Origin of the sequence: Bacillus sp. HMSC036E02 (genome assembly GCF_001836235.1) — a bacterium.
Classification (GTDB): domain Bacteria; phylum Bacillota; class Bacilli; order Bacillales; family Bacillaceae_G; genus Bacillus_A; species Bacillus_A cereus.
Window position 1 is genome coordinate 367,279 of the sequence record NZ_KV827856.1, and the last position, 57,671, is coordinate 424,949.

The following is a 57,671-nucleotide window of genomic DNA, read 5'->3' on the forward strand; positions in this document are numbered from 1 at the left end:
ATGTCTTATACACATCTTTATTGTAACCACTAAATGTATTAAATGGCTTAGTCGCATAATGATTAAATCGGTTCATAACGCCGCTTGCCATAGAGTTATCTTCGATGTCTTTAGCCGTTTTAATTGTTGCATCCGGCTTTTCATATAGAGCAAACATTCCATCCCAAGGGCGACAATAAGCTTCAAAATTCATATAGTCTTTATCTAACTTAATCAACTTCTCGTAATGTTCTGCGAGTTGCTTAACTGCTGTTTGTAAATTGTATCTCCAGTTATACATCAAGCGTTTTACTTCATCAACCTTCATGTCGGCTGAAGAAACATCTACTTGAGCTAATCCTACACGTCCGGATTTACTTACAGAAGGTTTTGTTCCTTTGAAATGCTTCCACTGACTTGTTTTATCAAGGAATGCTTTCATAAGTGTCATGAATCTCTCTTTTGTGATTTTTAAATCTGTTTTGTGGAAATCATTCGACTTAATACGTTCTGATTTTTGCGGTGATTTAATAGTGTCTTTTTGGATTAGCTTAGTAACACTAGTCATATCAGAATTGTGTAGCTTATTACGATTTGCTTCAAAACTTGCAGAATAAAGAGCATCTGCAGGTTCATAAGAAACCAGTTTTTTAGATGAATCTGCATCTTTTAAATCTCCACGACACTCTTCAATGAATTCAGGGGCTGAATAGTACTTCTTGAAATACTTATCAACTAAACTATTAAGCTCTTGGTAGATAAGCGCTTCATCACCACTAGGGTCTTTAGCCAACGTACCATAATCATTTCCACCATCAGGGAAAAGTGTTTTCCATTCTTCCATAGTTGGGAAGGTTTCGTACGCAAATTTATCATCTTTTTTCTCTGTTAAAAACTTTTGAACTTCTGCGTTCTTTACTGCAGCAGTACCACTTTGATCTGCTATAACAGTTCCTGCTGATGTATTTGGTGTATCATATTTCACAGTTTCTAACGCTTTGCCCCAACTAAACTTCCAATCAAGGGGCTCTACACCTTCAGTATCTTGCATTTCCTTAAGTTTTTTCCAGTCTTCTTCGGTAGTATCAAACAGTTTTTCAGACATATTGCTTGTATAAGCAGCTACACCTGTAGCATCAAACATGTTTACCTGATGATTTCCGTTGTATGACTCTTCAATTAACTGTCTTAACGTGCTACCTGTAGAGAAATAGAAGTCTGGGTCAAGATATGTTCCTTTTGTTAGGTTTTGATACTCTGTTACCCCTGCATCCATCTCTGGTAATACAGCATTAATTTCAGCGTAAGTTGGGAGTTCCATATCTGGATAAACTTCCAGTTTGTGAAGTCTAGCTTCAATCAAACGGTCATTCATAAATGCCATTTTATTAGCCTTTAGCTTTTCAGAATCCATATGTTTACTGTTACCAGGTAAATCTTTTAGTTCCTCACTTTGACGTTGTGTCTTATTAAACCCAATACCTTGAAGCATAATTTGATATCTTCCAGGATAGTTAGGAACTGTATTTACAGAAATACCTTCAAACATTACATATCGAATACCAAATAATTGTGCAAGATCGTTTTCAATACCAATATATCCGTTTGTAATACCCTGATTATATGTCTTAGCGTAGTAATCAGAAATCGCAATAAGATTATTAAAATCTCTTGCACCACCTTCATCAACTTCTAAGATTAAATCAATATATGGGTCTCCACCCCCCATAAATTGTAAAGTTGCAGATTCACTGGATTGAACATTAGACATGCTAAACTCATTTGAGAAACGAGCATTGATAGAAATGGGGATAACTCCCCCAGATATTGGGTACTCTTTCATTGGAATCACAAGTTCAGTAGCTTCAATAATTTTCATATTTTCATTGAAAGCATCCTCGTACTTGTTTATTTCTTCTTCCATCGCTTTTGTACCATTAGCAATTTTTTTCAATGTCTCTATCACACTAGACTCAGCAGGAATACAGAATTTTCCTTTTGCATAAAACTTCTTGAATTGACTTTCAAGAAGTTTTTGGTTACCTGCATCTTTAAGTTTCTTTAAGATAATAAGACCGCTTTCTTCTTTTCCCTTGTATTGTTCTTCTGAATAATCCACTGGAGGGTCTTCATCATAGTAATTGAGTATTGCGGATACATCCGACCAATCAAATCGAGTCTTAAAGTATACACGAGATTGATATGGGATAAAGATTTCCTGGTCAACAAGATTGACAAACGAACCTTTGTATTTACCATCATAAATTTCAGAAAACATTTCCGCTCCTTTAACTAGAACATTTTCTGCTTTTTCTGTTTTTAATTTGTATTTCTTTTGGAGTTCTTTGACCATGTACCAATAGTTAACATCACCAAAACCTTTTCGAAGGTCATCAATAATCATTTCTTCCTCAAACTTAGAATCTTTATAACGTTTATACTGATCCAAGATTTCGTTAACAACAGATGCATCTGCTTTTTTATTTTTGTAATCCTGATTCTTTGTCTTTAAATCACTTCGTCTTTGCTCTGGAGAATCTGCATTTTTCATATAATCAATAGCGTGCTTTCGTGTAGATAGGATAGTTTCATCAGCAAGAGTGAATTTGATATCACTTTTAATTGGACCTTCTAACCCTTTGAAGAAACGATACTTGTCTCCACGATTCGATAGAGATTGATTATAATACCATCTTAACATTGGATAATTTATAGAGTCTCCCAATGTGCTTTTATCCATTAAGTATGCTTCTGAATTAAATTCAACAAGCGTTAACTTGGCGATTAAGGACTCTGGGAAATTAGGGACTGTTGTTACTTCAATATTCATTAAAGCTACATCACGAATACCTAACACATCATTAATGTAGTAGTTATCAATTGGAAGAAACGGCGCTTTAGAAAATTGTCCAAGTAATGGTCTAAGTCCATCGACATAGAAGTGCTTAGCTTCTTCTCCTTTTGCATATTCTTTCTTCCACGGATATTTCTTACCATTAATTGATTCAATATCGTGGAAATAAAGATCCATACTTAAAGTAGTAAGTGTTTGACCACTGTTAACTAATACAGAGGATTTTGTACGAAGTGCTTTTATTTTTGAGATATTCGAAGTTTTGTTTATCTCAATAGAAGTAGGCGGTATTGTAAGGATAACATCCCCAATCCTAACCTTTGAATGTCTTTTTAAATCATCTATTGTTTTTATTCCATCTGTAAAAACAGGCAATCTATCATCGTAAGGACTAAAGAAATTTAGCGCGTTATCAATTGGGCCTGTTGTACCTTTGATGTTGCTTGTTTCAGGATTGAAGTCTTCATCATACGGTTTGTCACTACTAATATCAGGAGTACTATCTCCATTATTTGAGCCTGCTGAAGGAGTACCAACTCCTATACTATATGCTTTTAAACCTAATTCAGCAATCCAATACCACGGATTAAGAACTGTTAAAGTGTTGGCAGACTCAAACGGATAGAGACCGAGAGGAATATGCGGGAATTGCTCAGATTTGGTTACTAAAAGGGATTTGTTTACATGAACAAATGTTATATCTTTCTTTTCATCTTGCTTAACCTTATCTAGCAAAATATCAGCACTTTTCTCATTTGTTGCATAAATATCAGCTATATAAAAACCAGCTTTTTTATCCATTAAAGGTGCATCTCCACCTTTTTTACGGTCAAAATGAATAAGGACAAGTGGTTTTTGAGCTGCTTCTCCCCCCAAGATTTCCTTGTTGTATTTATACGCTTCTTCTCCAATCGTGTACATATCCTGCATTGTAACCCCATATATTTTTCCTAACTTAGTATTTCTAGGGTTTTTGTAGGACTCTGCTCCCGGTTGAAATATTTCGGGTGTTTCTACACCGTTATATCGAATTGTAATTGTTTGTTCTACTTTCAAATAATCGGATAAAAAATTAGATAACTTTACCAACTTCACATCAATTGTATCACCGTCTATAACTTTTTCTAATCTTCCAACCGCAATGTAGTCTGAAGAAGCAATTTTTTCTTCACGTCTCTCCATTACATTAAAGGATTCACTATTTTCTTCTACCTTTTGCTGAGCTAATTCTAATGGGTTAGAGCGCACTTTTTTTTCGTAGTAAAAACGAGCATTTGATAATAGCCTATGAGAATTGTAACCACAATCCAGATAAACAATTTGGTCACGCATCATTATGACTTCCATCTCTCTATTATTCTCAATTGAATAAAAACTAATGTCTACGGGGTACCGAGATACTTTCTTTTCGACTTCTGAAAGGAACACACTAAATCTTGGGCTTGCAGTTACATTCCCTTTGTCACCTACATTAATAAATGTGTAGTTTTCATTTATGTATATACCAACACGCCAAGGCGCATTTTTTCTAACTCTTGTTAGAGAGGTAATTAATATTTTTTCTTTCAACCTGGTCACCTCTTTTTCTGTATTAAAACAAATGAGAGCTAACAAAATGTTAACTCTCATTTGTCTATTAATATGCATAACCCTTATTCATCGCATTTGCAATAGCGCTCTCTAACCACTTGCTGTCAATTTTTTTCGAATTATCATTTACGTTAACACTCGTGTTCATTTTGACATTCGACATTGCCATGATTTCATTGTTTATCATCGCTGCTAGATTATTATGATTCATTCTCTTACTAGCTGATGCCTTTACAGAGATGTTAATGTACTCACCATTTTGATTAGGTGTTATACGGGCCGTAGGGGACCCTAAAGTTTCAGGTGCTACTGGTGCCATCTCTTGCAGGCCTTCTGGTGTTGGTGTACCTTTCATTAGAGCGCTTGTCGCCCATAATTCATCAAATCCTATAGTCCCCATCCCAGCTAAACTTGTAGCACTTCCACTGAATACTTTCTTACCAACAGTCGCAATATCTAATAGTGATTCATTCATCCCATTATGCATTGTATGATGAAGTGGCATTGCTTTATTCAAGAAAAATTCTGGCTCAACAGCTATTCTTTTATCCATTACTTCTTCTACGTTTTGACCTGAACCTTCTGCCTCATCGAATGGCTCTTTTTTTGATTTTGTCATCTTCATAAACTCTGCAGATATCCTCATACTTGTATTATCTATACTGCCAATTGTAGAAAAGATAGCACGAGCTAGAATTGATTTTTCTTGTTCGGCTTTACCAACCCCAGGTTCATCATTCTTAGCTGTTCTCCAGTCATTATATACACCCGTACCTTTACGATTTTTTTCGTATGCTCCAGCACCATATAGATTTCCAAGAGTGAGGTTCTCAGCACTATTTTCTGAGAAGAATGCTTCAGAAGCATTGATTACATCAACTGCTAATTTGTTATTTTCCTTATCAGAATCACGCAATCTTATGATCTCATTCACCACAGTATTTCTTTGTTTCTCATCATTTATTCCAGAAGGAGTTAAAAACACCGCTAAGTTATCTCCACTAAAATTCCCAGAAATATGCTTAACCCTACTCGTTTTTGAAGTTGAATCACTAAAATTTGCAATAAGTTGAGAAATTTCTCTATTAATTTCCGTTTCTAGAACTCCACGTCGCGTCACTGTATCGCTTGCGGAAAACTTATCTGTTGTAAACAAGTCATTGTACTCTTCTGTTTTTCTAATAATAGAAGTATAGTAGCCTTTTAATGTATCAAGGAATTCTGTTTTCTCAACAAAATTAACATTACCAGGTAGTTTCATTGAGTTAATATCCAAAAGAGGAATGTATTGATTTGCTGCAAATTCTGGAAGCTTCAAGTATGCCGTTCCTTTTGTTCTAAGTAAGTGTTCTTGGACTTTCTTACCTTTAACACCAGGATCTAAATTAAATTCCATCAATCCAGCGTTAATAACAGTTTTTCTGTAATCCTCAACATTGAAAGGTTGGGTATAATCAAACTTTTGTGGAATTGCTTCAAATGAATCCTTACTTACATGAAGTACACCATCTTTCATCTTTGCATTTACATCAGTCATTAGCCTCGTACTATTAGGAGTGTAATCAATAACTACATCTCCTGTTTTAGGTTCCCAATTATTTTCATAGTTACCAACAAACTTAACCATTTCATTAAATACTTTTTGTTGTGCTTTAATTTCTGGCTTTACTTTAGAACTATAAACCATATCATGCATAAAGTTAGAATATATAGAGGATTCTCCCGGAACATATAACCCTGTTCGAAAATCAGAATCATCTAATACCCCAGGCTCTTTAACCGTGTTCTTACTATGATTAATTCCACCATGACGATCCCAAGCCTCATAGGCCATTGTGATGTCAGCAAATACTTCACGGTTAAGACCTAACTTCCTCATCCACTTAGATGAAAGCTCCTCACGTCCTTTATAGTCTAGCTGTTTTCCATTTAAACCAAAATTAGAATCCACTACATACTGGCCATCTTTATTAGTTGTTTTAATACCAAGCATTTGTTCAACATCCTTATAGAATGAAGATAACGCTCTTTCTTCAGTAGCATAGTCATTAGTGATTTTCTTATTCATTACAGAACCACTGAATTGTTGACGAATTTGAGTATCGTAACCACGGATTAAGGCCGGTAAATCAGTAGAACCGTCCTTTTCCACTTGATGAGAAATCACCTGTTCTACCCCTTCTACGCCGTATAAATCACCCATAATATCACCAAGCATTGGGGTCATAGTAGCACGGAAACCACCCTCAGTTACCACTTTAAATCCATGTCCTGTTTCACGTTGTCTACCTAATACAAGCGATTTTTTATTGATGTCATCTACGTTGAAGCCAAGGATAGATACTGTATCACCTTTCTTAAAACGTTTTTTATCAATAATTTTATTTTTGATATTGTTAAGTTCATATTTTCCAAGAGTAAGATGATTTCTCTCATTGAACATAGAATTGATATCAATCTCTAATGGTTTATTAAAAGCGATTCCTTTCTCTTTCCATAAACCATTACCAAGACCTTGTTTTTCAGCTTCTTTTTCAATAGCTACCTCAATATAGTTGTTGAACATTACTTTTTCGGCGTTCATATTGATACGAACCTCATCCATTCCATCAAAAGCCTTCATTAACTTGTAATCCATAAATGCGTAACCTTCACTATTAGAAAGCATCCTTATGTCTAAAGACTCCTTCATTTGTCTTGCTTCTACAGGAGAGATTTGTTTTTTTAATTGAGCTGTGTCAATCATACTCTTATATTTCATAATAGTGTTAGCATCTTCCAGCTTTAATGCAATTTCTTCACTCGTCATATAACCAGTTTGCATTGTAATACCACGAACCTCATTTGCATCATCAAGAGCTTTGAATAAAGCTGATGAAATAAAACTATTTTTTGTACGGAACGATTGATTTTTACCCAAGTTACGTAACACTTTTGATGCAACTTCGTGGTCTACCTTTCGGTAATTGATTAGCTTATGTGGACTCTCTATTGTTTTAGCATAGTAGTTACCTAATGCCATGTAAGTACGAGCGTTTACATTTGTAGTCCCAACAAGCTCTTTTGAAGCTGACCGGTTATTAATCCCAACCAAACTTCCTTTTAGTCCAGAAGCACCTTTTGCAAAATCAAGAAGTTCTCCGGCAATAGCGTAATCTTTTGCCCTCTGTCCCATCGCTTCAAAGAATGTAATTCCTTTTTCAATTGCATTTTGAGCAATAATGTCGGCAGAAGCACTAATTCCTAATCGTTTAGAATTTGCACGATACCATGACTCTGCATATCCTGTGATATCCCATTTGCTTGAAAGGAATTCGTCACTCATAACCGATTTGCTATCAAACATTTCCCCATTATCAAAGTGTAATTTACGACTTGCATCAGTAGGCACTGAATTTATTTGTCTTCCAATACGGTAACGTAGCCCTTGTCTTATTTGAACAAATGCATTATTGCCACCTATACTTTCAGCTCTCTCAGACAGCTCTTTGGCTCTCTTAGAATAATCAAGAATCATATTAAGAGCATCTGTTACCGATGTACTATGATAAGCACCTTTTACACCAATACCAGAACGAATAACAGAAGCTTTTTGGTTTCCACCGTATTTCACCTTCATGTTCTTATCAAAGGATGGAAGCTCAATAGTTGCTAATCTAGGGTTTCGAACCAATTCTTCATATGTCTTTACTTTACTTAAATCCATAATACTCTTCTTACTAGCTAAGATAAGTATAGGATTACCACCGTCCATAAATCGAATTTGAGTGTTGAAGTATTCGCTGTAAGCTGACATGATTTTATCAACAAGTTCTTCGTACTTAGCAGCCATACCGCTTGTCTTACTAATTACGTTTAGATCATTTATTCCATGTGTACCAAATTTTTTCTCAAATAATCTCTTAATACGGTTATCTTGCTCTTTTAAAAATTTCTTTAATGAACTATTACCGTTTAATAATTCGTTAGCATTTTTGTATGAACGAGCATTTTCAATACTTTCACGCATAACATTTGGTAGATGCTTCATCAAACCTTTAATTGCAGTTACACGGCTATCTGTCATCTGATTGGTTACTTCACGAACAAAATTGTCTGTACCCATGTTTTCTATCTTTTCACGAACGAGGTTTGACATCTCAATCAGAGCTATTTCAGTTTTATTTCCCGACATAAATTCCTTCTTCATCTGATTCACAAGATATTTCACATCATTAGAGGCTTTTCTATCTTGTGAAATTTTGAAATTATTAATGATTATTTTTTGCAATTCATCAATACGAGCTAACTTATATGACTTTTCCAGATCCCCAATACAATTCCCTCTTCTGTCGTTAATATAAGAACTGAAAAAAGCTTTAATTGAATTCGTGTCTTTTGCATTAAATATTGTATTGTCTTCTTTATCAAAATTAAAATTAAAAAATTTATTTCCTTTAGCAGTTACTTGAGCTTTATTATCTCCTTTCTCATCTAACTTATTTTTAATGTGGCGCAGTGCAATTAACTTCTGTTCGTCATTTAATCCTGAATCTTTGAGAGTACTAATAGCTGTTCTCCAGACATCTCTTTCTCCCTCTAATCGTGCGACCATATAAGGGAATTTCATAGCTAATTCTTCTGTCCCACCATTTTTGATAATGTGTAATCTCCAGTCAAAATCTTCTTCAACACTACCCGCTTTATCTAGATAGTGATAGTACTCCTTCATTTTATTCCATCCATTAGTGTCGAACATTCGTTCATATTCACGAAAAGAAGCGTCAAATTTTATCTTTAAGTCACGCAAATTTCTAGAAATTGCATCATCCATTGGCATGAAAGAACTATGAATTTGCTGTGCTAATCCCTCCTGCGTTTCGGACATTAATAAAAGGACTTTCCCCTTTATATCTTTAGAATCAAGCCTTACGCCAAAACCTTTTTTATCTGCACCTGTTAACGCTACATCTTTGAGGAATTCTTGAATTACGAAGGTTTCATTTGAAGGGAGTAATGTCTTTAAATTTTCTAACCGAGGTACTATGCTTTCCTTATTTTCACCAATTTCACCCACAAGATTGTATTTGTGTTTATCTTTGTCAAAGTAACCTCTTTGATAAGAAAATAATTCCTTACCTATTTCTAGAGTATTTTTCTTTATTGCTGATGAAGAAAAATCATAAGTAGCAGACTTTTCTGCTCCCTCAATAAATGATTTGATTTTTTTGTGAGTAAACCCAGCAATATCAATATTTGCTTGAATATCATTTTTTGCTAAATGATATAGATATGAAGGGCTTTTCCCTTCAATTGCTACTTTACCCGCTTTAATTTTCCTTTTCGCTAAAATAGCTTGGTAAATATGTTCTTGACGTAAACTAGCACCAGTTAATGAATATGGATTTTCAACTGTTGCAGAGTATCCATGAAAAAAGTCTAGTGAACTTTTCGCTGCATCTGCAAAGAATTTTTTTGTACTTGTGTCCTTTATTATTCCAAGAATGGCTGGTAAATCGTAGTGATGGATATTATATCCTCCTAATTTTGCATTACTAGACATAATATAGCCTTGAAAAATAGATAAGGCATCTTCAAGTTTTGTCCCTTTATGAAACAGGTTATTAAGACCACGTTCAATTACTTCTATTGTATTTCTTGTAAAAGCCGTGTCTGTAGGAAGAACACGTGAATGCCCTAATAGAGACATATAGGATTTCCCATTACTTGTTGCACGCTTAAATTTACTTTCATCAGAATATTTAGTTAGATCCAGTAATATACGATGTATGTCTTGTGAAACTGACATGATCGGATTTTGCTTTAATTTATTAATTTGCTGTTTTAATTGGGAATACGCATCCTTTTCAGGAGCGACTGCCATTGAAAGAATAGCCCCGTTCTTTTTAACAAAGTCTTTTCCATTAAACTTAGTTCCACCAAAAGATAACCCAGTCATAGCAAATAGGTCTAATCCTTTACTACTTCTCATGTGTTCAGGCGTTCCAATTGCTTCTATATCAAAGAATACTACATTGTCTTCATTTTTTAATTTTATAAAAGGGTCTAATGCTTGTTGAGCATTTACATTAAAGCTATTTGGAGTACGAGCCAACTCCCAAATACCTAACGAACTTATACGATTATCTTTCGTTAATTCATTATATGTTTGAGCTATTGCACTTTGTCTGTATTTAAACGCTGCACGTTCAGTTTGATTTTCTATTCTAATTTCACCAAAATCTTCTGCTGATTCATAATCGGGTATTAACACCCTGTTTTTAATAGGCACTCTTTTAATATCTTCCATAATACCCTCCTAATAAATAACGGCGCTCGTCTAAAAAGACTGAACGCCGCTTAATGTATTCTAGAATAATGAGGAATGTACTCCCGCATTAAGACCATCTAAAATTTCATTTTTCACATCTTTCATGATGTCGATGGAAGTATTGATTCCACCTGGTCCTTCACCATAAGAAGTAGTTAATTGAACATCTACATCTGATAGTCCCATTCCTAATAACACATCACGCAAGCGACCGATATTAATCAAACTACTTAAAGAGTGTATTGGAATTACTTTTTCTCCTGTTTTTTCCGCTCTAGTTTGATTCTTACTCCAATCACCAGAAGTAATTGGATTTCCCCCCTTCTTCTGCATAACCTTGATTTTTATACCATCAAGATTTGTACTTGCGTTCCATCCAGTCCAATTTTCAGTTGGTAGATAATGAGTATTAAAATAATCTTCAATGCCTTCTTGTTTATCTACTTTAAGCCCCCAACTGTCCTGTAAAATTCCTTTTGTGTCTTCAGGAACATATCCTAGAATCTCTTGACCTTCTTTACTGCTATTCGTCTCAAAGAATCGAGGAATATATTTTTGCCCTTTTGGTGTTAAGGCTCCCATTAACGATGTGCCATCAGAGTCTTCAGTCTCACCCATGCTATAAAAAATACCTTTATACTCTTGTCGAGACTTTATAGCCAAGGTTAGGTACTTACCTGCTTGATTAGTTTCTTTTGTAGACGAAATATCTTCTAGTCCATCGAAAAGTTCATTAATTTGTGATTTAACGGCTTCGGTGTCACCATAACCCATTTTTTTAGCCCAGGACAATGTTTTCTTCTTATCTGTTGAGTAGCCTTTTAATCCTTTGTTTTTTCGTTCTTTTCCATCTGTATCATCAAAGAACGCTTCTAAACTTGCACTTCCTTTACTTTGAACACATTTACTAGATTTATCCAAAATATCAAAATACTGATTAATTTCTCGTTCGCCTTCACGCACTTGAGGAACAAAAACATTATTTAGTCGAGAAATAATTCTTCGTGCACCCATATTTGTGATTTCCTCGCCAGTAATAACTTGATTTTGAGAAACAACCGTATTACCTTCGTATAGCTGGGGCCAAAGTCTCCAATCTGAATCGTATACTTGGTCTCTCTTATAACTTTCAATGGATGTACGTTTCTGTAAGAACATATCGGCTATTTTTCCGGTGAAAGGTATTTTAGGAAGAAAATCATGCGTTACCATTTCAATATATTTCCCATCAGCTACCGAGGCGTATGTATTATTCATTCGAGCAACAAAATCTCTAGTAAAACCAATTTTATCTTTCTCACCGAATTTAAAATACTGTGCCATCCAATCAATAACACCTTGGTTATCTTCCTGAGTTAATTTAACTGAAGTGTCAAACTCTTGAACCATAAACGTATGTGTATCGATACTTTTAGGAACTGTTCCATTTTTTTCTCGAATTTCAACATTTGAGAACTTCTTATTGTTCCAATGATATGTACCTTGATTATCGTAAATCAGCCTTGTAATCTCATCAGAACCTGTTCCATCCAAATGATACTTATCAGGTGTTTCATGTGCTTTACCAAAAAGTTTTATTTCATCCTTCTGTATTTGATCATTAAGCGATGAGTCTGGTGATTCACCTATACTAGGCAAATCATCAAACATCTTATTTAGGATTCGCGAAGAATAAACTTTGTTAGAACCACGAGAAACATAACGCCGACCAATACCTGATAAGGTACTACCATGATTCCCAACTAAAAAATCTTGATGTGGCGAAGTCCTTAATATTGATGATACAAGTGTTTCCCCACGTCCGGAATCTTCGCATCCAACTCCTGTTTTCGTTAAGAAACCAAAGATATCATCTAACTTTGAAGCACTATAAAATTTCTCTTTAAAAAAATCTGATAACTCATCAATTCGACTAATATCGTCAATAACTTGAGTTGATTTTTTTCCGTTTGCTAAAGTATCTCTATTAATATGACTTCCCGCTAACCTTTCTTTCGAAACAGCTAGCCCTTGCCCAACTAGGGGTGATACCGCGTTGATAGTATTTATTTTTGTATTAAATGTTAGATCACATTCATCATCAATGGCTCCAGAACTCTTTAAATCGTTAATATTAATCTCTGATGCAATTGCTTTTCCAACTTTACTTATGCTACTATCTAAAACTAATTTAGTACTAATAAAACTAACTTTATCTTTATCATTATTTATAACATCTTCAAGGAATACCCTTGCTTCACGAGGCCTTGCATCAATAGTATGAATATTGTCACAACCCAGAAACTCGTTTAATGTTTCTAACCCCTTTATATTCTTTATATCTAATTCAGATAAAATCCCCTTATTTTTTGCAAACTTCTTCACGACATCCGGTGTAAAAACTCCAGTTTCATTATCTAATGCTCTTAAATCGAATTGATGGAATGAACGTCTAAGTTTTTCAATTGCAGAGATACGTACTACGTCGTCATCAAATGTCGGAATCATGAATTCCATTAAGGTTGATAAACTTTTATCCACTGCTGGTTCATTTAAAGATATAAATCCCTTAGAGGGATTTATATACTTCCATGTCCCTCTTACTAATTTTCCAACAGAATTATCCTCGTAAAGTTGCGAGGCATCTCTATCCGTTACCTCTTCTTTATACCCAGAACGAGCATAAGACTTATCCATACGCGAGAACGCACCGAATTGTAATGGTGTTTCAATTAAATCTCCTATGCCAGATTCTGTATAACGAAAAACATTTCCACTAGTATAAAAATGGCCATTATTATTTAATGGATTACGAATATCCTCTTCTTGATTCGTTTTAGTTACACTATCAAATCCTTTATCGCCTAAGTTGCTTGCGAATTTATGAACTTGTCCTGAATCTAATACCTGTAATTCTTCTTTAGATAGACTAGAGTAAAAAGCTTGCCAAGATGTTAGATCCGTCGAATTAGTAATAAATGATGGAGCTTCAACACGTTCCTGGAAAGAATCTATTGCACTAATAGCACCAGCTTTTAAATACCTGTTTTCAATCATTTCACCTGTTTTAGCATGCGTGTATAAATTACTATCAAGAATTATATTTTCAAAGTCGAAAGATATTCCCTTTTTATCTAACAATATCTTTAAATCGTTATTGTATTTATTGTTATTTAAGAAATTTCGTAACTTTGCAGTAACATCAATAGATTTTTCATTTCCTTTTTCATCAATGTCATTAATGATTAACCCATACCTACGCTTAGTAGCTATATCAAATTTTTCAGCATCTTTTAATGTAGTGTAATTAAAGCCTGTTTTCTTTAAATAAGTCATTAATGTGTTGGTCTGATTAATTGCATCTTTGATAAATTCGTAAGCATACGCGGTTTCAATTGCCTTAGCTTGGGGTAGTATTGTACCTTTATTTTCTTCAAATATTTTTTTAATATCCTTGTACCACCCAAGAGTTTGAAGCATTTGCTTTTGAAATACATTTCGTTGCGTATCACCTAGGAATTTAACTTTATGAGCATATTTTCCATTTTCCAGTTGCTTTATAAAATCATTAATGTAATCGCCAGGACTATTGAAAATATCTTTATTCTGATTGTAGTATTGGATAAGGGCTTTGAGGATCTTGTCCCCACCATTGTTTTTAATAGAAGATAGTTTTTGAAGTTTTTCAAGAATTTTATTTTGACGGAATAATTGAGTAGCTTCGTATTCAAATTTGTTAAAACCCCACATATTTCTTTTGTGGAATTCGTTATAATAACGAGTAGTGTATTCCATATTCTTTTGACTTAGACGCTTATTAAGTATCTGCTTCTTTTTAATATTTCTACGGATATAATTTTCTAATTTTTTATACATCTTCTCCTGTATATAACCATCAAAACCACCGCGTAACTTTCTACTAACATAAGCAGTTTTACCAAGACCATTAGATTTCCTCTGCATAAATGCTCCTGCATCGGATACAGTACTGTATTTATAATTATCTTTACTTAACGCAACACTACCTGTAACTGCTACGTTACTAGATAAATGAGATACGGACTTACCTATCATAGAAAAATCGCGATATTCCATTACCCCTTCCCCTATAAAAGAACTTGTTTTGGCTATATTTCTAAGCACATGATTTTTCGCTTTCTCTTCACCCATATAACGTTTATCGACCATACGTCTTCACCACCTTACGGCTACTGTTGTTGAGTTTCTTCTTCACCCAATAATTTTAATCCTCGTATATTTTCTAATAACCATTTAGCTTTTACATAATACTCTGCTGTTTTAGCCATTGTCCATGATTCAATTTCGCTTAATGGGATATCTTGGAATGCTTCTTTTATTACTAATGGAAGTTGATTTTCTACTTCTTCCATATGTTTTTCCCATCTAGCTATCATAATTTTAACTTTTTGAGCTTTTGTGTAACCTGACTCCTCTAAGATAGAAAGACAGAGAATTTCTGGAACACCTGCAAAAATATCTAACGAGTAATCTTCAATAATTGGCTCTATAACGCAAGTTTTACATATATACTCAGTTCTTTCAAAGTCATCATTGTATACTTCCTGTGCAATTTTCAATTCTTCTTTGCTTAATGCACGGAAGAAAAATATGACATCGTTTATTTCTTGCATAAAGATATGCCCATATTTCTCATGCCAAATACGTAATTGCTCCTTGAAACCTACCTCTTCTTCATATGTTTCAAATTCAATAGGTAATTCTTTTACCTTGTCATCTAATAAATTAGGATCGATTAGCATGTTTTTTCCTCCCTACAATAAAAATAGGAGGCGATAATACGCCTCCTCCGCTCTTAGCTTAAGCGCATTGCGCCTGTTTTTGCTGCGAACCCTGACTTCTCTAGTACCAATTCGTGTAATAGTGTCGGGATACCAGCTTTACCATTTGTCATTTGCATGAAACCATAGTTAGCAGGGAAAAGAACTGCTTTTTCGCAGATACGCTCTTCTTTATAGAAATTATCTGCATTTGGAATTTTAGCAATATCTTTGTATTCTTTACGCTTAATTGGTCGCCATACAAAAATGTTTTCCTCATCAAACTCAGTTAAGTATACTTCTCCTGCATACATAGACTTCCATTTTTCAAGTTCGTTATAAGTCGGGCCACCTGGGAAGATTTCTTGTTCTGCTTTTGAAACGTCATCTTCATCGAATTTGTCTCCTACTTTAACAACCGAAGTTTCTTCTTGAGTACCCTCCATTAAAGCTTCTTCTTTTTTAATATGTTTTGTCATTATACTTCCTCCTCTTTCTCTCGTTAATATAAAAATTTAAAAGTTAAAATCATTTAGTCATATAAATCCCATAATTAAAATTAGTACGCTTTTTGCACATTCCCCGAGATATCTTTTGCTATAAAAGTATATACTTCAGAAATAGGGTTCCCAGACGGATCTACTCTTTGAGAAACACCTGTTAATTGCACTCCAACTATTGTTTGAACGGTCTTGTAGCTTCCAGTCCCTCTAACAGCACAAGGATTATTTCCATAAGTTAGTAAGATATTAAAACCATGTTCTTTCAAATTCCTATTTTTTTCATTTTCATTTGTGCTATAAAAGAATGTATCAGTTCTACGGCTATCTATTAACTTTGAAGAGTTAGAGTTTGTTCCCCATAGTGCATTTTCATAATCATCTGCTAATGCTTGAAAATTACCTATAAGGTCTTCAACCTTTGTATTTTTATGGGCACTTTGACCATTTTCACCATTAAATTCTGCTAGGCTAAACCACTCATTTTCCTCTGTCATTTCAGAACTTAAACTATTAAGTACCGTTTGTAAATAACCAGCTTCTTTGAAGTTAATAGAAAAAGAACCTTGAACCAACCTGTTCCCTCTAGCTACCTTATCCCAGGTATAAGAAGCATATCCGAAGATTGGTGCTAATTGTTCCTGCATTGTCCATTCTATTTCTACAATTTCATCTATCCAGTTATCTCCAAAGTAAATTCGGATATCTGTTCCTGAGTAATAATTTGCATAACCTCTTTTAGATTTACCTGCCGGTGTATAAGCCCCATTACTCATATCTCTTACCACCCTTCATCAAAAACATCTGGTTTCATTGTTTCGATATCTAGAGCAATGAATTCCATTGTATTTTCTGTAATCATGTCTTCAACTGACATTGTTTGACCTTCTGAAATAAGGTTAACTCCATATATCACCAATTTAGAAGATTGCCCATATTCATTCATAAAGTTAATTGTTATATCAAATGGTGGTAGCTCGTCACTTTTATTGATAGGACAACTGTTCCCATTCACATTATGATCTTTCATAATTTCGTATAATACATGGCGGTCAAACACCGTAAAGATTAAGCTTCCTGCTACTGTTCTTGCACCACGGACAACACCTTTAGCTGCAATTTGTCCTAAAGCAAATACTGGAGCTGTCGGTCTATAAACAGAATAAGAGATTGTTTGCAATTGACCTAGCACTACAGATTTACCACCTTCAGGGGTTACAACAGCAACAATATCTGTACCAGCAAAACTCGTATAAGTCTTCTGATATCTACTACTCATGAAGACACCTGCCTTTCTATTTTTCTATAAATAGAACATAACCACTCGATAATATTTTTGCTACCAAATACAAAAAGAGATGCCGAAGCACCTCTTTAAGTTTTTATTATTCTACTTCCCAATCATCTTGTGGACGCATTTCAACAATATTACGAGCAATGAAAGTACAAGCTTTTTCTGTAGTGTTGTCATCTACACTTAAGCCCATTCCTTCGTTAAGAATCTCTACACCGTAGATTTCCATTTTACTAGCTTGTCCATATTCGTTAAGGAAGTTGATTGTGATATCAAATGGAGGGATTTCGTCGATGAAGTTGGCTTTACGCTTTGTCTGCCATCCCTGAACTAAGTCATTACGCTGAGTTAAAGCTGCAGCATTTGCATCAGCATCTAATACCTGAGTAGAGCTACTAGCAAGTGCATCCGTTTGATTTAAGCCATGACGGTGAACAGCAGCTTGTTGCTTAAGATTAAATAGTGCATCACGGTCGAAGATAGTAAATACTAAACTTCCTGCAATACCACGTTTCGTTTACACCGTCTCTTTCGAGATATTTTAACTCTGTTTTACAGACGGACTAGACTATATCTTCAAGTTGATAACACACTTCTAAATACTTTTCTTTTTTCCTTTTTAAAAACATTTTTTAAAACACTAAGCCATCATGGTGTTGTAAAAATTTTAATTTTTTGCTTGGGAGTTCTGTTTCAATCGGTTATCCGGACAAAGGATATCTCTTACATCTGAGGCTTGCATTTCTGCAATATACCAGTATTCTGGTGAATTGATGTTTTTAATAAGGTTATTTTTGTAATTATATTTTGATGTGAATTCGCCCATTAAAGCATTGTCATCTTACATGGACGTTCAACTTGCTCCGCACTAATAAGTCTCATTACCATTTCAGGTAGTACACTCTAGTCGTTGAACCTTCTCCATCCTTTCGGAACAGGAGCTTGGCTGCTGATTGCCCATTATTTTCTACGCCATAAATTTTTCAATTCATAACATGAATATAAATATCTTTTGTTTTTTTAACATTCACGCTTACCATTTCTAGTTACGTTGTAGTAACAAAAACTTTAGGGGTTTCCAGCAGTTCACGGAGTTTGTCATTCTATGTCACCATAGAAAGGTGGCTACATCTCAACCACGAGAGAAAGATTTTGGGTTTGGATCACCCATTACATACACAGGTCCTTTTTCACGAGTAACTGAGTAAGTAATAGCTTGTAATTGGCCAACTACTTGTCCATTAAATGTACATACGATGTCAGAGCCACCGTAAGTAGTGAAAGTTTTACTATAGCGAGAAGCTGTTGTACTCATAGGTTAATAACCTCCTGTTATTCTTTTATATAAGAGAGGGGCATTTGATCCCCTCTTCTCATTAATAGTTCTTACTGGCTAAGTCCTTGTAGCATATACTCAGGAGGAGTTAAGTTAACTTGAACTTGTACACGACGTAATTCAAATGCCGGGATAATTTCTAAAGTTACAGTTACCTCATCTAAGTATACTCCAAGGTTTTCAATTGAGAATTTGTATCCTTGAATAGCGCCTGCTTCGCGTATTTTCTCTAATGCAGACTTGATAGCAGTGTTCATTGCGTTGTATTGTGGCATTTCATTTGCTTCACCAATAAATGGTTCTACTGCTTCACGAACAACTTGGATAGCAAGCTGGGTAATACGAAGAGTAGATAAACGAGCAAAGTCACTTTCACGTACTTTTCCAGCCATTACAATAGATGGCGCAGTTGTGATTCCGTCTGTAACAACTAACTGATTTGAATCTTTTAAACGGAATGTAACGATTTTCTTACTAGTTAGTTTAGAAAGTTGGCGAAGAGAGTAATCAAAACGGATAGCTTTAACACCTTTGATAGGTTTATTTGTAGGTGCACTTTCTTTTCGAAGAGTTGAAAGTAGTGCAGCGTAGTGAGTCGCACCATTTACATAGTGGATTGAGTTTGTTGTTGGCATGATTACTCCCACTTCAGATCCCACTACTTGAAGATAAGGTGAGATTTCTGTATCAATCTTAGATAATTCTTCCACATATTTTCGGATTGTAGAAACCTTTGTATCTACTGGAGATTTAACTCCAATGTATCCAATCGCAGCTGATTTCATTAAAGTTTTCATTGAACAATAATCAGCAACTGTTTGAGCGAATGAGCCACGGTGAATTACACCAAAGCTTGTTTTCTTCCATGTTGCTACTTGCTTATCTAATTGAAGACCAGCCGCTGTTGTACCCGCTTGGATAGAAGCAGGAGCATCGAAGTAAAGGACAATTTTACCACTGTCTTCTCTCACATTAACTTTAATACCAGTTGCATCTTCATCGATAACAGCCTTCAAGTCTTTTACCAAGTCAGCTATTGTTAATGAACTACCATTGTAAGTTTTAGCAGGAAGCGTAAACGTTACATCTTTGCCATCAACCTTTACTACTAGCGTATCGCTTGTACCAGTTTTGATTTCTACTGGGTAATTAATAGCGTGAGACTCCATTACATAAGAAGAAGTAACCATTCCACTAATATAAGGGAAATCTTCAGAGTTTGGAACTTCAGGGAAAAACTCACCAACTAAGTTAGTAGCTTCGTCCTCAAGTGTAACCCCTTTAAGAACTACGTGATCCACAGTGAAATCAAGTAGGTCACTCATTAGCATGTCGTAGAAATAGATGAATTTTCGGCGCATACGAACAGCTTCTGTAGAGCCAACTAAAACGTCTTTGAATTTAGCTTGGGCTTCTACTAGTTGGTTTCCTGCAGCCACATAGGCATCAATTGCATATTTCTCAAGTTCAGCAGCACGCTCTAAGCTGATTTCTTTAAGGGCTACTAAGTAAACCATTCTAGCTCCTGCATCAGTAGCAGCTTTCCATTCTGCAGCAATTGGGTTAACTTCTCCTGCAACATAGAAGTCACCGAATCCAGCTTGTACAAGTTCAGTTGAACTACGAATTAATACTGGTTCTTCAGGAGCATCTTTCGCAAGAGATGGAGCAATGATTAGGATCGATTCTGATCCGCCTCGTTCTGGGACAATTAAGCCACCATCTTTTAGTGTTACATTAATGCCAGGAAGATTTTCATAAAGCATAGGTTTGCCTCCTCTTTATTTTGTTATATTTGAAAAGCGACAAGCGCTATTCATCCAGTTTGATTTTTTTGTTTCTTAACGTTTTTGTGGTTTCCTGAAGTTTCTGTTCTACGACATCTATCACACGAAGGATATCTACAGAAACTTCTGTTAATTCTTCAAATTTAGCAAAATAAACAAGTCTACGAACCTTACTAGCATTACTTATACTTGCTTTTGATAAGTCTGTTTCCATCTTTACGAATTGAAGTTCTTTAAGCCCCTTCTCTTTAAGGAATCCCGTGAATGTTGCAAGCGTTTGACGAAACTCCTTTGTGAGCTTGTCTACTCGCGCATTGGTTTCTTCCCAAATCTCAAAAACAACTTCTGCATCAAATACCTGACCATAAACCTTAGTTGCAGGTGGTAGAGTTCCTTTAGGATCTTCATTAAAAGCAAGGTAACGTTGACGAGGTTTAATTTCTCTGATGCTTTTACCAATTAGTCCTGGTTGCATTAACTTAAGGTAATGAATGATAACTGGATATGCTACAGGCTTGTCAACTGTCACAGTTGGTTCTTCCGGGGTAAAACTTCCCCACTGAGTTCCCCAAGCAGCATCTAGTAAATGCTTTATTGTCTTTGTCATATCTTCATAGTCCATAGAACCATTTGCTTGGGTTGGCTTATTGATTTCTACTGCCATGAAACACTCACCTCACTTGACGAAATATAAGTAAAGGAAGTTCTAACCGTTTCAATCTCACCATATAACTCAAATGAAATAGATAGAGTAAGATTTTCTTGATCATAATGTAAGACTTCCATTTTTATATCTCTGTAGATTGGATGATCTTCTGCAAGACTATCAATGAAGGCATCAACTTGCGTAATGATAGATTGAAGTAATACGAAGCTTAATGGTTCCCCAATGTATTGATTAAAGAATCCAGCAATTCGATTAACATCGTAACCTATACTCCGGAGATAATGAGGTTTTGAATAAAATTTGTTTTGAGGGTAAAGATTTCTTGAGGAATAAGGAACAAATCCTTTTTTAATTGATGGTACTATACATATATAACCACTACTTGTTAATTTAGCAACTTCCACCTTTTTGAGTTCTCTATTTTGTAATGTATTTATGTTTAGTAGTTGTTTATTTGTAGCTGAATTATAGAAATTCGGCAGTTTATATCGCATACAAGCATAATTTGCTGCAACTGGCATAGAGGAATATTTAGGGTTCTCAGAGTTTTGTATACCAACTACAACTTCTATGTGCTCTAAATGACGATGTTCTTCTGTATTAATAGAAGCTTTTTCTACAAGTGATTGCACTTGAGTCTCGTATGTATCTTCTCCTGTTACCGTAAAACGACTTTTAGAGAATAGATCAGAGCATAAAACAACTGAGCAGAAAATAGATTGTTCATTTGTCTTAGTCTTGGCAAATTCCCCGAATATAGAGGATAGCTGCCCAGGTGCTTTCTCGTAAGGTATATCTGTAAATAGGAGTGTATCTACTTGAAAACTACTTAATTCTCCTGTAAAGAAAACCTCACTTCCATCTTCAGCAATAAAACTATCTTTTAATAGCTGTAATTGCATTTGAATCTTATCTTCTGAGTCTGGATTGCTATGATTACTTACATAATGGAAGCCATCATCCGCTCCAGTAAATCTAACGTATTTTTCAGAAGTACATAATCCTTTTATTGGAATTTGATTAATAACTTCTACATCAACTTCTCCCGACCCAAAATAAAGATCTTGTTTGATAGCAAAAGCTAAGTCATCTACTCCTTTATAATCAGCAAACAGGTATGAATAACTAGTGTTTATGCCTTTAATAATCATATACGTTGGAAATAGGTGAATAGCTATGTTATTTGACTCATCTGTTGCTTCAAATGTTTTAAATCGGAAAACTGGAGTATTAAGTTCATCATGATTAACAACGCATTCTCCATGAGACCCATTTAACCGAAGGATTAGTGGGGTGATTCCGTATTTTTTTGCCATTCTTACGTTCTCCGTCAGGCGACAATCACCAAGAATATAAGATGGCTCTATGTTATCTCGAATAATAAAAGGTGTCCCTACTGGCCCATTTAAAGAAAAGCCCGCTAATACTAGAAAACGAGTATTCTTTTCCATATGAGAAGGGAAAATAAGTTGATTGTACGTATACATTCTTACCCCTCCATTAAAATATTGTATTGTTTAAAATCTTGTATTTCTGAAATGCAGATAGCACGCATCTTACTTCTTACAGATTCTACCTTAGTATAGTAGATTTTGTAGATAGTTTATTACTTTCCTAGATTTTAAGTATGACCCACATTTGTTATTTCCATATACCTTCATTTTCATAAGAAGGTTGTCCGCATTTATCCCAATCTGCTTCTACATTTAATTGTTTTACTAATTATTAAGTTTTGTTGCAAAAACACCTTCTACTTACTTTTAGTACATCCCAATGGTATGTTTTTCAACGATAAAAAAATAATTCATCTCGAGATAAACTGAACAATCTGGATTCACCTCTTAGGTCACTTTATTTTCTTTGTCTAATAGTCACCATATTCAAAAGGAATAGAGCCTCCTATAAGTTGGCCAGCGTTTTCTCATCTATCCTTATATGGATTAGGATGAAGTAAACCTCTTTTATAGATACTCTGATACCAAAGAATAACCTGCTCTTGCATTTTCCTTGTTTAATGTTTTATCGATTTTTTCTTTTCTTACTTCGTATTCAGACATATACATTGCATATACATCTTGTAGAAATGAGTCATACTGTTCTTGTACAAGACTTAATCCTCCAGCCATTTGATTTAGGAATGATTCCACACCAGGTGCCTTGCTTGGAGATTCCAAATGTTGCAATGAATCGTACATGTTTAGGTACATCGTATTTCGAAGTTCCAATGCCATTAATAATTCATCGTGCGCACGCTTTTTACGAGAAAGATTGTTAATGTTTTTTAACACGTCTCGATATTGTTTCTTATCTTCAATTTGTTGATTAAGTTGTAACTTCAATGATAGCTGAGTTAATTTGAGCAAATCGGTAAGTTGTTCTTTTGTAGAAGCCTGATTTTCTAATAAATTCATAACCCCTTCACCATCAATCTCGCTACCTATAGCTAATCCAAATTTAATAGATTCAGAACAATCTTGTGAACCTATAAGAAGACCATCTATAAGAGAACTTACCTCATTAAGTGTCTTTTCTTTACGAACCACAACGTCATAATGGCGCTTTGTTTTTGTATATTCCTCACTTATCTTGAAGAATTCAGGTGAACCGTACTGTGTTTTTAGGGCATCATAATATTTACGCTCGTTGTTCCTATAGAGGCTTGTAACTTGATCAAACCATTGTTTTTGCTTCTTAACTGCTTTTTCAATTTGCTCAGTAAAACCGTGATTCTTTTCTGGTGTCTTAGGAATATTTCCATCAAGATAATTCTTTAAAATAGTTTCTTTAAATAAGAAATATCCTTCCTCTACTATGGAATGCAACTCTTTTAGATCTTCATAAAATTCTAACTCTAAGCTACCCTCCACATCTTCTGCGTACGAATGAACAATATCTTGAATAAGTGAGTTTGCAGGTGCTTCTGGATTTTCGAAAGTTTTCTGATATGTTTCAAATTCAATGAAACCTTCGTCCCCTATATCTTGTTCAAAAAATGGTTGTGACTCATATACCTTCTCAAGTTCTTCTATAGAAATAGGAACTTGTAAGCCTTTCATTTTTTTCTCAATATATTCAATAAGTTCATTAATAAGCTCTAGTGTACCTACAAATTTATCATATTGTTTAGCTGGCTTTTCTTCCGGAATAAACGAACCATCTTCATCAAATTCCTTTTGATCTTCCCCTATGATTTCTTCTGTTGGTAAATTAACAGTAAAAGGTTTATTTGGTTCATACTTTACGCGTGGTCTGTATTCAATAATGGAACGCTCTAATTCGGTATCCAGTTTAACTTTTTTTCCTAATACTTCATCCATATTGTTGTCCTCCTTCTTATAAAAAAAGCAACAGGCCCAATGCGGATACCTGTCGCCTTTATTACTACCCTCCGCGGGAAGGCATGTTCATATCGGAACCACGAATACCTCAACCCCAAACTTTACAAGCTCTTTTTTAATTTTTTGGGGGTTTCTTTCTCTACTTGTTCTAAATCATTAGAACTAACTGAACGTTCCTGCTGTTTACACGAATTGATAGATATTTTCTTTACCTTCGTTATTTTCATAACGTTTAATTTATTAATAAAAATTATAGTTAATTTAGGGTATTTATTAACGAACACTAATAATCCATTTAAAACATGTTCGTCTAAGCAAGTAAATGTGGGCTTACTTGCTCAATAATCTCCTTAGCTGAATTACCTGATGTAAACTCCGCTTTAGAAATTTTAACACGGCTAATAAGTTGAAATTTCCCAAATGATATATCTGTTTTCTAAAATTCTAGTCTTGCATGATGAAAATCGTAAAGTAGGATTGAGTAACAACAACTTATGTAACTGCTCAATTTTTATTCATTCAATATCTATAGCAACCGACTATTATGAGTTAGTAATGTAGTGTAGTTGTAACCACTGCTTGCTGCTCCGTCAATATATTTTTATTAAATACTTAAAATTCAGCAAGTACCTCATGTTCATAAGCAACCCTAGTAAGGTAGTATGTTCTCAGATCCTAAACGTTTTTTTATTCATTTTTACGTCTTTATACATTTTCATTTGAGTCTATATTTTGAGGAATGTCCCTATTCTGCATATTGGAGTAAACAGGATGATAGATGCTTCTTTGATAATGATAAATATAAATTCAAAATTTTTATCACTCATGTAATCTACTTCTGCTATTTTCATAAAACACGCTACTATTTTATTATTTCCTCATGAACTATTCATACTCTTACATGATGCGTGATTCTATCATCCCCCTAGATATAGAAGAAGATTGTAATACTCTGAATCAATGTGCTTCAACCGCCCGTATGGACTCAATTCATATTGATGCATTTCACATCCAATGGAATAGTCGTTTCACCTTGTTATTTATATTAGGAACGCACTTAATACAGCCTCGGATTAGGTTTTTTTCCTTTTTTTAAAAATTAGAGTTTCCCTACGTTCATCACGTTACCAGCAGGAATGATTTCCTGAAGGGGCATTATAAAGGTGTTATATATCGTAAAGATGTTAGAAATTGTAGTAGCAACAATTACTCTTTTTCCCATTTTTACATTCAATTTCTATCTATGCAAAACATTTGTACATGGACTAAATACAAGAATATCTTCAACAACTAAGTTATGAGTCTCTGGAACAAAGACATCATAAGTCTGTCTCTTACCATAAGGAATGATTTCTACTACTTCTTCCCATAATACATGAGAATCAATTAAATAATGTAACATTGCAAATTGTAAGTTCTCTGCATATTCACGAGCATTACTTAAAGAAATACCTTTTTCTGTACGATAACGACGATTACCCTTTCCTACCACTTCAGCTTTCGTCATTCCTTTAACAATTCGTTCCTTTTCAATGTATTTCCATACTTCTTTAGGTAGTGTTGGTTCAGAAGGATTCATTTTCAGTGCTCTTTGTTGGACTTCTTCATAATTACGCTCTGGTGTAGCTAAATGTTCGAGGAATAATAAAATAGAGGAACAGTGATAAACCATAAGATGGTAATAAACAGAACCGTTCATTTCTTTCTGAAGTAAATTCGTTTGGATACCAAAACGTAATAGTAAGTGTTTTAAATCTAATGCAAATTGCCGACACTTAGTAGCATACCCGATTTCACTAATACGCCCGGCGCAAAACCACCCACCTGCAGAATACAGACTTCCTAAGAAGAACGCTAAGTGATCCCTATCCAACTCGTAAATAAAAGAAGGGATTTTTTTTTCTTCTATTTCCCTATAAAACTCAAAACTTCTAAAGTCCATTAGATAGACTGTTGCCTTCTTATGATGCTCATGATACGTTGTAATGCCAATTGCCTTACAAGATTTCTGCAACGACTCACCAACACCTTCATAACGTGCTTGGAAGCTAATGCTATTCTTATTTAAACGTCCCGCAGCGAGCATATATGCAAGTATTCGAAGTTTATTCTTTTCTACTTGTTTTGTGCCATACACAGTTAAGAACTTAGGTGTAGCAATTCTTTCTCCGATACGGAGTGCATCTACTTCTTTCCATCCATCGACTGTTAGTACTGGATGATTTCTTGTAAGGGTAACTCGTGCTCCATGTTTTGTTACAACAGCGAACGTATCTTGAACACCGTTATCTTCAATGGAAAAAGCTTTACTATTCTTTAATTGATAGAACTCATTCAATGTTAATAATGGTGTAGCGATACCATCTAATTGGGACTGATAAAGCTCTCCTATCGACTTATATTCTCCCGTGTTAGGATTTATAATTCGTTGGTTTTCTTCTATACATTTGCCGGCACGCTCACCACAACGTAAACCTTCGCGATGATGTGACTGTCGAATAATTTGCTCTTGATACCAACTTGGGCTTACCCCTAGGTTCTGTTCTCCCCATTGAACAGGATCATGAATAATTTCGAGCATTTCACGTTCAAGATTAATAATTTCACTCATATTTCTAATCCTCTTCTCTATTACCTTCTAGACGTGTAGCAACTTAGTAAGGGCTTAATATTTTAGCTTCTCCACCAAGTGCACTTCTTGCATTCATCTTACTTCCTTGGATAGCCTGTACAGCTGCTTGTCTCATTGTTCGAGCCCCTCGCGTATCTAAAAAGTTACCCCCAACTACGTTACTTGTTGCATACTGCGCTTTCCACCATTGCTCACTTTGATGATTGAATTCTAGTAGCTTCCAGTAACCTTTTTGAGCATAGTATGCACCTGACAATCCTCTATACAACCAAGGGTTGGAAGCTGCAAACATACCCTTAACAGATGCTTTAGCCACCGATGTACCAAGACTGTCACCATTGTATAAACTATATGCCACTCTGTTTCCAAATCTAACTGATGGTGAGGTCGCTACACCGAATATATTTTTAATTTTTTCAAATGCCATCTAGACTACCCCTTCCTATTATTGTGAAGATCAAATACAATACTTCCATCAACGTTTAAATTTTTAGAACCTCTTTCTTGTCCTACACCGTCATACATCATAATTTCTGGCGATCCAATATACTGATAGTCATTCATGGTCGCTCGTTTAAGAGGTCCCATTTGATATTCATAGCCCATCTTAGCCTGATTAAAAGCAAGATAACCTCCTCCAACAACCGCAACGTGTTTTGGGTTTAATTTTTTACCAGTGTAGAGATTAGCCAGTGTCTTTTTCTTATTTTTTGTATCAATAAAAGTACTCTTAATAATATTATTTGGAGTATTCTTAACACTATTTACGGCCTTTTTTGTATTTAGAACACCTATTTTAGCAAAATTTTTGATTGAATTTAAAATAGCCATTATTTACCTTCCTATTTATTAGATTAAAAAATTCCTTCTGTTACTTGAGACATTTATTTTTGGGGTAATACTTGTTTTAATTCGCTAGATAGGTCAGTCACCCCATAGTGATTTTTCTTGTTTTTGTATAAATTCTACATATTTTCTTAGTAGTAGGATCCATGTCTTTCGCCCCCCCATTTGCGTATGTATACGCATTTAATCATTAATTTCAAGCAACCACTAAAGAACTACGTATAGCACCCGTCTGTACTAATCGCTACTTGTCATCACTTTACCTGTTGCTTGAAGAGTATCTATATCAGCCTGTTTTATAACTCCTACCGAAGAAATATTTTCTAATTTTTCTTCTCTAAAAATTTTCAACTGGTGAATTTGTTGAATTATTTACTCTTGCTTCTAGATGGATAAATTTCAAGATTTTTTATACCAACTTTTAACTTCTAGGTAACCATTATATTTGATACTCAATTATTGGCATCCGCATATCCAATAGTAGACATACTTGAACAAGTTGTTTTAGAACGAATAAACTTCTCTACATCAATTACTTTTTTTAAGAAGTTTATTCGTATTTTTCAGGGTTCTTAACAAGTTATCTGCAATTGAAACCATATACTGCTCCACCCTAATTAAATTTAGCATTCCCCATCTTATGATGACCTGTTCTGGATTCGAAAAGATTAAATACGACTTCTCCTTGATTTATGTTGCCATATAAATTTCTATTCTTCTCTCTTTGCTTCTTCATTTTTTTCCTAAGTTGAAATTCTTGTTCTCCTTTAATCTCTTCTGTATCATGATATCCTCCAATTCGGCGTCCTACATCTAAAACAGTAGCAGCATAATGTCCCTTGCCCATAGCAGTTCCAAGCTTCTTTCTCGAAAATTGCATTCTACTTTCCTTGTTAGCTTTCTTGGAAATTCCTTTTTCTTCATCAAAAATTTCACTTTTTACTAAACCTTGCACAGGTTGAGTTTGTATTAAGTGTTTCGCTCCATAAGCAAAACTACCAACTGCACCCATTGCAACCTTTGACTTGTTCTTTTGTAGAAAACTAGATGTATCGTAAGTTTCAATTTCACGCTCTTTAGTAGCCATAGATAGCACCTACTTTCTGTGTATGATAAAAATGATTCAACTAAGCATTACTAACCAGCAAATGATCTAACGTCTGCAATAATGGATTCTCCTCATCAAGGAAATTTGCCTATGACACAATTAACACTATTCTTAAAGTTTTTTTGCCAAAGCTAAAATTAATACTTTCCGAAATTCATTTTAATTCCTCATGTAGATGAGTTACTTAAATAAATGTTATTTCAAGGTTTTTAAGTATGGTTCATTTTGAAAAAGTTAAAACACTTAAGAGCATAGATTATCCATCACGCGCTTCTCGTTTGACTTAACACCTAAAAGGTACCTTCATGTTCAATGTAAGCTACAATATCAGCGATTCTTTTAAGCGCGTCTTTTGTAGCGTAATAGACACCTAGTTCATAGTCGTACTCATCTGGATTCATACAAGCTGATTGTCCAACTACTTCAAATCCATTGTTCATTTGAAGACAAACAACAGTAGTCTTTAGTCCCACCTTTGCTGACTCCTTACGTTTCACCCAATGATCAAGTAAGTTTTGTTCAAATCGTTCATACCTAAGTCCTTCCATGTCCTCGCCCTCCTTTCATGACTTCAGGCATAACCTAACCAATTTGTCATATTTTCTCAATCAAATACTGTTAGCTTCATCAACAAATCTCCTATATCTAACTTGGTACACAGGCGAATCTTTTGTACTTTTTGAATTACAAAATGGTATACGGAATTTGCACTGAACAAGTTCACGACTATGAATCCACAACAAAGAATGCATCCTCAACAGATTGCGTTCTTTTTATTTTCACCTTAATTATATAAAGCAGAAATCCCATTAGAGGATAACTCTCGGGTAGAACTTTTAAGGAAGATATTGAAACAATTAAACAGATGTTGACTAAGCTAATGTCTGATGTGAAACAAAATTAAGATTTAAAGAATAACTACTCTCTTTTTTTAATACATAACTACCAATTCCCATGTCAATATCACATTCTCAACCATATTACAAGTCTATAAATTTTCCAGTCAGAGGGTTAGGTTAAGTCGTCTATTAAATAGAAGGAGATTATCATGAACGAATTCATTACTGTCACTATGAAAAATAACAAATTGTCATACAAACACATAGAAAGATGATTACATGAAAAACTATCCAACGAGAGTATCCGTTATCAAAGTGGATGATAGTTCCTATTATATAGGACTGCAATTCTATCACTCTGATACATGGATGACATTAAAATATATATCTCATCGCTACTCCTCCTATGAAAAGGCTGCAGCATCTTATAGAAAACTTGAACGACTTGGTTACATGAATCCGGTCCTATATAAATATGAATTATATAGGTAATATTAAGATTGTGAGCATGAACCTGAATTGGATAAACGTATCCGTCGTCACTTTAAGCAAATGACTCTTGGAGAATGAAAGAAACATATATCAAAGTGAAAGTTTAATAGATATATTTGTTTGATATTTTTAATTCAAAAGAAAATACAAATAATTTTTCCCTAAACAACACAACGAATTAAAAGGCTGCAAAGCGATTTTTCAGGAAAGCTTTGCAGCCTTTTCATATTTCAAATCCATAACACATCGTAGAACACGATAATCCCTTTATAAAGAAGTAATTCCGTCTATGTTAGGGTTCAAATATTTTTACACTAAAACTACATCTCTTATGATATATGATAATTTTGAGATAACATAAAACGGTTCTTAAAAAATCTAGAAATAAATTTTAAAAACAAAAAAAAGAGCCGAAGCCCCCTCTTTTCAACTAATTTTCATTAATTCACAAACATTTACTAGTCCATTACCAAACATATCATCGACACCTTTTTCTCCAAGGTCAACCGAATGCTCACGAATTAGTTGCATGATTTGATCAGGAGTTAACTTTTTGCCAATATCACGATAGTAAGCTAGAATAAGGGCGATTACCCCCGCTACCATTGGTGTAGCCATAGACGTACCAGATAGTTTTGCATAGCGATTGACAGGATATGTACTATAAATATCTACACCTGGAGCAGCTACATCTGTTTCACTGCCGAAGTTAGAGAAGGTGGCTCTATCAAGATTTCTATTAATCGCTCCCACTGCAATTACCTCATCATATGATGCTGGCCACCCAACATGAGTATTTTCATTACCAGTAGCAGCAACAATAATAATACCTGCCTCATGGGCACGTTTAATTGCATCATGTAGGACAGGACCAGGATCATTCGAAGAACCTAGACTCATAGAAATGATATCTACTTGTTCAGAAATAGCCCAATCAATTCCCTTTACAATTGCCTCAACTAAACCAGAACCATCGTCTGCTAATACCTTAGCAATGTAAAGCTCAGCTTTAGGAGCAACCCCAACGATACCAATTGAGTTGTCACACCCAGCAATTATACCTGCACAGTGCGTGCCGTGCCCCTTCCTATCCATTATGTCAGTAAAATTATTTGTAGTAAAATTCATTCCTTTTTTGTAATTGGCAGCAAGATCCGGATGGGTAGCATCGATACCCGTATCTAGTATAGCAACCCTAATCCCCTCACCTTTTGTAATTGACCACATTTGAGGAGCTTGAATCAAATTAACACCCCAATCAATTACTTGTATAGGTGCCACTGATTGAATATCAATTACATCTGATTGGATTTTAAACTTCATTGAAATCCCCCTATAATTATAATAGTTACTAAAGATAACCATTTTTTTTAGAAGGTTCAATAGGAAAGTATTTTATCTCCTAACTACTTCATTACAAGATAAAAGTATAAATAGGAGCACCTTGAAATTGATGGTCTTCTTGTCATTAACATTAAGAAAGTAACATCAAAAGTAAAAATAAAACATAAATAGTTAGCAACTTACAAGTCAACTACTTGGGTAAAAAGATTCAGTTAGCCTTTTTATAACTCGACCATTTAACTTTGTTCAACGCTATTAATTGTTCACAAGTGAGGTAGTCATGAGGGAAAATATCCCCACCTTGGTTTGGAAAAAGATCAATACCTGCTTCTTTTAAAATCTCATCCACCAGTTCTGTACAAATAAATTTATTCCTTCTATCTAGTTTATCTATTAGTTTGCTACTTGGAAATTTCGACTTTAAATATAGAGAAATTAATCGGAGCCAATCATATTGAAAACCTTTTCTCTGATATGAAACCGCTGTAGAGATAATAATTTCTTGTTGTTCTTTCGTTAACGCATTTTTATTTCTTAACACCATGTATTCTAAATTACTAATAGAATATGTCTCCCTTACTATAGAGGATTTAGTATTCCAATCTATCTCTATGATATATCCTCCACCAATATACAAAGCTACATGTGTCCACTTAGAACCTGCCACCTTTTGAATCATCTTTGAGATAAGAGACTTTCCACTTACGACAATAATATCGCCTACTATCATATTGCAAACCACCTTTCCAATTTTAGCAAAAAAATAGGGACCTCTAATTAGAGGCCCCCAAGAAAAGAGAGAAGTAAAAAGGAGTAAATAACATAACAAGCACATATGAGCATTAAAATCATATGATGAACGCTACATTATATATAAGCTATTGCTATATAACACTCAATCTTCTAAACCACGAGCTCTCGACTGGATAACGTCGACAATATTATCCCAGTAAGAAGGGTTCTCTTCCCTTTTCCATCAGCAACTAAACCTATGCAAATTAAAGTGATGATATTTTTCTTCATCATATATTCTTTTTATTTCCTTTTTAGGTCACCCATTTAAAAATTCAAAAACCTTTCAAGTAATGTGCTTATGCACCACTGCGGTATAGAATTACTCTTTGTTTCTTAACAAAGATGCCATTTTTCTTTCTTGGAATCTTGTCAATCCCAATGCATGTATATAAAGATGGCCTGGAAATTCTTTTATCTTGTTATAGTTCCTCTACAGTACTTCTTTGCCTGCCTCACAAATCATCTTTTGTTACATAAATGATTCCATTGTCTTGATATCAGAATTAACATTAAACAATAGATTCAACCAGGCCCTACCTCATTTTTCTCTCCATAAGCCAATGGGAAAATAAACAAAATTATGGCTGCGGTTATACGAAGAAGCACTCCATATTCATCTAGCTCACCAATTTTGTAAAAATAAGCCGTACCTATAACTCCCCCCAATGCCCATCCATAAAAGAAATATCTTAATTTCCATAAAGGTTGCTTGCAGCAGTCAAGAATCTCTTTTATTTCTTTTTTTAATGACTCAATAAATTTCTTCATATTTCATTTCTTCCTCTCTCTCTATTTACCATTTAAGCGTAGTTGCTTATCTCCTGCTCCAGAAACTTCCCTTAAATATGCCATTTTAGGTATGAATTCGAAGAAAAGTCTCTCTCCAAAACTACTTAAATTATTTTTAATAATATGAACCTCATAAACTGATTGTTTATTTTGATGTCAGGTCGCAGCTAATAACCTATTGATTGTTGACCACGTAGCAAGACACTTCTTTGTAGCAAAACATTACAAATTTTACTTCATATAGAATCTTTACGGATTCCACTATCTTGAGGTAGATTCACTACATCTAACCCGCACCATTACGTGTAGCCACATTTCACTACACAAATTGAGACTATATCACGCTTTTAAAGAGAAAAATGCCTCCTATTCAGATTTAAGAAACGCTCACCTGCTCACTTGAACCCTACTCATTTTGCCGAATTCCAATATCATTAATAACTTATTATTCATGATTAGAGTCATAGTTGTTTTTTCTGTGAGGATTTTTTAAATTTACAATTTCATCCATAACCATTAGAGCAAGGACAAGCATTTGATTATTCATTTTGGTCTCACGTCTTGCTTCTCTCACAGGAGCGTTTGTAACATAACCTTTTTTAGAAGAAAGTCAAGAAAAAAAACAAGCCGAAACTCTTATCCGCTTGTTTTCTCATAAATATAGAATTATGCTGACTCAACGTCTTCTTGAACCTTTTCTCCTTGAGCCACTTCTTCTTGAATTTTTTCTTCTAACACAGTCTCATCAACTGGTTCTTTAACAACTGGTACTAAGTCAGCATTCGTTAAAATAGCTTTGTACATTTTCAATTCTTCCTCATCAATATGACGAAGTACGTAATCAAAGACATATGCATTTAGCTTTTTGCCTTCTAACTTATCAATAGCATTAACAAAGCTAACATAATTCCTTAAACGTTTATTGCTGTCATTCTTAGTAATGGACGGCAACAAAGTCAGAGCTGGAAGATATAACGTTTTATTCTTTAAAAGAACTAAAAGTTTATCAGCAATCTCGTTGTCCTGGTTAGTTGCAAGAACAGCCGACTTTGCTTCATTTGTAGTTGCACTAATTAAATTTTTGAATAACTCAATCGCTTCATCAAGCTTCTTCATATAATTCATTTTCAACACCACCTCTCTACAATAACTTATTACAACCTTTCCTTTATTAAAAAATCAATACTAAACATGAACTACAGTTAGGAATTGTCCAAACAAGAAATTGACAATATACATTACTAAAGGTTGTTGTATACGTGTAAGAGAGGTGATAAAAATTGAAAAGTCAAAGAAAAGAATATGAATTTTCAGAAAAATGGGTAGAATGCTTAAACTGTTCCCAAGAGTACGTAATTGAGTATGTAATTGATGAGCGAGATACAAAAGGTTGTCCCGTTTGTGGTTCTTATGCTCATGAAGATCCCGCAAGTGAATATAGCAATTGGAGCGCTTAAAAAATGATCGAATACATTGAAAACAATAATTCAGATAAACCACAAGTTAATATATATATTGGAGAAGACGAATGGGCGAACTATTCTTTTCAAAACAAGGTTCGATTATTGTATCGACTCAAAAACTCCGACAATTTACTAGCTAAAAAATTGGTAAAATCTATTTCTTCATTAATAGAAAAAGAACAAAAGATGAGCGAGATTGATTACGAAGCAACAGTAAAACAATGTGAAGATACGATTGAATAGTTTGAAAAAAAATACGTACCAATATTACTTGATTTTTGAAGCAATTAGACACTTCTTCCCTTCACGTATATGAATAAACCAACAACAAACATCACAGATTTTAAATCCGGGTATAGAAATTATCTATGTTTTCTACAAAGAAAACATAGATATCCCGAAATAACTATTCCCATTTAAGACAACCTATTCCTAACAGACGAATTTAAACTGATTGGAAAGTTCATCAATTGAATCACACAATTATTGCTTGATTCAAATTATTAATTTTAAAATCAACAATAACAAAACAGATACTTCCTCTAAATTTCCCCTCAAACATAGTCTACGAGTAACTACTATTATCCTTTTTATGAACTATTCTAATCTAAGCTTGATTAATTTTTTTATTTTTACATTGCACAGATAAACATTTGTCTTTATATAGAGACGAGAATAAAGCAAAACGCCTTAAGGGCGTACTAAAAGGAGTTCGTACCGAAAAAAGCAGGTGAAGTTTCATGTGCAAACCTTGCCCCATGATGAACTACTGCGACGGATTACAAATTTAGCTCCAGATAAGGAGGTAGTCGCTGCATGACTCCGGATGAAATTGGCATTATCGAAAAGATTTTTGTTAGCATTACTGAGGGTGATAAACCTTTTATGGTTCTCTTTGCGATTATCATGCTATTTGTTATCTTTATGTCCATAAAGGTTATGGGATATGTTCGTAGTGTTAGTGATAGTCACAAGGAACAAATCACCTCTATGAATGAAAACATGAAAGAACAGCGTGAAGACCATTATAAAATGATAGCGGAAGATCGGCTTCGCTCTGACAATCGTGAAAGAGAATTATTCGTAAACTTAGAGAAGAACACCCAACAGCTTGAAGGTATTGCTACAACATTAAAAGAGGTACAATTCAATTTCACTAGCTTAGAAAACAAAGTCACTCAAAACTTTGATTATCTAGAGAAAGAAATTGAAAGTGTTAAGATTAAAGTTAGTAAAAAAGAAAACTACGAGTAATCGTGGTTTTTTATTATGCCTAAATTATAAAATGCTTTAATACCAAATGGTTTGTGTTCATTTTTCACCCCTTCTGGTATTACATTTTTTCAAGGTAATTAGAATAATAATTCGGGCAACCAATTATATTCATATGAAATTAAATATCTTCTTTTCCAAAATTACCTTGAATATGATCGTGTCCGCAAACTCAACGGCCTGCATTTATACAAAGAATTGTAATACTATATTAAGGATTTAGCTCAAATCCTATAAACAGGTTATACACTATTGTAAGATACGAAAGAAATACATCATCACCAGCATAATTAATCGATATGTAGATTGGAATCATTTAATAGGTTCTTAAAAAATCCCCAAATACCTCGTATCTTGAGAAGATATCATCTGGCATCTACTGTATACACCTGAAATAATTAATATCATTAGATTAACCATAATATGTTTTTAATTGACGTGTTTTCTTTTTATATGATGCTCATATAGTACCACGTCAAATACACGTCTATATGTTATTTATGCTATGTTGGAACATAAACTTCTTCATCGAATTCAAAAATTTTAGTAAATGCACCAAAATGAGTTTGTTATCCATTACGGTTACATTTTATTTCGAAACCTCAAAGTCACTTCAATACACAAAGTTAATGTGCTTTAAACAAGCAAGTGTTATCAACTGAAAAGTATAAGTCAAATTCCTTTTCTAATTGTTCTTATCCCCACAATTTAATTTCCTTTTGATTAAACCTAGTATTTCTAGGCTGTCATTTCCCTAAATTTATTAACTCCGAAGACCGCATCAATAACTGTTTAATTAATACTTTTTATCTATTTAAGTAAAATTAATAAAAATGTTAGCGTTAAACACCAACAGCTGATAATCTTGTACCAACTCTATATGAAATCTGTATTTTTTCCACATCTTTCTTACTCTCCATAGCTAATTTATTTCTTATGAGCTCTTCTTGATCAAGTAATCTATTCAATTCAGAACGTTGCTTGTCAGTAAGTTTATCCAAATTCTCATTTATCCATATAGATTGCTTATTAGATAATGGGTGGAATAGACTTTTAAAAACGTGGCAACCACTACACCCCTCTTTACTTGACCAAGGATATGTGCCAAATTTTAAAAATTCTCCTCTAGTTGCAATTTCGTTATAGTTCGTTTTATTTTTTATTTTATATTTTTCAATAAGCTCATTGGCAAGTTCGCTATGCTTACCGTAGTCACATTCATAGAAAATACCATCCGGTGCTAAATATCCCGATAACCCATATCTCATTTCTCTCATTTTCCTATTCCCTCTTGTTCTGTTAGTTTATGATTTTTCTACCTTTTACGAACTGATGTTCTTATTATATAAAAAATAATAAGAAATTAAAACAAAATTTTGATATTTTTTACCAAATAAATAAAAATTTAAATTTCTTTTCTCTCTTTAATTTTAAGATGTTCTAAAGAAGGGAAAAACTCTATGAATACAAATTTTCTTAATCCTTTTGAAGCATAGTCTTCTTTACTGTGTCCACTATTTTAATTTCACAATGAATAAAATATTTAAACCTATTACCTAAACATTTTATTACAACACACTCTGTTGGACTTGATTATAAAACACTGTGCTTTCTTCTAGTAAATTAACTTGTTCGCCTAACTTTTCAATTTAATAATTAAGAGGAACAAGCTCTTTTTGATTTTAAAACGTTACATTCTAACTTAGAGTTATATCAGAAATTCACAAACCTTATATTTTCCTCAAAATAAAAGAGAGACGTAAATACGTCTCTTTCTTTCAAGTATAGTTCATTTATAGTGAGGTACATATCAAGAAAGATAAGTCTTATACTCCTATAATAGGACTCAATAATTAAATTTTGAGACTTTCAAAAAGAGTTATGTAATAATTAACCCCCTTCTCTTAGGTACCTCTACTCTCCAAAAAATTCTCTGCTGGTGCAAATCTTGCCTCCAACAGTATGTCATTGATAACAAATCCAATATTGAATTCATCGTTTTCAAAATCTAAATAAATGGGTTTAGCTTTTAATTCTTTTTTAATATAGAGTTCATCCATATCTTCAATATTATCCTCTGTAAGTAAGTGTCTTCGATCTTTATTAGGTTCTAACACTGCTATGCCTATAGATGGAAAATACAAAAGAACATTAATTGAACCCACTTTAACATTTTCTTCGAACATTAAATGATAAAAAGAATTCTTAATGATCTCTATCGCTTCTTGCTTATTCATGACTAATTCCTCCCTCAAGCACTCCATCTTCCTTTATACCACATTTGCTAAAAAGCTAAAAGGTACCTTTTCTTATAAATGCTAAATTGAGCTAACTCACCTTTAAATATTTGAGATAATACTTTACACCCTCATTTCTAATGGTTCAAATTCTTAAAATAAGTTAGTCCAGGAAGGAATTATTGTGCTTAAATTTATTAACGTTTGAGGTGAAAAGTTATAGAAATGACAGATAACGACGATATAACCGTTTTGAATTAAGATTTAAAAATTCTCTTCTTAAAAACTCTCTAAAAAGAAAATACAGAAGAATTGAGTGAATTGATACTCTTTTGGAGAATATAAAAAAATATAGGACTGAGATAGAACCTATCTACACGATTAGTTAGCGTAAAATCTTTTATAGTACCGGTAAAGTAAAGAAATAAGACACTTCCTATAAAATCATTTTCATCTATAAATTAAGAGATACAATGATTTCAGAGGTGCTGTCTATGTTAGATATTTGTAGACTTACATAAGGGAGGTGTGGTTGCTTGAAGATTTACCGTGGTAATATAGGGGTAGATTTATCTCTTGAAGAATTCTCCGGACTTATAGTAGATGAAGAGAAAATTGATGACTTGCTCAACCTCATATATACATTGGAGATGGATGAAATAATGAACTATAATAGAGATGACATTCAAGCTCTTGAAGAAAGCCTATTCCAAGAAATTGCAGAGTACCAACGCAAACAAAATTCAAATGACTCAACTGCAAAAATGGAGTATATCTTAGCCCACTTAAAAAAATACGAGCGTTAAAGCTCCACAAGATGAATACATTCAATCTCTATTGTTTGAATGTACAGCAAGTTTGAAGTAGATTGGGATAGAAATAGTCCAGCCCCTAGTTATAATCCCCAAAAATTATTTTTCAAATTACTCCAACAAATACTTTGCCACCTAAGATTAATGTATCTATATAATTATTATTTCTCACCATCAAAATAAAAAGACTCAGGATAAATTTCCTGAGTCTTCTCTTCTAATGGCCTTTGGAAAACTTAATATAAAAGATGTTACTCCATCTGCTGTGCCATGAACAGTTATTCGACCTTTATACAGATTCATTACTTCTTGAGCTATGGTCAAGCCTAAACCAGATCCTTGTTTTGAATTCCCCAAATTTTTCCCACGATAATAACGATCGAAGAGAAAAGGAATCTCTTTTTGATCAATAACAACCCCCGTATTGGTGATAGAAATATATACCATATTATCAGTTCTTTTAGAAATGGTATCTATTTTAACTATATTTGAATTCATTGAATACTTAACAGCATTATCAAGAATTGGATTCATCATTAAGAAAAAATGGTTCCTGTCTATAAATATCTCAACTTCTTCAGAATCATAGTCTGTCTCAAAAATAAAACTCGGATAGGTTTCTTGCTTAAATCTTAACAAGAAATTTACTAAATATTTCACGTCATAGTAATTGGCACTATCAATATTTGGGATTTGTTTCAAACGGGCTAGTTCCAGCGTAGTTGATATAATGGCCGTTCCCCTAATTATATTATCTTCAATAGCATTTAGTTTTTCAGCAACTAGTTTATCATCACTTTTTCCATATATTTTAATAACATCAACAGATTGTTTGATTGCCGTAAGATATGTCTTTATCTCATGCGATACATCTTGCATGGAATTAACATTGTTTTGTACAAGCTCATGCATCCTGTCTAACACTGCATTAAAACGATGAACAATTTTTGATATTTCTTCTCCATACAAAGGATCTTCAATCCTTGTTTGATAATTATTATCTACTACATTTTCAAAACTTGAATCGATTGCACTTTGTAATGGTTTAAAAATAAATTTTAAACATACTAATACTGACACAACTGAAAAGAAGAAAAACCAAATGAACATATATAAGAAGTTTTCCATGCTATTAACCATTTGCATCTTCAAATTAGGTGTTATATCTTTTTTTATGATTATCGTGTCATAATGACCTTTATGTTTAAAAGAATGTAAAATCTCACCATATGCTTTATTTTTTTCATCAATATAAAAACTATAACTATCTTTATCAGCAGTAGCATCTAGTGATTTCATATGTGCTTTAATAGAATCAAAAAAGGTTGGGACGAATAAGGTCAGTATTTGAGCTTCAAACATACCAAATTTATCATTCTGTTCATACTCAGCTGCATAATGATAATCTTGTGCTCCTTGTTCACCCATGCGAATTTTCATTGATTCACCTGGATAGCTAATCTGCTTAAAGAACTCAGAATCAAGTTCCTGTGATGCACCTATTCCTGAAGAAACTATTTTGTCCTGTATTTTCTCTACCCTGGAAAACATAGATTCAAATTCTCTTTGAGTTGTTAGTTGTAGCTCATTATAAATAGAAAATAAATTGACTGGTATTGCTGAAACAAGAACAAGTATAAGGGTTAATAAAACTACTTGCACACGTAGTTTATCACGTTTCACAAAATTATTGAGAAATTTCCTAATCTTATTTCCCATTAGGTATCACCTCTCGATTCCTGATGCAAGGGTATGATTAATGTAAAAATGTTTTTGCCATCTTCATAACTCTTTACATGAATTTTCCCCTTATATAAATGCATCACTTTTTTGGATATTGTTAAACCCATTCCGAACCCTTTCATTGAATTTTCAATATTCTTCCCTCTGTAATATCTATTAAATAACTGTGGGATTTCCTCTTTTTCAATTTGAATACCCCAATTAATAATATCAATATATACATAGTTTGAATATTTACCTTCTCGAATATGAATGACTATCTCATTACTATGCAATGAATACCTAACTGCATTTTCAATGATAGGATTTAAGGCTAATACAAAATGTTCTTTATTAAAATGAATAATTGGCGAGCTTACATCATATTTACCAATAAAATCAAAATCAGGAAAAACCTTCTTTATATATTGTAGGTAATTCTCAATCATTTCTTTTACATCCCGAGATTTTGTAGCATCCATATAAATTCCCCGGTCTAATTTTGCAAGATCGAGAAATGTAGACATAACTTTTGTAATTTGTTCAATATTATCATCTATTGACTTTAATTTTTGTTCTACAATTAGTTTATTATTTGTTCCGTAAAATCGTAGCACATCAATAGATTGTTTAATTGAGGTTAACTTATTGTTTACCTCATGTGAAACATCCTGCATGGACTCTATATTAACTTCAATATGATTTTGCATTTGCTCGAGAATATCATTGATTTGATGCTGAACATTGCTTATTTCTTTTCCATAACTATCCTTTATGTCTATTCTAGCCTTGTAATCCTTTTCTTTTAACTCCACAAATGATTTATCAAGAGCTTTCCCAAAGAAGCGAAATACTAGGCCAAGCCCAAAATAGATAAATATGCTTATAGCAATAATGAAATACAATAAGTAAATAAAAAATTCTTTTTGATATTTCTCTATTAGCTTTATAACAATTGGTGTTACGTTTCTTTTTACTATAATTGTTTCATTATTATCTCCATGTTTAAAAGTATGCTTATAAGTCATATAATAAAGGCCGTTTGTTTCATCGTTACGAATTGATATGTTACCTAATTTATTTATTTCTTTTTGATGTCTTTTAACTAAAGTTTCTATTAAAAAGGCTGCAAAGTATTTATCTACACTACTTATTGCTTCTTCGTTTTGTTTAATGTAGAAAGTGTATTCAATGTTTTTTGCTGCAGATGAAACTTTTACTTCTTCACCTTTTAATAGAATTCCATCAAAAAATTCCTGATGTATCTTATCAACCCCGCCAATTCTCCAAGCTTCATTTTCAATCTGAATCGCTCTGTACTTGATATGACTAAACGCTTCTTCCCCATTTTTTAAAACAACAGAAATAAAAAATAGTAGCTGAATGGGTATTGTAATTAAGGTAACAGCAATGACTGCCACCGCCATTATCTTCATATGTAATTTATTATTTTTTATCCTTCTAGCAACTAGAGACTTCAAGAACATAACCCTTACCTCGAACTGTTTTGATTATATCAATATCAAGTGAATTTCTTAACCTACGGATATTTACTTCCAGAGTATTTGTTTCTTGAAGTTCTGAAGGATCATATCCCCAAATATTTTTATATAATTCTTCTTTAGAAATAATTTGTCCCTTATGAATGATGAAGTAATGTAATAATTCGAAAAGTTGTTTAGTTAAATGAACATGCTTACCCTCAACAATTACTTTGTGCGTTAATAAATTAATCTCAATATTACCGCATCGAGTAATTCCTCCGTTAGAAATATCGTTACTACAACTTCTTCTTAAAACTGTTCGGATTCTCGCAAGCAACACCGTTAAGTCATATGGTTTTGTTATATAGTCTTCTGCTCCCATATCTAAGCCTTGCATAATATCTAGCGGTTCGCTTCTTGATGTCAGGAGTAAATATGGAATTTTCTTTTTTTGATTCACTAACCTTGCAACTTCAAGGCCATTTGAAATACGAGTATTTAACTCTCCCACTGTTTTCTTTAACATGACATCTAATATCATTAAGTCATAATCATTAGATACAGCAGCATTCACTGCTTCATCACCAGTAGTAAACCAATCAATATGATAATTTTCGCTTCTTAAAATCATTTCAAGTGTGCTACCGATTTCAACTTCATCTTCAAGTAATAATAATCTGTACAATTTTCTCCCTCCCACGGGTCTTTTAAGTGCGAAATGTTTGAAAACAACGCAAAAAATCCCCTGTTAGAAGGCGAAATTAAGCAGTGAATTCGTTTATCTTTCCATAATTTTTTTGTACATAATGCAATTAATGTCTGTAAAAGGTACTACTTACGAGTAACGTTCAATCTTGTAAGTATCGTCCAAATTCCTCATATTATTTTTTAACCTTTATACGTGAAACACTTTTTATAACTACATGTACATTAACTTTTCTGCTTAAATCCTCTTTTAAAACTTGGAGTAATTCTACATTGTGCTTCATTTTCTCACTTTTGTCGTATTCCTAAAATTCTGCCCTACCTATTCAAGATTGAAAGCATACTTATAAATGTTTACACACTTCAATCATCTTTCACGACATATTTGCCACGAATGAATTTAATCCTACATTTAAGTACGTCATCGTATAGAAAAAATCTAATTAATTCAGTATTTCTGCCAATATAATCGATAGCTTTTTCTTATTTACATACCAATCTGAAATAGAAGCAATACTTTCATAATCCATTCTTAGTTAAACACCTAGCATACTCGGCATTTCAACTACCTGTTTTAAATGTTGGTTTAGGTCAAGTTCCATTTTATCTTTCAATTCTTCTGATGTATAGACTTTTATTTCATTTAGTCGAAAAACGTTTTCCTTCCTATTTATATTACATACTATACTCAACTGCCTACACTTTCACTTCGTTTAGAAGAGAAAATTCCTAAATAAAGATTTCTCTGGAATTCTAATTTATTAGACCATCTTCACAGTCCATGCAGTTAGAAACCTTATCGCTTCATTCTTTAATTTGAGACTTTGTCCAAATAATTTTCCATATATTAATCAATTCTAGCTACCTTTACTAGCTGTTTATTTTAATGAGAAGATTCCTTCGTTCTTATTAGATTTGAAACCCAGGATACTGTTTATTTTTTGAAAAAAAGTGTATTTGCATCCGCAATGTTGCAAATAGGCGACTGAATCGCAATACTATCCACTTCTTTTTGCAAAATAAACACTTTCTTCATGGCAGAAAGTTTATGAAAGCATATACCATATGTCAAACCTTTCCCTGTATCTTTGTATACGTTATCCCAAAGAGAATAGAAAGTGATTGACTATAACATGTAAATAGCTAACTATTTTATTAGTTACCAGTGCCTGTGCTTAATTTGGTTAGATACAAAATTTAGATACTTTATTGCGCCTCATTTCTTTCACCTCCATTTCGATATAGGTCTATTATACACCAAACGTACATTCGGTATATAGTACCACTTTATGTACGTGGAAAAATTAATATGGTTCCTGTCATCTCTTGTCCGAAACAAACTCATCTTCTCCTACTTACTTCGCGTTCTTTGAGGAATGCATAAAAATGGCCCATCAAATAATAGAATGGGCCATTTTTATAAAACTTTTTTAATTCTATTTTTCTTAATATAAAGTATTACGCTATTCATTGTACTTCTTTCAGTTTGTTTACCTAAATAATAGTTATACCAAAATTGTTTTTCCTTCTAATGTTCTCCTGATTTTCTCAGCAACCGTGCCCAATGATATCCATATCATCAACTAGTTAAGAAATTCTATCTTGATATCTCTTCGTCCAAAGTCATTCATTCTGTCAGCATCTGTCATATAAATGTCTACTATGTTTCCTTTTATAGCACCACCTCGATCTTCGACAGTGTAAATTCCGTTAATATATGGATAAGAATCACATGTAATTCTTACTCTTGTTCCCATTGGAACCGAGCGATCCATTGCAATCATACCTGGTTGTATTGTCTTACCTGAAGCTGTTATACCTGTAACTCCTGACTCGTTTAATGTATAAGCAGTACCAATCCCCATAATCGTTTTAGAAACACTAGTATCTTTAGCAGTAGGAGGATCAGATTTGTCTGATGATGTTTTTTCAGGCATCACTGGCCTGGCAGATTCCTTCGCTTCGCGCAATTGCTTAGCTAAATCTGCATTCTCTGCTTGAAGTTTCTGATTCTCTTCTTGAGACTGATGTTTCCCCTCATTCATAGCTTCGTTTTCATTTTTTATTTCTTCTAATTCAATAGAAAGCTGTTCTGTATTAGCTGCAATTTGTTTTTTTTGTTCTTCTAATACTTTGTTGTTTTCATTCGCGGTTTTTAATTCTAGGACAGTTTGTTTATGGTTTTTCTCTAAGGATTTCACTTCTTTGTTTAACTCTTGAATCTCATAAAATTGAAATCCTACACCGCTAGCCACTACGGTTGCTGCCGTGACTTTTAAACAGTTCTGTATTATTTTTCCCTTTTTGATTTTTGTTTTCATTTTGAATCAAGTCCTCTCATTATTATATTTCTGTTGTTACAGTAGTGAGAAGGTTAGAAGTTTTTATAGAGAAGTAAAATAAAAAAGAGCCCTCCTAAAAGAACGGACTCTTTATACATTATTTTTATTCTTTAACTTCAGGAAACTCTTTCTTTTCGAACCACTGATGACGGCAAGCACGCTTTAAGCATGTATACTTAATCCTTGTTTTCCATTCATCTTTATATGCACGAGGATTTTGACACTCCGGGCATGTATTCTCGACGTAACGTTCTTTGTATGTATTCCCCTTTGTCTTATGACCTCTTGACTGTGCATTATATGATACGATTTGTTTGTTCTCCATATAAACTACCTCATCCCTATGCAAAATTTGTAACAGTTGTTTTACCTTAAAAATCATTTACACCATAATATAAAATGTCCAAACAGAATATAAGCACTTACACTTGATTTTACAAGTCTTTATTGTATTTTTTTATTATTTTGATATTCTAAAAAATCATAGAGGATTGAAAGCCGCTTTCCTTCGAGGATTTGAACGAGTTTAAAATCATTTTTCACTGCCTCTACATTATAAATATCTCCAATAATGAAATGCTCGATATCTTCCATTATTGTGGCTAATTCCTTATGAGCAGTGCCGAATTTATCTTCAAAGTCTTTTGCAAACAGAATTGGAAATGAAGCATAAATTCGATTAAATTCATTAATCATATAACGATGAATATACAGCATATACTCCTTCATTTCCCGAATTTCTTGTAAACCAATAGATACAGCCCTTGATTCTTGTTCTCTATTAATAGGAGGTAATGGCATTTCACCTACAAACTCTTCCAACTTTTCATCTTTAATGGAAGGAGAAATATACCCCTCAGTTGATTTTTCCCTATCTTCATGCGATAAGATTTTTTTCCCTTCTGCTCTTAACAAGACCTCTTGTAATTTATCTCTCGATTGATAAATCACCGCATCATTCTCTTCTTTGTTGTTTTCTAGTAGTTCACCAAATGTTTTTTCAAATATATTTGATTTATCTTTGTTTGACATTTTATTTACTACTCCCTTGTTATATGAATAAGTATGGTGAATTCGGCTTCTTTCAGTAATATTATTAAAACCTACTACTCTTCCAACTGAACCTTGTCTAAAAATTATAAGCACATGGACATCTTTTTTAGATAGACATTCCCGCTTACATTTATTGTAAAATTATCCCATGGATATAATTACTGGTACCACTTAATTTTCCCATATTATACATAAAAAAACTAATTAAATTAGAATGAAGATTCTATGACATTTTATTTATTTACAAATAAATCTGATTATTATCTATAAAAAGAAAGCCATCATCATAAAGATGCCTGCCCTCTTCATTAATTATTTATTGCCACCACCAAGAAATACTACTAGTAATAGACATCTTAGTTGCAGCCATTGAAAGATTAAACATCATTTTTTTGAGCATTCGTTTTTACCTCCTTAATTGTTTTGTCAAACTGTTTTTCTGTCCGTTCTTTTCTTATGGAAAATATTAAAAGTAGAATAAATACTAAAGTTGAGCTAATAGTTAAAAATATTAAATTCAAATCAGTACCTTTTACATGTGTCATAAACATTGAAGTAGGTAGAACAATTGCCGCAACAAGAGAAATTCCTATCACTATATATTTCTCATATTTAAAACGTATTTTTTCGAAATCAAATTTAAAAGTCCACTCTTGAGAATAAAGAACAAATGCTAATAAAGCATAGCTAAAACCAGATGTAATATCCATTGCATAATTCCTCCAAATATGCTCTTTCAATTCAGAAGGACTAAAAAATCCAAGTGAAGCAAATATGATCATAATTTGAATAATAAGAGGTATAATGACACCTCCTGCAACAGTCACTACAAGTGCCCAAATAATAGAAAGCTTCTCTATAGCAGCTAAATAAAGGAAAGTTATCAGCATTCCTATAATCGGTACTAAATAACCAATACCTTCTTGTTTATTAAAGTAGATGGAGTAATTAATAATACTAGTCAAAAATGAAAGTAGAGAAATTATCGTAATGTTTCGATGGAACCTTAAACAGAATATAGCGCACATAATTGCATAACTGCCAATTCCCAAAATTGTTTGAGATAAAATAAACCAACCCAAGTTTGCTGAATTCAAATTTTTCACCCCTAAGATATAAAAACATATGCATTACACTCTAATAATTTTGCCATACTCCATTTTAAGATACCAATTAACTTTACATAAACATTCAATGAAATCATTGTCATCTTTCTAAACATTCTCACTAATTTATCCTTTCATTTTCCTCTTGGATTTTCTTATTTCTTGATTGAATGATCTCACTAGATAAATAAAGTAGATATTTTTCATCAAAACGAAATAACGGAGTGGGGTCAATTTTCTCAAAACACTTCAAATGTATATTTAAAAACAAATACTTAGGATTAATAATTATTTTTTAAAATGTGTATTTATAGCCTTTTTATCTTTTACCATTAAGTAATCCCGGGTTTTAAATCTCTATTTTTCTACACGACATTCCCAGCCGTTTGCTTTTCTTTCTGGTTTCTAATTTCTAGCCCCTTCCTTTAGTATTCTTATAAAGCTGAATCTATTTACATAATTACAAATTGCTACATTCTCATATTCGCCATTTGTTTCTTACTACACTTATGCAACAAGACCCAACTCCTGATCACAACGAGTGGTATACTTGTAGTTGGTAACATCATCTTTTGGACCAGTGATAGTAACAACTCTAGATTTGTAACAAACAGCTTGGTATCTAGATGTTACTAATATATAATGATTTTTAACCTTAGAAGGTTTGCGGTATTTTACATCACGAGCAAGATCTCGATTAATTTGCATTACAACACGTTTCTTAGAAGCAGTTCTTTTTCCAACACGTTGCTTATACCTCCTGACGGCATGTTCTGTAATTATCATCTTGAGCTTCCCCTTTCGGTTATACAAAAATATTTTCTATCTAATTGATTTTCTATTAAATTTTCTTCACAACTCTCAACTTCTTCAAATGGATTTAACGCCTAACTTTCGCATTTATTATAGTTGGTGGCTACAATTTAAATGCTGTATTTTCATTTGGTAATGTAAGTACTCATAAATGCAAATCCCCCCTATTCACAACTCTCAATAGAAACGTAAGCAGTTAATTTGAAAACGTCAATAAGTCGGTAAAAAAATAAGACGAGCATTTAAGCCCGTCTTACAAGATGACATTATTCCTTAAGTTCTTTTGTCTTTGACGTTACCTTGTTATCATTTATCAATGTCAGCACCGATGCGATAAATGTAACAACAGCAGCAACTTCTGCTTCACCTAATACAGGTAAAGGTTGATAGCCTTTAGAAGTCAAATACTGATTCAACCAAGCTAGTACAAAGACAATAATTCGAATTAATGCCCCCTTATTATCCATTAAAACATCTTTAAACATATGCAACACCCCAAAAAAAGAAGATATGGTACTTAATCACCATAACGAATTACAGAGATTAGAGCCATATCCTACTTTTTCTTCTCCCAACTTAAATCACATTTACAAAATCATGTTCTTAAGGGAGAGTAAACAAGTTCTATTATTGTTGCTATTTAGGTTTCACTCATTGGTGCATACGATTATCATAATTTACCTTAACCACATATCCAAGTTCTACAATTTTTAAATCCACTATTTTTCTCAAGGCTAGTAGGAATTTTTAATTACTCTTAAGCTTCTATTAACTTATGAACTATATCCTCTGATACAGCTTCATCCCCTAATTTGAAATCCCTCTTTCAAACATCTCTTTAGAGTATTAATCGAGGGATTTCAATGTAGCGGTTTTTAATATTGCTGTTGTTAATAATTTTAGGAGGCCAGGTTAGACCCTTTCTTGTTCCTTATAATCATGATTAACTGGTAAATTTAAACTTGTATACATATATAAACCAAACAAGTGACTTACAAACATCTTAACCCTAGTACATTTACCTTTCTCCTTACTTTAGTTAAGGGTATTAACTCTAAAAAAAGGGAGCCTCTTTCAAGGAGCTCTTGAACTAATTGGCTAAGACTTAGCAATCATTCATGATGTTTGAAAATTGCTCCGGAGTCGTATGCTTAGAAATAGCGCGGATAAGACATGATAAGTTAGGTTGTTGTTTTGCAGCAAACACTGCTTGATCAATTACTTCCATATACCCTTTCCCTTTACACATACAGCAAAATCCTTTCTCCGTAATACCGGTGCTATCACACCATGAACATGAACGATTCTTTAGCATAGCTAACCCTTCCTTTCAAAAAATATATACTGAACGAATGGTCGTAATCCTCACTTTTTTATAATAGAAATGTATTTTAGTTGACCATTCCGAACTGTCTAACATAGGAAAGTATGAATCTACTTCATTGTGTGTATTATGAATGCGCGTAGAATAAAGATGAGAAACTATTGGTAGGAACAATTTATAAGTTTGCTGACTAACAATAACAACAAAATCTTTATCCTTTAATTGTTCACCCCTAAATTGAATATAATCAAATCCTCCAAAAACAAATTTTACATCTATTAAATAGAAATAATCTATTTTCAAAGGTATTGGCTTCTCTTATAGGAAGTACTGTATTAAATCAATCTTTAATGTTTTGTGACTGAGTAAAAAAATTTTTATAATTCATAATAAATTTATCTTTCTTTGTTGATATGAAATGGGTCATATCATCTTTTAATCGACAAAACATTCTATTATCAAAACCAAAACTTATTAATTACACACATTAATTTTGCAATATTCATTTATTATCCTTCCCCGTTTCGTATTTTGTAACAAGTTCCTGTGCACGCAATAGAATTTCCACATCTTCATACAACTCAAACTGTTTTACGGGGTCCTTTTCATCCTTAGCACGTTTTTCCACCTTTTCAACAAGGCTTCCAAGATTAAAAGTTTGTTCTTGTTTCATGACTTGTTTAGTTACATATTCATACTCTTCTATTAAACAGTTGGATATTTGTTCTACAGATTTTTCATGCGATAAAGTTTGTCTATAAGAATTATAAAGGGTCATCGTAAATTGATGGAGCCCTTGTTTTAACTCCGACCGTAACCTTCTCTGATCACTCATATAATCACCTCCACCAATAAATAACCTACTTTAAAATGGTAAATCATCATCACTGATATTTATGTCACCAGTGAACATTTCAAAGTTATTTTGTTGTTGATTACTATTATTATCAAAGGTAAAAAATACAATGTTATTTGCGCGTAATTCCCAGTACGTAGTTTTATCCTTCTTAGAAGATTTCATTTTACCGATTACTTGCACAACAGAACCTTTCTTTTGGTATCTTTGTACCTTTTCACCCATTTTCCCCCAAACAGATACATTAAAGAAATCAGTAGTTTTTTTATCTCCATACCCATCATCTACTGCTACAGCAAAACGACAAACTGTCTTTTCACCATACGTATTACTCTCAGGATCACGAGTTAAGCGACCTGTAATTGTAATAATTTGATGCATAATAAATTACCTCCAACTAATGTTTAATTAATTTGGTAAAAATGTTTCATTTGCCACATGGTCATGAAGCTGTTTTAACAACAGAAATACAGCCAATTTAGTGGAGATTTTACTTTTCTTTAAAATCCTGTATAAAAACTTTACTTCTATTTATGACACGTGAAGATTACATTTCTCCCCAATTTTTCTCTATAAGTTTATTAAAAGGAGATTGTTGATAGTTTATTTACTATCTTTTTGAAAGAAGTACCTACATATTTCTATTAAAATATGATTATCATTAGTAGTGTCATGATTTATGAAAATAGAAGTACTTCTTAAACATTTCATGTTATAGTAAAATGTTTTTAATAAAACAACATCAAACTGCTTTTATGAGTTGTTAATAAATAACTCCTCTCAAAACGTAAGCACTTAAAAATTAAAAATCAAGGTAAAAAAAGAGCTTTCCCACGTAGTTTTTTTCTACACAAGTAAACTCTTTACATTAGGCGTATATATTATTTTAAATATATCTAATCTGTTAATAGTACGAGTGAGAGAATAATCATAAGTTACCAGAAAGAACAGGTTACAAAATCGCGTAAACCTTACCAACTACTACCCACCTAGCTAGTAATCCTCTTCGACCATTAGTATATCTATCTGTAGTATTATCGTTACATTAGTTACCTAGTACTAATTCATAACCTAGCCAATAAATAATTATTGTATTTCTAGTCTTATAAACCCTGGGGACTAAGTTGCTTAAAAATGTTTTCAACTAATATCAAACTCCTTTTCGTTTTATTAAAAACAAACGACCCAAACGGTATTTTAATCCGTGCTACCGCATAGGCTATGCAGAGCTATAGAACTATAATTTTTTAAAATGACAAACTTGAACCTGTAACTCTATGTGTGTAAGATAAGCGCTCTAACAGCTATGCGAAAGAGAAATAATATTTAAAATCATAAGTACTTCTCTTTTATTTTCCGGTATTTATTTTTTATATTTAAATTAAGGGCTCCTACCACTCCCCTAATCTAGTATTGAATACTAGGGTCTTCTTCCTCACAGCGAAGACCATCCTAAAATCTATTAATTTAATTTTAAATATATTTGCTGGATTATTAATAAAACCCTATAATCAAATAAAGTCAATAATAACTTTTAAATTATCTAAATAAAAAAGCAGACACAACATGTGCCTACTTTTTTGGAAATTAATATCTTGTTAGATTTGCATAAGATAGAGAAACCCAACCATCATGCACTCTCGCCCATCCATCACTAATATCGTAAATATTCCACGTTTCTCCATTAAGGATAGTACGAATAATATCCCCATCTGTAGAAGATTGTGTACGAACGTTTAGATTTGCAGTAGTTGTAATTTTCCCAATTGGATCACGTTTTCCAGCTAAATTTTCTGGATTTCCATTAGAACTTCCTGCAGGAGTAAACTTAACATAAGCAGGACCTGCTGACACCCACTGGTTTCCTCCAACATTGTATAGATCATTGGATAGTCCCCAAGTTTGATACATTTCACCTTTTTTCACTGTCTTAACAACTCGTGAATCAAAGCTAGCAAATTCCCTTACATTAAGTTCTGGAACAAGAATCTCAACAACACCAATACCATCTGAAGATGGGGGGTGAGTTACTGGTGGTGCTATAGTTGCACCCGTACCAGTAAGTTCAGCTTGTACTGCTGCTAAGAAACTATTCCAGCGCCCTTCATCTAAGATACGGTGTGGGCAATTCTTAACTGCTCTAGAATTACCGTTTCGAACACCAATCTCTGTCCAACTCTTATGAGTACGCACACGATCAATTCCCCATCCGCGTTCTCGTAACAGTTGAGCGACGAATTTAATTGCTAAACTTTCAGCTTTTTCGTATCTTGGACCACCAGACAACGAGTAACAGATTTCAACACCGATAGATTTTCGGTTTCCATTCCCACCGCCATCTCCACAATGCCAAGCATTACGATTAACTGGAATACCCTGTATAACTTCAATATCATCTACTGCAAAATGAAATGAAACCTCATTGTTATTTCCAATCATGTAATTTATTTCATTTTTTGCAGGAGCATCATTATACGTATTATGCACTGTAATATACTCTGCGTTCATAGAATAAGGAGCTTTGATTGGATATTTACTTGCAGCCACAAGATTTTGTATAACTGGAATGGCCATAGTCGTACACCTCCGTATAGATTAAAATGCACGACTAAATTAACCACTTCCTATGTTTAGTTCAAGGTTAAACTTAATCTACTTTATTGAGCGCTCCTAAATGAAGAGAACTGATATGTCTATTTTTTTCTGTACCGCACTGTTTTTACCATTTGTCTACTACACTATTTCCAGAAAATAAGGGTAGCCTTTTCCATCCTATATTCTCTTTAATACCAGGCTATTAAGCTAAACCTGCTACTACCTTATCTTCTACCACCTCAAAGGATAGTTTAAAGCCTTCTTCTTCAACTAAATAAGTAGCAAGTTCACTTAGGATATATGCTGTGTATTCGTGCTTGTACTCTACAGACTCTTTAAAACCTAACATATTTGCCTTTTTATAAAAAACAGAAGAAAATAGAATTTCGTAAACCTTAATTCCACTAGGGTCTAAGCAAACTGTTTGACTAGCAGCTCCGTCTTCAATAATTTCGTTAACAACTTCATCAAGGATACTTTTTATTTTTCCCTCAGTAGTCTTAGCAGGTCTTTGTTGTTCTACTTGATTTTTAATATTTGCAGCAAAATCTTCTTTGGTATTCACTTCGGATTGAGCCTTTATATCTTCTACAAGTTTTTTGAAAGCAGCTTGTTCCTTGATGAAAGCTGCAAGATTAGCCTTTGGTTCTAATTTCATGTAAGGAATCATTACTGAAGAATCCATATCTACTTTCGCTACTTGTTCACGAATTTGTTTAGAAAGTTGTTGAGTTGAAATTTGAGAAGCTAATAAGCTAGCAAGAATTGGTTCTTGTATTGTTTTCTCTTCAGATTCAATTCCTACAATAGATAAGAGTTCTGTCAATAATGGATCAGTGAAAATACGAGAAATTACTTCGTTTATCCCTGCATGAGTTTCATTACCTTGTGGGTGTGAATTTAATACTGTTTTAAATTCTATTACCTCTCTTGGAGATGTTTCTAATAAAGCCTTTGCTACAGATTCAATGTATTCTTTAGCTAATGTTTTTTGCATAGTTAAAATCCTCCTGTATTGTCTTAGTTTGCTTAGTTATTTGTTACTCGATTTATATAGCGTTCGCTATCTGCAATTTCAAAAATATGAAAATCCACTCTAATTAAGAGGTGTTCATTAGTGTTTAAGAAATCTTCTTTTGTTTTTAATGTAATGCAATCTAATGTATAATTCCTCTAACTAGAAAACCAGATACGTGAGGAACAACTACATCTGGTACTGCATCCAGAACACTACCTTCTACCGGTCCTAATTCTTCTGTTGTCAATCTGTTCATATTCCTTTTGAATTCTTTAAGACTACAGACTGTATTTTATGAAGTGCATCAGCCCACCTCATCTTACCTCTTATTTTGAGTCGCTTTAAAAGGATTCGACGTTATATTTTTTTGCATGTACAAACAAAACCATTTGAGAACAAAAAGTCAATAGGTCAGAAGAAAATTGTACACTTGTAATTTTCATTAAATCAATAAGACGTTATCCAACGCTTTATTCTGGTAATAATTTAATTTCTCTCACTAACACACGAAAAGGTTCAAATCCATGTGAAACAATAATATCTGTATTTGCCTTTGATTTGAATTTACAATCTCTTTTTAAGGCAAACATTTTCCCACTCGCAATTACAACATCACCTTTTTTAGCAATGAGTTTCTGCCATAAAGTTACTGGTACCACAATTAATAGCTCACCAAAACCATCATTAAGTGTTACATAGACAATATTAGCACCCGCAGTATCACTTAGATTATTCATGTTTACAATACTCTGAATCTGTCCACCACAAACAATTTCCTTCTCCTGCATTCCACTAGATTTTAAATTGTAGGAGAATTCGCTAATATGAGATTGTAGTCTCTTCATTAGTTTTGCTGCTTCTAACACCTCCGTATTAGTATCTACTAGTACATCTAGTTCGTTATTTACATAAATTTCTTTTAGTATATTTGTCATTTGAAAAATCCTTTATCACATAGTTTTTTGTTTTTTCAATAGATTAGATTATATTTTTATAGAGGAATACAGTAGAATCCACTAAAAATAAAAAAAGACCACTGATTCGAGAAGTCAATTCTCATTCAATCAAAACAGGTCCTTTACAATCTATTACTCCAATTAATAACTTCAAATATGCATTGAAAATTGCGAACAAATGCTAAATATGTCTTATTAATCAAGTATGTAATTACAGTCTACTTACTACATTAGTCAATCCCTCAATCACAGCAAGTTCGTTACTACACTTAATATGTCCCGAAGTACCACATGTTCTTTTACCATTGAAATATTTTCTAACATCCGTTTTACCCTGCCAATAATAAAGACCTAATACTTCCTATTAGGTAATGATTTCAATTCTGTATAGATAATTAGAAAACCTTCACATACTAAGGATTGGTTAAAATCTTTATTGACAATACAATGCAAAAGAATATTGCAATTGTTTCTAAAAACTTGGTATATTCTTCAAGAATTCGCCATACTAATCTTCACACTTAACTTGTCCCTTATGAATTCTTAATGTATGTAATGTTATATAACTAACAAGGTGATTAATTATATCTTTAACCCTATTAGTATTAGGAATACAATAAAATATTTTAGTTAAGTCGAAATTTTTTTCAAATTACTACATATGATTAGTAACTTTTATATTCAACTAGCTTCCTCGTACTCGATTTGTGCTTCTGGTTTTAAGTACATCTTCCGTTGTTCTTGCTTTCTTAAATGTCGTGGAAGGAACATCTTCGTACCGTTTAACCCAAATGCAATCCTGTTCCAGTCTGTCAAGATAGTTGTTTTTAGCAACTTCGGATTTTGAAGAATGACATTGTATGCTTCACGTAACGTTAAGTCATCAAGATCAATCCCTTGTTCAGTAAGAAAATCAATTGTACTACCACGTTGAGTTAATAAGTCATCTAAACCGTTGTCTGTTAACGCTAACAAAGCTTTGAACTCGGTAAAAGTAAAACGATCTCGTACAATATGTTTATTTGTCGCCATTAAATCGTACTTGGCTAATTTTTCTGCAACCCTTTCTCCTTCTGCACTGTTAATTGTATAAATAGTAATATTAAGGCTTTTCAAAAATAATTCCTCCTAATGTTTTCTTAATGTAGGTAACATAAACACTTGATTTAAAAAATGCTAGTAATTTTATCAAAAGCACCACTTCATTTCAAAAAAAAATTGTAAACTTTAAAAACACAAGAAAAGTAGGAGCTTTAGCCCCTACTTAATTACAAAAACCATATCTCACTTAATTTTCCTATCTTTCAGATAAATGACATTATCGACATATTTCATTCATGTAACAAATAAAAATATATCCTATTTTGTTGAATAAACACTAGATTAACAAAGTTAATATTGTTTTTTAGTTAAAATAACATTTTTGTCATTAAATAACTAAAGTTAGTATTTGTAAAAAAGGTGATTGCAATCGCTATTTGTCCCTTGTATGATAAAACCAAGAAAAACAAACATCATTAAATCCGATTTGTCAATACCTTTTCGAGACATTTCATAAAAATTAACCTAAAAAATAGGCTGCGATGTTCGCCACATCGAGCCTAGGACAAAATTTAAAAGTAAGAACACTTATATTTTCGTTTTGAGTCTAAAATTGGAATGCGTAAAATAATATTTCAATTTGTATTTGTTCTATTATGAAAATCTATCATCTTTAATAATACAAAGATACTGCTCTTTATCTTTTTAATCTTTTGTCCTTTGCAAACTATTATACTACCAATGAATCTGGAGGCTTTTTTATGTTAAAAAAGAGAATTAATATAAAAGATATACCAAACGAAGAGTTCTATAAACTACCTAAAGTTTTCATTTGGAAAAAACAATATCGTGAGAATTTAAGTATCGGTGCGAAATTACTATACATGTTAATAAGAGATCGATTTAATTTATCTATATATACAACACAAATTTCAGTTGATAACGGAAACGACACGCCTGCCTTCGTAGATGAAAAAGGTGATATTTATTGTATTTTAGATAATCAAGAAATCGAATTCTCATTAAATATTTCAAACAAAACTGTTACGAAGTTCATGGAAGAGCTTATAGCTGAAGAACTTGTATCCACAGAATCAGTAGATGGAGGCGCTAATCGAATCTACTTGAATGAACCCGATCCTAGTGGAGCGTCATTAGCACATTTCCTAGGTGAAAAAGAATACTACAAACATGTTAAGATGCGTAAGAAAAAGAAGAAAGAACCATTAAAAACATTAGAAGAGTGTATAGCTACTGCTATAGATAAATACGGTGTAAAAAAAGTAGATAAGAAAAATTCCGGTACTAGGGAAGGAAAAATTCCGGTACCTAGTGACGGAAAAAGTACACCCCTTAGTGAGGAGAAAACTCCACCCCTAGGGGAGGAAAAAGTACATCCTAATAATATTTATTCTAGTTATCTTGACCTTAGTGAGATTTATCCCAACGAGAATGATACATATCCAAATAAATCTTCTAAAATAAAAATAGATGAAGAACCAATAGAAGAACTTAAAAATAATATTGTTTTACAAAAAAATAATTATGCCTTATTAAATCCTATCCTTGAACAAGTTGGGATCTGTCCCGATCT

46 protein-coding genes and 3 pseudogenes (1 of these 49 running past the window's edge) are annotated in these 57,671 nt (G+C 33.2%); 6 read left to right on the plus strand and 43 right to left on the minus strand.

The genetic code is table 11. The features are described from left to right. The 18 genes and pseudogenes from HMPREF2590_RS19945 to HMPREF2590_RS20025 all read right to left on the minus strand — a co-directional run. Window positions 1-4,402, minus strand: a pseudogene (locus HMPREF2590_RS19945) (nuclease); the annotation flags it as partial. Window positions 4,403-4,469: 67 nt separating this feature from the next. After that, complete coding sequence (locus tag HMPREF2590_RS19950) at window positions 4,470-10,712, minus strand: hypothetical protein (RefSeq protein WP_000389460.1); 6,243 nt, start codon at window positions 10,710-10,712, stop codon at window positions 4,470-4,472. A gap of 60 nt (window positions 10,713-10,772) precedes the next feature. Then, entirely contained in the window at window positions 10,773-14,900 is a 4,128-nt protein-coding gene (locus HMPREF2590_RS19955; RefSeq protein WP_000227947.1) for a hypothetical protein, read from the minus strand. Between the two features lie 20 nt (window positions 14,901-14,920). Further along, window positions 14,921-15,493: a hypothetical protein gene (locus tag HMPREF2590_RS19960; RefSeq protein WP_000904181.1), complete on the minus strand. Its 573-nt coding sequence runs from the start codon at window positions 15,491-15,493 to the stop codon at window positions 14,921-14,923. A 53-nt stretch (window positions 15,494-15,546) separates the two neighbouring features. Next, window positions 15,547-15,990: a hypothetical protein gene (locus HMPREF2590_RS19965; RefSeq protein WP_000160472.1), complete on the minus strand. Its 444-nt coding sequence runs from the start codon at window positions 15,988-15,990 to the stop codon at window positions 15,547-15,549. Between the two features lie 80 nt (window positions 15,991-16,070). Next, window positions 16,071-16,787, minus strand: a complete 717-nt coding sequence (locus HMPREF2590_RS19970; protein WP_000064652.1) for a hypothetical protein — start codon at window positions 16,785-16,787, stop codon at window positions 16,071-16,073. A 5-nt stretch (window positions 16,788-16,792) separates the two neighbouring features. Further along, window positions 16,793-17,290: a hypothetical protein gene (locus HMPREF2590_RS19975; protein ID WP_000098836.1), complete on the minus strand. Its 498-nt coding sequence runs from the start codon at window positions 17,288-17,290 to the stop codon at window positions 16,793-16,795. A 106-nt stretch (window positions 17,291-17,396) separates the two neighbouring features. Further along, the gene (locus HMPREF2590_RS30455; protein ID WP_000409223.1) at window positions 17,397-17,534 is read right to left on the minus strand and encodes a hypothetical protein; all 138 of its coding nucleotides are present in this window, start codon (window positions 17,532-17,534) and stop codon (window positions 17,397-17,399) included. Window positions 17,535-18,437: 903 nt separating this feature from the next. Then, window positions 18,438-18,620 carry a hypothetical protein gene (locus HMPREF2590_RS19980; protein ID WP_000108095.1) on the minus strand — a complete coding sequence of 61 codons (183 nt, stop codon included), beginning with the start codon at window positions 18,618-18,620 and terminating at the stop codon, window positions 18,438-18,440. Between the two features lie 71 nt (window positions 18,621-18,691). Next, on the minus strand, window positions 18,692-20,407 hold the full coding sequence (locus HMPREF2590_RS19985; protein WP_000965155.1) for a hypothetical protein: 1,716 nt from the start codon (window positions 20,405-20,407) through the stop codon (window positions 18,692-18,694). A 46-nt stretch (window positions 20,408-20,453) separates the two neighbouring features. Continuing rightward, on the minus strand, window positions 20,454-21,092 hold the full coding sequence (locus HMPREF2590_RS19990; RefSeq protein WP_000257579.1) for a hypothetical protein: 639 nt from the start codon (window positions 21,090-21,092) through the stop codon (window positions 20,454-20,456). Further along, window positions 21,083-22,582, minus strand: coding sequence for a hypothetical protein (locus HMPREF2590_RS19995; protein WP_000288992.1), 1,500 nt, complete (start codon window positions 22,580-22,582; stop codon window positions 21,083-21,085). The genes HMPREF2590_RS19990 and HMPREF2590_RS19995 overlap by 10 nt, the downstream gene beginning before the upstream one ends. 474 nt (window positions 22,583-23,056) lie before the next feature. Then, window positions 23,057-24,412: a hypothetical protein gene (locus HMPREF2590_RS20000; protein ID WP_000344682.1), complete on the minus strand. Its 1,356-nt coding sequence runs from the start codon at window positions 24,410-24,412 to the stop codon at window positions 23,057-23,059. Window positions 24,413-25,670: 1,258 nt separating this feature from the next. Next, window positions 25,671-27,044 carry an LAGLIDADG family homing endonuclease gene (locus HMPREF2590_RS20005; protein ID WP_050822037.1) on the minus strand — a complete coding sequence of 458 codons (1,374 nt, stop codon included), beginning with the start codon at window positions 27,042-27,044 and terminating at the stop codon, window positions 25,671-25,673. Window positions 27,045-27,087: 43 nt separating this feature from the next. Then, entirely contained in the window at window positions 27,088-27,492 is a 405-nt protein-coding gene (locus HMPREF2590_RS20010; protein WP_050822038.1) for a hypothetical protein, read from the minus strand. Window positions 27,493-27,497: 5 nt separating this feature from the next. Further along, window positions 27,498-27,896 carry a hypothetical protein gene (locus HMPREF2590_RS20015; RefSeq protein WP_050822039.1) on the minus strand — a complete coding sequence of 133 codons (399 nt, stop codon included), beginning with the start codon at window positions 27,894-27,896 and terminating at the stop codon, window positions 27,498-27,500. 628 nt (window positions 27,897-28,524) lie between these two features. Beyond that, window positions 28,525-28,998 carry a hypothetical protein gene (locus tag HMPREF2590_RS20020; RefSeq protein ID WP_000201534.1) on the minus strand — a complete coding sequence of 158 codons (474 nt, stop codon included), beginning with the start codon at window positions 28,996-28,998 and terminating at the stop codon, window positions 28,525-28,527. A 311-nt stretch (window positions 28,999-29,309) separates the two neighbouring features. Next, complete coding sequence (locus HMPREF2590_RS20025; protein ID WP_000398755.1) at window positions 29,310-29,567, minus strand: Gp49 family protein; 258 nt, start codon at window positions 29,565-29,567, stop codon at window positions 29,310-29,312. A 795-nt stretch (window positions 29,568-30,362) separates the two neighbouring features. Here HMPREF2590_RS20025 and HMPREF2590_RS31250 point away from each other — a divergent pair. Continuing rightward, window positions 30,363-30,454 (plus strand): annotated as a pseudogene (locus HMPREF2590_RS31250) (IS6 family transposase); the annotation flags it as partial. Between the two features lie 322 nt (window positions 30,455-30,776). Here HMPREF2590_RS31250 and HMPREF2590_RS20030 read toward each other — a convergent pair. From HMPREF2590_RS20030 to HMPREF2590_RS20045, 5 genes are all read right to left on the minus strand, one after another. Then, window positions 30,777-31,673 (minus strand): S8 family peptidase, encoded by an 897-nt coding sequence (locus HMPREF2590_RS20030; protein WP_000669390.1) that lies wholly within the window; start codon window positions 31,671-31,673, stop codon window positions 30,777-30,779. A gap of 229 nt (window positions 31,674-31,902) precedes the next feature. Continuing rightward, window positions 31,903-32,424 (minus strand): C40 family peptidase, encoded by a 522-nt coding sequence (locus HMPREF2590_RS20035; protein ID WP_000634974.1) that lies wholly within the window; start codon window positions 32,422-32,424, stop codon window positions 31,903-31,905. Between the two features lie 587 nt (window positions 32,425-33,011). Continuing rightward, window positions 33,012-33,257, minus strand: coding sequence for a hypothetical protein (locus tag HMPREF2590_RS20040; RefSeq protein ID WP_000713421.1), 246 nt, complete (start codon window positions 33,255-33,257; stop codon window positions 33,012-33,014). Window positions 33,258-33,723: 466 nt separating this feature from the next. Beyond that, window positions 33,724-33,852 carry a hypothetical protein gene (locus tag HMPREF2590_RS30880; RefSeq protein ID WP_012593305.1) on the minus strand — a complete coding sequence of 43 codons (129 nt, stop codon included), beginning with the start codon at window positions 33,850-33,852 and terminating at the stop codon, window positions 33,724-33,726. Window positions 33,853-33,944: 92 nt separating this feature from the next. Then, on the minus strand, window positions 33,945-34,403 hold the full coding sequence (locus HMPREF2590_RS20045) for a hypothetical protein (protein ID WP_001108693.1): 459 nt from the start codon (window positions 34,401-34,403) through the stop codon (window positions 33,945-33,947). A gap of 155 nt (window positions 34,404-34,558) precedes the next feature. Here HMPREF2590_RS20045 and HMPREF2590_RS30045 point away from each other — a divergent pair, with 155 nt between their 5' ends. The 3 genes from HMPREF2590_RS30045 (at window position 34,559) to HMPREF2590_RS20055 (ending at window position 35,995) form a co-directional block, all read left to right on the plus strand. Then, complete coding sequence (locus tag HMPREF2590_RS30045) at window positions 34,559-34,735, plus strand: hypothetical protein (protein WP_000842045.1); 177 nt, start codon at window positions 34,559-34,561, stop codon at window positions 34,733-34,735. Window positions 34,736-34,738: 3 nt separating this feature from the next. Next, complete coding sequence (locus HMPREF2590_RS20050) at window positions 34,739-34,984, plus strand: hypothetical protein (RefSeq protein ID WP_000575195.1); 246 nt, start codon at window positions 34,739-34,741, stop codon at window positions 34,982-34,984. Window positions 34,985-35,557: 573 nt separating this feature from the next. Further along, complete coding sequence (locus HMPREF2590_RS20055) at window positions 35,558-35,995, plus strand: hypothetical protein (protein ID WP_000186692.1); 438 nt, start codon at window positions 35,558-35,560, stop codon at window positions 35,993-35,995. Window positions 35,996-36,855: 860 nt separating this feature from the next. On the opposite strand, the gene HMPREF2590_RS20060 is transcribed toward HMPREF2590_RS20055, so the two are convergent. Both HMPREF2590_RS20060 and HMPREF2590_RS20065 read right to left on the minus strand, forming a co-directional pair. Then, entirely contained in the window at window positions 36,856-37,281 is a 426-nt protein-coding gene (locus HMPREF2590_RS20060) for a hypothetical protein (protein WP_232291853.1), read from the minus strand. Window positions 37,282-37,917: 636 nt separating this feature from the next. Then, window positions 37,918-38,250, minus strand: a complete 333-nt coding sequence (locus HMPREF2590_RS20065; protein ID WP_001041141.1) for a hypothetical protein — start codon at window positions 38,248-38,250, stop codon at window positions 37,918-37,920. 536 nt (window positions 38,251-38,786) lie between these two features. Between HMPREF2590_RS20065 and HMPREF2590_RS20070 the strand changes: the two genes are divergently transcribed. Beyond that, a complete protein-coding gene (locus HMPREF2590_RS20070) occupies window positions 38,787-39,056 on the plus strand; it encodes a hypothetical protein (protein WP_000708630.1) in 270 nt (89 codons plus the stop codon). 195 nt (window positions 39,057-39,251) lie between these two features. On the opposite strand, the gene HMPREF2590_RS20075 is transcribed toward HMPREF2590_RS20070, so the two are convergent. The 18 genes and pseudogenes from HMPREF2590_RS20075 to HMPREF2590_RS20160 all read right to left on the minus strand — a co-directional run bounded on the left by HMPREF2590_RS20075 (window position 39,252) and on the right by HMPREF2590_RS20160 (window position 56,152). Then, window positions 39,252-40,781 carry a sensor histidine kinase gene (locus HMPREF2590_RS20075; RefSeq protein ID WP_000527039.1) on the minus strand — a complete coding sequence of 510 codons (1,530 nt, stop codon included), beginning with the start codon at window positions 40,779-40,781 and terminating at the stop codon, window positions 39,252-39,254. Next, the gene (locus tag HMPREF2590_RS20080; protein WP_000479027.1) at window positions 40,781-42,271 is read right to left on the minus strand and encodes a sensor histidine kinase; all 1,491 of its coding nucleotides are present in this window, start codon (window positions 42,269-42,271) and stop codon (window positions 40,781-40,783) included. The genes HMPREF2590_RS20075 and HMPREF2590_RS20080 overlap by 1 nt, the downstream gene beginning before the upstream one ends. After that, window positions 42,246-42,953, minus strand: a complete 708-nt coding sequence (locus HMPREF2590_RS20085; RefSeq protein WP_000286076.1) for a response regulator transcription factor — start codon at window positions 42,951-42,953, stop codon at window positions 42,246-42,248. Before HMPREF2590_RS20085 ends, HMPREF2590_RS20080 begins: the two co-directional genes overlap by 26 nt. Before the next feature lie 922 nt (window positions 42,954-43,875). Then, window positions 43,876-44,139 (minus strand): annotated as a pseudogene (locus tag HMPREF2590_RS30885) (hypothetical protein); the annotation flags it as partial. Window positions 44,140-44,556: 417 nt separating this feature from the next. After that, complete coding sequence (locus tag HMPREF2590_RS20090; protein ID WP_000850215.1) at window positions 44,557-45,294, minus strand: 3D domain-containing protein; 738 nt, start codon at window positions 45,292-45,294, stop codon at window positions 44,557-44,559. A 124-nt stretch (window positions 45,295-45,418) separates the two neighbouring features. Next, window positions 45,419-45,640, minus strand: coding sequence for a zinc ribbon domain-containing protein (locus HMPREF2590_RS20095; protein WP_000428645.1), 222 nt, complete (start codon window positions 45,638-45,640; stop codon window positions 45,419-45,421). A gap of 119 nt (window positions 45,641-45,759) precedes the next feature. Then, on the minus strand, window positions 45,760-46,461 hold the full coding sequence (locus HMPREF2590_RS20100; RefSeq protein WP_225989754.1) for a hypothetical protein: 702 nt from the start codon (window positions 46,459-46,461) through the stop codon (window positions 45,760-45,762). 284 nt (window positions 46,462-46,745) lie between these two features. Next, window positions 46,746-47,474, minus strand: coding sequence for a hypothetical protein (locus HMPREF2590_RS20105; protein ID WP_227595564.1), 729 nt, complete (start codon window positions 47,472-47,474; stop codon window positions 46,746-46,748). 507 nt (window positions 47,475-47,981) lie between these two features. Next, window positions 47,982-48,260 (minus strand): hypothetical protein, encoded by a 279-nt coding sequence (locus HMPREF2590_RS20110; protein ID WP_000587333.1) that lies wholly within the window; start codon window positions 48,258-48,260, stop codon window positions 47,982-47,984. Between the two features lie 293 nt (window positions 48,261-48,553). Further along, a complete protein-coding gene (locus HMPREF2590_RS20115; RefSeq protein ID WP_227069120.1) occupies window positions 48,554-48,754 on the minus strand; it encodes a phage holin in 201 nt (66 codons plus the stop codon). A 638-nt stretch (window positions 48,755-49,392) separates the two neighbouring features. Next, on the minus strand, window positions 49,393-49,602 hold the full coding sequence (locus tag HMPREF2590_RS20120; protein ID WP_000916955.1) for a hypothetical protein: 210 nt from the start codon (window positions 49,600-49,602) through the stop codon (window positions 49,393-49,395). 15 nt (window positions 49,603-49,617) lie between these two features. Beyond that, on the minus strand, window positions 49,618-49,914 hold the full coding sequence (locus HMPREF2590_RS31155; RefSeq protein ID WP_002098167.1) for a dihydrofolate reductase: 297 nt from the start codon (window positions 49,912-49,914) through the stop codon (window positions 49,618-49,620). A 199-nt stretch (window positions 49,915-50,113) separates the two neighbouring features. Continuing rightward, window positions 50,114-50,446 (minus strand): hypothetical protein, encoded by a 333-nt coding sequence (locus HMPREF2590_RS20130; protein WP_001283602.1) that lies wholly within the window; start codon window positions 50,444-50,446, stop codon window positions 50,114-50,116. A gap of 30 nt (window positions 50,447-50,476) precedes the next feature. Further along, a complete protein-coding gene (locus HMPREF2590_RS20135) occupies window positions 50,477-50,848 on the minus strand; it encodes a single-stranded DNA-binding protein (RefSeq protein WP_000553952.1) in 372 nt (123 codons plus the stop codon). A gap of 1,206 nt (window positions 50,849-52,054) precedes the next feature. After that, entirely contained in the window at window positions 52,055-53,041 is a 987-nt protein-coding gene (locus HMPREF2590_RS20140; RefSeq protein ID WP_001007307.1) for an N-acetylmuramoyl-L-alanine amidase, read from the minus strand. Window positions 53,042-53,264: 223 nt separating this feature from the next. After that, window positions 53,265-54,059, minus strand: coding sequence for a hypothetical protein (locus HMPREF2590_RS20145; protein WP_001172955.1), 795 nt, complete (start codon window positions 54,057-54,059; stop codon window positions 53,265-53,267). 491 nt (window positions 54,060-54,550) lie between these two features. After that, a complete protein-coding gene (locus tag HMPREF2590_RS20155) occupies window positions 54,551-55,015 on the minus strand; it encodes a DNA-binding protein (RefSeq protein WP_070861503.1) in 465 nt (154 codons plus the stop codon). 702 nt (window positions 55,016-55,717) lie between these two features. Next, complete coding sequence (locus HMPREF2590_RS20160) at window positions 55,718-56,152, minus strand: ArsC/Spx/MgsR family protein (protein ID WP_000838805.1); 435 nt, start codon at window positions 56,150-56,152, stop codon at window positions 55,718-55,720. A 686-nt stretch (window positions 56,153-56,838) separates the two neighbouring features. Here HMPREF2590_RS20160 and HMPREF2590_RS20165 point away from each other — a divergent pair. After that, a protein-coding gene (locus HMPREF2590_RS20165; protein WP_000914745.1) for a replication initiator protein A crosses the window boundary here: on the plus strand, window positions 56,839-57,671 show its 5' portion. 295 nt of this gene lie beyond the right edge of the window; 833 of the gene's 1,128 nt are visible here — the first part of the coding sequence; the start codon lies at window positions 56,839-56,841; the stop codon falls past the right edge of the window.

Excerpts from the sequence above, each read along its gene's own strand:
- HMPREF2590_RS20055 (WP_000186692.1), top strand. The coding sequence starts at position 35,558 with ATGACTCCGGATGAAATTGGCATTATCGAAAAGATTTTTGTTAGCATT.
- HMPREF2590_RS20040 (WP_000713421.1), bottom strand. The coding sequence starts at position 33,257 with ATGAAGAAATTTATTGAGTCATTAAAAAAAGAAATAAAAGAGATTCTT.
- HMPREF2590_RS20135 (WP_000553952.1), bottom strand. The coding sequence starts at position 50,848 with ATGCATCAAATTATTACAATTACAGGTCGCTTAACTCGTGATCCTGAG.
- HMPREF2590_RS20155 (WP_070861503.1), bottom strand. The coding sequence starts at position 55,015 with ATGACAAATATACTAAAAGAAATTTATGTAAATAACGAACTAGATGTA.
- HMPREF2590_RS20035 (WP_000634974.1), bottom strand. The coding sequence starts at position 32,424 with ATGATAGTAGGCGATATTATTGTCGTAAGTGGAAAGTCTCTTATCTCA.
- HMPREF2590_RS20045 (WP_001108693.1), bottom strand. The coding sequence starts at position 34,403 with ATGAATTATATGAAGAAGCTTGATGAAGCGATTGAGTTATTCAAAAAT.
- HMPREF2590_RS20080 (WP_000479027.1), bottom strand. The coding sequence starts at position 42,271 with ATGTTCTTGAAGTCTCTAGTTGCTAGAAGGATAAAAAATAATAAATTA.
- HMPREF2590_RS19975 (WP_000098836.1), bottom strand. The coding sequence starts at position 17,290 with ATGAGTAGTAGATATCAGAAGACTTATACGAGTTTTGCTGGTACAGAT.
- HMPREF2590_RS19970 (WP_000064652.1), bottom strand. The coding sequence starts at position 16,787 with ATGAGTAATGGGGCTTATACACCGGCAGGTAAATCTAAAAGAGGTTAT.
- HMPREF2590_RS20010 (WP_050822038.1), bottom strand. The coding sequence starts at position 27,492 with ATGGCATTTGAAAAAATTAAAAATATATTCGGTGTAGCGACCTCACCA.
- HMPREF2590_RS20030 (WP_000669390.1), bottom strand. The coding sequence starts at position 31,673 with ATGAAGTTTAAAATCCAATCAGATGTAATTGATATTCAATCAGTGGCA.
- HMPREF2590_RS20095 (WP_000428645.1), bottom strand. The coding sequence starts at position 45,640 with ATGGAGAACAAACAAATCGTATCATATAATGCACAGTCAAGAGGTCAT.
- HMPREF2590_RS19980 (WP_000108095.1), bottom strand. The coding sequence starts at position 18,620 with ATGAGTACAACAGCTTCTCGCTATAGTAAAACTTTCACTACTTACGGT.
- HMPREF2590_RS20020 (WP_000201534.1), bottom strand. The coding sequence starts at position 28,998 with ATGGCTACTAAAGAGCGTGAAATTGAAACTTACGATACATCTAGTTTT.
- HMPREF2590_RS20110 (WP_000587333.1), bottom strand. The coding sequence starts at position 48,260 with ATGATAATTACAGAACATGCCGTCAGGAGGTATAAGCAACGTGTTGGA.
- HMPREF2590_RS20025 (WP_000398755.1), bottom strand. The coding sequence starts at position 29,567 with ATGGAAGGACTTAGGTATGAACGATTTGAACAAAACTTACTTGATCAT.
- HMPREF2590_RS20005 (WP_050822037.1), bottom strand. The coding sequence starts at position 27,044 with ATGAGTGAAATTATTAATCTTGAACGTGAAATGCTCGAAATTATTCAT.
- HMPREF2590_RS20145 (WP_001172955.1), bottom strand. The coding sequence starts at position 54,059 with ATGCAAAAAACATTAGCTAAAGAATACATTGAATCTGTAGCAAAGGCT.
- HMPREF2590_RS20090 (WP_000850215.1), bottom strand. The coding sequence starts at position 45,294 with ATGAAAACAAAAATCAAAAAGGGAAAAATAATACAGAACTGTTTAAAA.
- HMPREF2590_RS20050 (WP_000575195.1), top strand. The coding sequence starts at position 34,739 with ATGATCGAATACATTGAAAACAATAATTCAGATAAACCACAAGTTAAT.
- HMPREF2590_RS30455 (WP_000409223.1), bottom strand. The coding sequence starts at position 17,534 with ATGGAAATCTACGGTGTAGAGATTCTTAACGAAGGAATGGGCTTAAGT.
- HMPREF2590_RS20130 (WP_001283602.1), bottom strand. The coding sequence starts at position 50,446 with ATGAGTGATCAGAGAAGGTTACGGTCGGAGTTAAAACAAGGGCTCCAT.
- HMPREF2590_RS19960 (WP_000904181.1), bottom strand. The coding sequence starts at position 15,493 with ATGCTAATCGATCCTAATTTATTAGATGACAAGGTAAAAGAATTACCT.
- HMPREF2590_RS19985 (WP_000965155.1), bottom strand. The coding sequence starts at position 20,407 with ATGCTTTATGAAAATCTTCCTGGCATTAATGTAACACTAAAAGATGGT.
- HMPREF2590_RS20120 (WP_000916955.1), bottom strand. The coding sequence starts at position 49,602 with ATGCTAAAGAATCGTTCATGTTCATGGTGTGATAGCACCGGTATTACG.
- HMPREF2590_RS20000 (WP_000344682.1), bottom strand. The coding sequence starts at position 24,412 with ATGGATGAAGTATTAGGAAAAAAAGTTAAACTGGATACCGAATTAGAG.
- HMPREF2590_RS20060 (WP_232291853.1), bottom strand. The coding sequence starts at position 37,281 with ATGAGATATGGGTTATCGGGATATTTAGCACCGGATGGTATTTTCTAT.
- HMPREF2590_RS19965 (WP_000160472.1), bottom strand. The coding sequence starts at position 15,990 with ATGACAAAACATATTAAAAAAGAAGAAGCTTTAATGGAGGGTACTCAA.
- HMPREF2590_RS20075 (WP_000527039.1), bottom strand. The coding sequence starts at position 40,781 with ATGGGAAATAAGATTAGGAAATTTCTCAATAATTTTGTGAAACGTGAT.
- HMPREF2590_RS19950 (WP_000389460.1), bottom strand. The coding sequence starts at position 10,712 with ATGGAAGATATTAAAAGAGTGCCTATTAAAAACAGGGTGTTAATACCC.
- HMPREF2590_RS20065 (WP_001041141.1), bottom strand. The coding sequence starts at position 38,250 with ATGAATAAGCAAGAAGCGATAGAGATCATTAAGAATTCTTTTTATCAT.
- HMPREF2590_RS20115 (WP_227069120.1), bottom strand. The coding sequence starts at position 48,754 with ATGGATAATAAGGGGGCATTAATTCGAATTATTGTCTTTGTACTAGCT.
- HMPREF2590_RS19995 (WP_000288992.1), bottom strand. The coding sequence starts at position 22,582 with ATGTATACGTACAATCAACTTATTTTCCCTTCTCATATGGAAAAGAAT.
- HMPREF2590_RS20015 (WP_050822039.1), bottom strand. The coding sequence starts at position 27,896 with ATGGCTATTTTAAATTCAATCAAAAATTTTGCTAAAATAGGTGTTCTA.
- HMPREF2590_RS19990 (WP_000257579.1), bottom strand. The coding sequence starts at position 21,092 with ATGGCAGTAGAAATCAATAAGCCAACCCAAGCAAATGGTTCTATGGAC.
- HMPREF2590_RS20140 (WP_001007307.1), bottom strand. The coding sequence starts at position 53,041 with ATGGCCATTCCAGTTATACAAAATCTTGTGGCTGCAAGTAAATATCCA.
- HMPREF2590_RS19955 (WP_000227947.1), bottom strand. The coding sequence starts at position 14,900 with ATGGTCGATAAACGTTATATGGGTGAAGAGAAAGCGAAAAATCATGTG.